Here is a 57,671-nt window from a genome sequence, read left to right on the forward strand (position 1 = left end):
AATGGAACCGACCGGATTAACTTCACTCGTTAATAGCATTTCCCCTTCTCTCATAGGTATTTTCTTGCTTTCCGCCGTACTGTCAACGGGGTTGGGACATATGATTTATAATTACTCTATCGGCCAAGTTGGAGCTGCTGAGGCATCCATTTTTCTTAATTTAAATACATTCTTCTCTGTCGTTGGAGCAGCTTTGTTTCTTAATGAAGCGATTGTTCTGGCTCATTACATCGGCTTAGTTTTCATCGTTTCAGGTGTGCTTATGGGGTCAGGAACGCTTGAGGCACTCGTTTTAGAAAAAAGAAAACGAAGAATCGAAATCGGGACAGGAGCCGGTCATTCGAGGTAACTTTTCATACAAAGTTACCTTTTTTGTTAACCTTTGATAAACTTATGATTTATGCTGATTGCAGCATCAGGTGATTAGTTGTGAGGATAAAAGGCATTCTGACATTTTGTAGGCTTTTGAACGATGGCAAGCTAAGGTGCATAGGATATGGTGCTTATGTATAAATATGAAGGAGGAACTCCCTTGTATTATTATCCTAGTCCTTATCCCGTGTATCCTTATTATCAACAGACGGTCCCTTATTACGATCAAAGACAATTTCCACCAGTGGATACGGAGCAATTAGAGAAATCGGTTCAGCGTTTTCAGGGACTGATTAAGCAAACAGATTTACTGATCAATCGTATGGCAAATGACAAGCAATTTGCGACTGAGCTCATGAGTGCGGCCCAAGAATCGAAAAAGGATCGTGTCAATCAGTTGATTCGTTCCACAGGAGTTACCATTAAAATTGAAACGACTTTTACCCCAACGGGCATTCGAATCGTTCTAGATAATTCAAAGTTTGCAGGTGATTGTTGCCAATTGCTGATTGCTCTTCGTTGGTAGTTGTGACAAGAGTCCATTTTGGGCTCTTTTTTCATTTTTTTAAGATTTGCCCAGGTAAATAATTGGACTTCTACGATTAAATACGTTGTTTATTTGAGAATTGCACCAGATTGAGACGGAATTGCACCAAAATGAAGCATAATTGCACCAAATCGGGAATGAATTGCACCAGATTCACTCTTAATTGCACCTATTCCCATTTACTAGGAAATCGGCCTATTAATTCTTCCTTTTTCAAGACAAAAAAAAAGGAAAGATCGGCTCTTTCCTTAGACATTTATTTTTCAAAACTTCTTGGGATTTTTGTAATGAAGAAGCTTGTCTTCACTCCCTTGAAAGTTTTGATTTTTTTTTCGATATATTCTTTTTCAAGTAAGTTCAATTGAATCGAGAGGTCAATATACTTGGAGCTATTGGGTCCGCTTTGGGCATGGATTTCGCCTAAGCGATCTCGTAAATGAATGATTTTCAACAACATGACATTTTCACTTTGACTCGGCTCGAACGTTTCCACTCTGATACACCTCTTCGGCAATCCTTGTAATCCGTACAGTTAGAGCGTACCACAGCCTTGGAAGCGTGAAAATACAAAAGTAAATAATAAAACTATTTACAAAACTCTCACTTCATATTACTATAATAGTTTTGATTGGTTTACCTAAGAATCAAATGAAAACGATTTATCTTAAAATAATAATTCGACATATTTTCGAAATAGTATGAAAAATAGGGTCAATCATCCTCTTTTCTTCCTTTTGTAAAAAGGGGCAAGCCATTGGTGGCATTTTCAAATATATCTCGGAAAATAACAGCAGTCCCTGTAACGAGGATTCCTTGGACGACCGATTGAATTTCAAAGGAAAAATATAAGAGACAGGCAAAGACGGCGAAGGTTAATTGAATCCATACATGGGTCCACACGGGAATATTAGGGGTTTGGCGCAAATACATGCCGAGGAAAATTAGTACAGGGACTAAAATGAACGAGTCAGGCCGTATATATACGGTAAAATCCAGTTCCACTTGCCGACCACTTCCTAAATCATTTTGGTAAGGAAAAGATTCCACAGTATAATTTATGCATGATCATTTTATTTGGGTGGGCGGATATCACGATGGATCCCATTCATTGTGCGTTTATTTATACAGGTGAAACTTTTTATGTAAAAATGGAACGTTATAGGGTCAGAGTCAGAAACTGTTTTCTTCTAAATGAAAACGAGCTTTTATTATTGGTTATCCGTATAGGGACCAACAATAAAAGCAGGGGTAAGATCATCATTTGGTTCCATTTACGTGATGTTTTTTTCATTTAAACTCCTCTTATTCTATTTAGTTGCCGTTTTTAAAGTAGGATAGACGGATTGTTGATAAATCGTGATATGTTTGTCCAATTCTTGACTGCAATAAAGGGCATCATAACTATTCAAACCAGTTGCTTCTACAACTTGGATTAATTCTAATTTTAATTGATTAATTTTTTCCTCTAATTTTTCAAAATCTACTTTCATGTTCCATACTCCTTTAATTCTTTTTTCATTGCATGATGGTAGTGTTGAAAAACTTTTTCATCAGGACGACTCTAGGTGGAACATTTCACACAATTATTTATTATATAAGATTTCCTTCATTTATAAAGCAATGTAAATCACTCGAATAAATAATAATACATTTTCCATTTAAAAAGTAATCCTTATGTTATACTATCTATTCTATCATCTATTTACCAATAAATGGTAATTAAATGGTGGAATATTAACTTAATTCTATTTTAATATAAAAGTCCATAACAAATTGTTGTTTCTTGTCGACGATAAAAATAATCTGCATGAAGGTTACTAAAGGTGAATATTGGGGTACTAATCTGTGGACAAAAACTTTTAGGAGAGGTTGATTAAGTGTCCGCTTTAAAAAATAAGGTGCGTTATGAATTATTGGCAGATCAGTTTAAGGTAAGAGGGAACATGCGCATTCCACAAGGGTTAGAGCCATCTTTTGAACGTCTATTTACTTATATTTACGAGGAAACCGACCTATATTATCTAGATTCTATCGATGAACACATTTTGATTGGTTATATTAAATATCATTCCAAAAACCATTTCCAAACCGTTAGTTTTTTCCAATGCGTGAAGGATATCAAGGTATTTCTTTACTTTTTAGAACATATTAAAGGAATAGAATCCCTCCCAACCATTGATTTATCCTTGAAAAATCTCACTTTATGGGGGAATTTCTAAAAGGTTGTCGAACGAAATTTTTCAATAAAAAAGAGAGCTTGAGTGGCTCTCTTTTTTATTGCGAATTATTTTAATTCATCAGCGGCTGTTTGACCAGCGATGCGACCGAATACGATGATATCAGCAACTGCATTTCCGCCAATACGGTTCCCACCGTGAACTCCACCTGTAATTTCTCCAGCTGCATAAAGTCCTTGGATTGCTTGTCCTTCTTTGTTTAATACATGTGTTTGTGTATCAATTTTTAAGCCACCCATTGTGTGATGAATCCCAGGTGTTACAGGGATTGCATAATATGGTCCTTCTTCAAGGCTTACTGTTAAGTGTGCTCTTTCAAACTCTTCATCTTTGTCATTTTTCACAAAGCCTGCATATTTTTCCAGTGTTTCTTGAAGTGTTGCAGCGTCAAGACCGATTTCTTTTGCTAATGCCGCAATGTCCTCCCCTTTTGTTGCGTAACCATTTTCGATATAGCCTTGTAATGATTTGTTTTCATCAGCCATTTCTTGGTTCACAATTAAATAAGCTATTTTATCTGTTTGTTTTAAAATATTTTGGGAAACAACATCACGAGTTAACAGTTCATTTGTAAAACGTTTGGCTTCTTTATTAACAAGGATCGCTCCATCCCCACGAAGTCCTTCTGTGAAAAGGTAACCTGTTTCAGGATCTGTTGTTGGGTGAATTTGGATTTGTTCAATTTGCATTAAATCCGCACCCACTTCTTGTGCCATTGTAATTCCATCACCTGTCGCACCATCGTGGTTTGTTGTTGAGAATCCTTTTAATTCTGGACAATATTGTTCGACCATTTTATAATTCACACCGAAACCACCTGTTGCTAAAATGACGGCTTTTGCGTTCACATTAAATGGATTTCCATTTTTATCGGTTGCTTCTACTCCAACAACGGCACCATCTTTTTCAATAAGTTTTGTTGCTGTTGTATTTAACATGATCGTAACATCTAATTCTTTCAATCTCTTAGAAAGTACATCGACAATAACTGGGCCGACTGGTGACCCATCAGCTGGATGGTGAATTCTTGGGTTCGTTTGACCACCTGATAAAGTTACTTTTGTTAATCCTGCACCCATGTCATTGATCCATGTTAAAGCATCTGGTGCATTATCTACTAGTGTTTGGAGTAAGGCTGGATCATTTATGTTTTTTCCGCCTTTCATTGTGTCTGCATACCAAACTTCTTTTGAATCCGTAATTCCTTGTGCTTTTTGATATTCTGTTCCAGCAACGTTCATCCCGCCTGTTGCACGGTTTGTATTTCCGCCAACGATTGGCATTTTTTCTAATACGACAACGGATTTTCCTGCTTCTTTCGCTTTAACGGCTGCTGACATTCCAGCACCGCCTGAACCGACGACAACTACATCAACATTTAGATCTTCTTGTTTCTCTGCTTCTACGGCTACTTTATTAGCTGGATCCTGTAATGCTGCAATATCCGCTCCTGCTTTTTCTAAAGCTAAAGTTACCGCTTCGATAATCCCAGCACTTGATTCGCTGGCACCTGATACGACGTCAACAGCTAAGCTTTGTGTAGCAATGATTTCCTCTGTCAACTGTTCGGTTGCACCGCCACCGATGCTGCCTGTTTCCCCGTCTGCTGTGATTTCAATTTTTTCAATTTTATCAGCCGAAACGGTTACAGATGCTTTGATTTCCCCGCCATGGCCTGTGGAAACGCCTTCATATGTTCCAGGTGTGAATTTTCCAGCCTCTTCCTTGCTCGCTGTGTCTTGATTTGAGCTACAACCAGCAACAACTAGCATGAAAATACCTAGTAAGATTAGACTCATCCAACCTTTTTTCTTCATGTTTTTCATCTCCTGTTGTTTGTGATTTGTTACACATGTCTTGTGCATTCCTATCATACTACTTTGATAGATGTTTAAAATATGAAATTACGGTTATTCGCCATTTTGTCATAACTTTATGCACTTTTATTGAACAATAACCGTGTAGGTAACTTGGGAACTTGCATGGAATTTTTTAGGTAAAAAGGTACTAGTGGATGGAACAGGGATGTTTCGAAAAGTTTGAAAAGGGGGATTATTACGATATTACAAGTGTTTGTCTTATGTTTATAAATCTATTGTATAATGAGGATCTACTTAATAGAGCGGTCGATCACTCGATAGTATGAATTGGGAATTGAAGGTTAAAATGGATACAAAACAGAACAAGTTTAAAGGGGATCGCTGTCATGCATTCAGTTACAAAGTCTGCACAAAACAGAGGTTATTTTAAAAATAAACTGTTTAAACGGAATCATTGGTCAGGTATCTTGTTTGGCATTGGAATGGTTGCGTTTATTGATGAGGCCATTTTTCACCAACTCTTACACTGGCATCATTTCTATGATCGTTCGACAACGGAAATTGGGTTAATATCGGATGGTTTTTTCCATGCGTTTAGCTGGTTTGCGACGGTGGGTGCATTGTTTATGGTTGCGGACCTTCGGCGGCATAAGGCCTGGTGGGTAAAGAGGTGGATTGGTGGGGTGTTGCTCGGGGCTGGGGCCTTTCAGTTATACGACGGGACAATTCAGCATAAACTGATGGGCTTGCACCAAATCCGCTATGGGGTTGATATTTTTCCCTATGATCTCACTTGGAACGTGATTGCTCTGTTATTGATTATGGGTGGTGCAGTGCTGCTCTATCAAACACGGCAACGTCCGAAAGCAAAGGAGAATGCGGTTGATGTTTAACCATAGCTACCATGGAGTACAGATTTTCTTTGGTGTGATCGCAATCCTTTTTACTGTTGGATATATAACGGCTGTCTTGCTCTCATATCGCCGCCAAAAAAACTGGAAGCTTCATCAAATGTTATTTTTTATCGTTGGGGTCATACTCTCTACTTTCGCATTAGTCGGCCCTGTCGCAAATCTCGCACATTCCAATTTTACCATTCATATGATTGCGCATTTGCTGCTTGGGATGCTTGGTCCCTTACTGGTCGCCTTTGGAAAACCAGTTACCCTGCTTTTAAGAACTTTGCCTGTTTCATATGCACGGAGGTTGATTGTTTTTTTGAGAAAGAGGCCTCTCACCTCTGTGACCCATCCCATTGTTGCCTCACTGCTTAATATCGGGGGACTTTGGGTGCTTTATACGACTCCATTGTTTGATTTGATGCATATGAATCCGCTTCTTTATTCTTTGATCCATATTCATGTTTTTCTAGCTGGCTATGTTTTTACGATTTCGATGATTGAAATTGAACCTTTGGCCCACCGTTTTAGCTTTGGTTATCGTGCAGTTGTGATGGTTCTTTCACTTGCAGGTCATGGAATTTTATCAAAATGGATTTATGCCCATCCACCAGTTGGCGTGGCTGCCCGAGATGCAGAAGTCGGTGCGATGATTATGTATTATGGCGGGGATGCGGTTGATTTGATCTTGGTGATTGTCTTATGTTATCAATGGTATCGGGCTGCTCGACCACGGGGATTATCGAGAGGTCAACCGGTCAAGCTTGATTCTAATGGGTGAGTGGTGGCAGAGAAAGGCTTGGTTTCTCTGTCTTTATGTTTGTTTATTAGAATGTGTGCTCATTGTATTTAAAAATAGATTGTTTTTTATAAAAATTAATGCAGAAGTCAACTTATATGATTAATTTTTATTAAAATAAAGGTTAATTGCACCAAAATGACTGGGATTTGCACCAGATTTAGATTAATTGCACCAGAACAGTTGGTACTTGCACCAAAACGGGCGTTCATTGCACCTACTCCCAAAAACTGAATTTTCCTGGCAACCCACGTTTTCTAGGTATGCACCTAGTTCGGGCCTCCTGCATATACTGTTACGTAGGATAAAGGAGGTATGAAAATGTATAGAGATCCATATCAGCCCCCGTATTATTTGTACGATCAGCCACAACAAGTACCTTTTTATCAACATACGCGTCAGACGATAACCGTTCAGGAAATGATGAGAATTCTTCGAATCCAACATAATAATTTATATGTTGAATTAGAACAGGCTGGCTTGAACCGGGCCATTGCGGATTATATTTTTTCAATCTTAGTGGGTTATACGCTTAATCAGGCGAACAACAATCAAACTGCTGCTCAACTATATGCTGGGTTTCAGCGTCAAGTTCCGTGGTTACAGTTGTTGTTGAGACAAATGAATGTATCTCAGGATGTGGCAAATCGAATTTTTACTAGGGTCATTCAGCTTACATTGAATCAGATTGGGCAAGGGAATCAGCAGCCTGGCGATGGTTGGAGTGACTGGGAGAACCTTGGTGGAACACTGACTTCGGCTCCAGCTGTGGCATCTTGGCAGACCAATCGACTGGATGTATTTGCGAGAGGAACGGATCAGGCACTTTATCATAAATATTGGAATGGCCGCCAGTGGAGTGATTGGCAAAACCTCGGCGGTGTCTTAACTTCAGCGCCTGCAGCCGTTTCTTGGGGACCTAACCGGATTGATGTGTTTGTGAGGGGAACAGACAATGCGCTCTATCATAAATATTGGGACGGAAACACTTGGAGCAATTGGGAGAGCCTTGGCGGTGATTTAACTTCGGCTCCAGCCGTCGCGTCATGGCAGCCGAATCGGTTGGATGTGTTTGTAAGAGGGACAGATAATGCGCTCTACCATAAATATTGGAATGGTGCACAATGGTCGGAATGGGAAAGTCTTGGAGGCACTCTTACATCAGGCCCTGCGGCGGTCTCTTGGGGTCCTAACCGGATTGATGTGTTTGCAAGGGGCCGGAATGAAGAGTTAATCCATAAATGGTGGGATGGTTCCCGCTGGTCCAATTGGCAAAACCTCGGTGGGACGATCACCTCTGAACCTGCTGTTGCATCGACACGGGCTAATCGCTTACACGTATTTGCGAGAGGACAGAATCAAAATCTGTATGAAATCACATGGAATGGTTCTCGTTGGTCGAATTGGCGAAATCTCGGTGGCACGATTACCTCCGCTCCAGCAGCTGTGTCTTGGGGCGGCAACCGGATTGACGTGTTTGCGAGAGGACAAAATCAAAATCTCATCCATATGTATCGCGGTCAATAGAAATTTTAGAGAGGGTTTGCCGAAAACTCTCTCTTTTTGCGTTAGGCTCTCCTTTCCTTTTTAAAAAAACAAAATAAATCCAACAAATTGAAGCATCCTATTAAAGTAAACGAGGAGGTGTGAAAGTTGAAAAAACAACAGCAAAATAAGGAAGTTAACAAAAATAAACAATTTTCAGGCTCTGCTTACCACGAAAAGCATGCAAGTCATGTAGCCGATTATGGTGGGAATTTGAAGGACCCTAACGCAAAAGGACAAATATAACAGGTACAGCCATTATTAGAAAAAGCGGTTCACCCTGTTGCTAACTGGAGAACCGCTTGTTTTCATGGATTTGTGATGGATCCCATAAATAAGATGGTGTCAGATTCATTTTCTGCTATAGCAAAGAAGAAGGGGCGGTTGACTTCCATATAGAAGGGTCCATCCATTTGAAATGATTCTGTTACGATTTCGACGGACGTGGCAGCTGCCGCTTCTGTTCCTCTTTCATTTACGTCAATATAGGTTTTCTGCTTCACCTTACTAATCCACAATGGATCGTCTTCTTGAATCATTTTGCTAAAATTAGCCCCTTTTGTAAAGGCTGTGGTCATGCCGAGCTTTTTCAGCGTTTCTTTTAAAGATGCTTCATATTCGAGTTGAAATTTAGGAAGCAAGACGGTCCCTTCTTTTACCTCAAATTGTGAATTCCATTCCTGCCAATTTTCGTCTGTAAGAATGGAATTGAATGGCTCCAGACCGTTTTTTGGCAAAAAGATTTTCATGCTCATTTCCTGATTTTCACCATATGGAAGGGATACCGCTTGAAAATCCTCATTTTCCATATAAGCCAATTTTTCATGGACGGACATAAGCGGTGTATTCTTAATTGTGCCGTCTGCTAAATAAAAAGGCCTGTCCTCTGTTTGACTTTCATCAAACTTATACTTCCAATCCCCTTTAAAATAAATCGCATTAATCAGGATTGTAACTAAATCAGGATCTAACGGAGAATCGACTAATTGCTCGATTTTCCCATTTGTCTGATCCTTCACCCAGTCATTGATCATCTTTGGAGATTGGGAGTCATAAATATCGATTTCCTCAATTTCAGCATGATAGTAATCCTGATTGTTCCGGGCAAATTCAGGTTGAAAGTGATAGTTTTCATTTAGCCAAATTGAGTTTGCCACATGGAGTTGAATTTGATTTGACCTGTTATGCAACAAATTCATGAACGATGCATTGGCAGAGTTCAATTCGTTCGGCTCCATTTCTTCCACCTGCAATACCTTTGCAATTTCGTCTTTCGTCGTTCCATCAGCGCCATTATAAACCATTGATAAAGCCATAAATAAACTAGTTGGCGATATAAATATGTTCCCATCAGGATTCGGTCCGGCTTCGGGAAACCATGTAAAACCAAGTTTATTATTTGCTTCGGTGATTTTTTCATAATCCTGTTGTCCATCCTTAACATCTTCAGAAATAGCCGTGTTTCCCTGATTCGTATCCCTTCCACAGCCTAGAACAAGCAAACTCACGGTTATTAGCAGCAGGATGATCTTTTTCATTTCTGCATCCCCTTTAATTAAATTTACGGAAAACAACTTTTAAACAAACGTTTGATTGAAAAAGAGATCAGTCTATTCAACTGTATCCCGCTGAATCTGGTACAATTTTGAAACTGCATAATAGGAATATTTCATCTAAAAATTTTTTCTACTTATACCATAGCATATGGGACTGTGTTATATAATAGCAACTTAATTATTATCAAGGTAAATAAGGCTGTGATTCAAAGCTGACCTTTAACCTGAATGGCGCTGTTATTTGGAAAAAAAATAAAAAGGGGTCTAGTTGAGGCTGATACATGATCTGAAATAGAAAAGGCAATGCTGCTAGGATATTGATGTTGACAACCGGGTTGATTTACAGGCCTACTATTAAAATTAGTTCCCCTTTTTTGTGCAACTCTTTATTTTTTCACCGAATGATTCATTTCTGTTTCGATTTTTTTAAAATAGAGGTAGGTTCCGTACCAAAATAGAACATACATGATGATAAAGATCCCAATGCCTATTAAGATAGTAACCCATTGAAACGGTAACCAGCCTAACCAGATTGCAAGTGGCAACCAAACGATTATTGAGATAAGAAAATGGGTCATTGTTTTTTTCAAAGGGCTCCATTCTTCATGGTCAAAAATGAGAGAGGCGCAGCCAAAATAAATCCCCATTACCATACTGCCGAGCATATTTTTCCATACAATCGAAACTGATACTTCAACTTCCTGAACCGTCATTACCGTTAAGATCACAAAGGTAAAAATGGCGGTAAATCCCAGGCCAAGCAAACTCCTTCTCATCATTTCAATGATCATCCTTATCCACCCCTAAAATTAATTTTCGTTTTAATTCATGAACATACTTCCGAGTGACATATTCCTTACTGCCAGAATGAAAATACACGCATAGGTTGCCATTAAAAGCCAGCTCAAAATGAGTGATTTTTTGGAGGTTTCCTAGTGCTGACTTGGATAATCGACTAAATCCATGGCTTTCTAAAAGCGCCTCCGCTTCATACAGTTTTATCGTCAGTTCGATGGATCGTTTGTTAACTGAGGCATAGACTTTTCGATTTGAAGCAAATATATACTCAATTTCATTCGGAGACAGAAGTATGGACTTTTCCCCCTCCACTCCGATGATTCGTTTCGGTGCTTGCTGTCCTAATTTCCTAACCAATTCTTCAAGCTCTTTCGTCCATTCCTTTGCATGGATCGTCACAGATGTTTCATCGTACTTCTCGTTAAGATCAATATTTACCTTCATGCTCCCCCTCCTCTCTTCCCCCTTACTATACTAAAAATAAGACTGAAAGTTTCGAGTATTTGCATAACATTCATGTTTTGGTGGTTATGAGGTGGTTTTATCAGAATGAAGAACAGTATGTGTGGATTAAAAGTTCGTTGATTCTTTTGAAACACAAAAAGGGACGTCCAGAAGTCGAAATACGACTTTCTTGACTGCCCCTTTTCTTTTACAACATTAGAACCTCTTATAAAGTGGGATCTCCAATGTAATGTTATAGGAATCTATTAAACTATAAAGATTGTGAATTTGTTTGACCTGCTTAGTTGCCCAACGAATGTCTGTTGCGTACTGGTGAGTAGCGACTCCCGTTGATGCTGCCGCTTCTGGATTCCACCTCATTTTGTAGATGGTATCTTGCCCTTTTCCGATGTAGCTTGATGAAATGAACCTTGCTCCTCCAATAATTGCTTCAACCGGTGAGAACCAGCCTTGTTCATAGGCAAACTTTGCTCCACTTTCAACAGCACTTCCATCATAGGCTCCGATTCCAAACATATTATAGACCTTTTTTCCATTGATCTCGACACCGTTTGCTAGTTGAGATGATCCATTCCCAGTTTCAAGGAGAGCATGGGAAATCAAGTACATGTCATTGACCCCATATCTTTCACTTGCTGCAATAAAGGATGCAGCATGACCTTCTAGAATGCCTTTGCCAGCGAGAATTCGTTCATTTACCTCGAATTGGTCGAGACTCGTGGATTCTGACAATTTTAGAAATTGGAAAGAGGTTACTGGGTTATCCGTAAAATTGTTTGGATCCAAATAATGGGCGACATCTTCAGGGCTTGCGTTCACCCATGATCGATTGTAGGTAATCTCATACCACTTATAGCCATCATTTCCCGTTGAGACTGATTTAATGTTTACTTTTTCACCGTTATTTATTTTCCCAACAATCCAAAACTCCGTTCCTGCTCCGCCTCGAACTCTCCAACCGGAACCCTCAACGACTCCACTCGTAGGGTTTGTTAGACTATTTACGTTTAGCGCATCTTCACGTATATAAACGGCATAGTTCTGGTCAGTTTGTGGGTTAGCTTTCATTTGAATATTCGTTGACTCTTCTAATGTCAGGTCGTATTCTGTATAAACCTTGTTCACGTTTTGACTTGGCAAATTTGCTGGTTTGCTTGTCAAATATTGGGTGCCTACATAGCCTGTTTTTCCATTTGCCGTGACCCTTGCCCAGCCATTTTCCACTGAAAGAACCGTTACTGCAGTGCCTGCTACGAGCTTTGTTAAAATATTCGTGCTTGTTGATGGGCCTTCTCGCAAGTTCAAATTCCAGCCTGAAGGAACATCTACATATTGAATGGATGTCGTGTCCGTCTCTTCTTGAGTCTCATCTCCTACTTCCACTTCAGAACCTGATTCCGATTCATTCGGAACCGTTAAATCTGGCTCGGAAGTTGGTTCCGAATGATTCGGAGCGATTGGATCTGCCTCAAACCCCTCTTGATTGGTAGAATTCTGATCAGTTGGCGAATTAGTAGTCGGTGCTTCAGTTTCTTTAGTTGAGCCTGGTTTAGCATTTGATAAATATTCACTGCTAACATAGCCTTCCTGCCCATAGGCGATTATCTTTGTCCAGCCATTTTCTTCAGAAAGAACCTTCACTTCGATTCCTCTTGCTAGTTTAACCATCACGGAAGCATTGGTAGTTGGTCTGTTACGCATATTCAAGTTTACACCTTGATCGACATCTACATATTTAACTATGTCTTGTGCAGGTTTGTTTGGAACTTCTTCTGGCTTTGGATTGGTTTTTGTTAAATATTCCGCACTCACATAGCCTTCTTTTCCACTTGCCTTCACTTTAGCCCAACCGTTTGAAACGGAGTAGACTTCTACTGCGGTGCCTGCTTTCAGTTTTGCTACCACAGATGTACTTGTGGACGCTCCGGAACGCATATTTAGATGGATGTTTTCATTTACGTCTACATATTGAATCGTCGATGATGGCTTGGGTGCTGTTGCGGGTGGTGTGCTTGTCCCCGTTTTACCTTTTGTTAAATATTCAGCACTTACATAGCCTTCTTTTCCACTTGCTTTCACTTTGGCCCAACCGTTTGAGACGGAGTAGACTTCTACTGCGGTGCCTGCTTTCAGTTTTGCTACCACAGATGTATTTGTGGACGCTCCGGAACGCATATTTAGATGGATGTTTTCATTTACGTCTACATACTGAGTCGTCGATGATGGCTTGGGTGCTGTTGGGGGTGGTGTGCTTGTCCCCGTTTTACCTTTTGTTAAATACTCCGCACTCACATAGCCTTCTTTTCCACTTGCCTTCACTTTGGCCCAACCGTTTGAGACGGAGTAGACTTCTACCGCAGTGCCTGCTTTCAGTTTTGCTACCACAGATGTACTTGTGGACGCTCCGGAACGCATATTTAGATGGATGTTTTCATTTACGTCTACATATTGAGTCGTCGATGATGGCTTGGGTGCTGTGGGGGGTGGTGTGCTTGTCCCCGTTTTACCTTTTGTTAAATATTCCGCACTTACATAGCCTTCTTTTCCACTTGCCTTCACTTTGGACCAACCGTTTGAGACGGAGTAAACTTCTACTGGGGTGCCTGCTTTTAGTTTTGCTACCACAGATGTACTTGTGGACGCTCCGGAACGCATATTTAGATGGATGTTTTCATTTACGTCTACATACTGAGTTGTGATGGTTTGCGCAGGCGTTGACGGTTTGCTTTGTTTAGTGGTTGTCGTCTTGGAATTACTAGATAGATAGAGGGAACTCACATACCCTTGTGTTCCAGCTGCTTCAATTTTCGCCCAGCCGTGTTGATCCGAGAGGACCTTTACTTCCGTTCCATGCTTAAGCTTCGTCAACACTTTTGATGTAGTCGATGGACTGTTCCGCACGTTCAAATTCGTACCAACACCGACATCGACATATTTTATAGAGACAGGGGGATTTGATTTTGGTGCTTGTGCCGTTTGTTTCTCTTCGGCCCCCTGAACCTTCGTATTTGCCAGATAATTTGTGCTAGCATACCCTTCTTTTCCATTTGCTGCTACCTTTGACCATCCGTAATGTTCAGAGTAGACGGTAACCTGTGTTCCACTTGGTAGTTTGGCTACAACCGATGATGAGGTAGTTGCGCTTGCACGTAAATTTAAATTCGTATCTCTAGAAACGTTGACATATTTGGTTGTTGCTTCCACCCTTTTTGGAGCTGGGGCAGTGGTTTTACTGGAATGACTTGGTTTTATTTCTGTTATATATGAAGTGCTGACATAGCCTGTTTTTCCATTTACCCTAATTTTCGCCCAACCATTGCTTATCGATTGAACATTTACTTCCGTTCCATTTGTAAGCTTTGCGAGAATAGTAGCATTAGTCGAAGCACTTGCTCTCATGTTTAAGCGCCCTGAATCTACATTTACATATTGAATCATATTTGAAACTGTAACGGATGAAACTTTCTCCTCAGCTTGTACTACTCTTTCAAAAGCCGGGGTGGATAACACCGCTAAGCATAAACCTGGCAAAATTAATTTCTTCATTCTGTCCTCCTGCTATTCTGATAGAAATTTTTACCAAAATATCCATATTTAGATAAATTCTACCATATTTTGCAGTTTAATAAGATTACAGATTTATTAATATTTCAAAATCCCACATAAATGTTACCTTTTCTTGAACATACATGGAGGAATAGGTCGTATTTTAGCTTTTAGAGGAAAAAAATTGAGTTAACTGGCATAGGTCTCTCCGTTTTAGAGGAATTGCACCAAAACGGGTGATAATTGCACCAGAATGGAGCGTAATTGCACCAGATTAATCAATAATGGCACCAAATTAGGCTGAAATTGCACCTATTTCCATTTTCTAGGGGAAATAAACCTATATTTGAGATTCCATAGAAGGTTTATGTTAACCTTCTGTAAATTTAAGTTGACATAGTTAATCATTTCAATTATCTTAAAAATAAAAACATTCTCAAGGGGGATAGAGATGAAAAGCAAGATTCGAACGCTAGAGTTAACTCTAGCTAGTATGTTTGTCGTATTGATTGCCATTGGAGCAAATATTACCACGCTGATTCCTTTTATGGTGGTTGGCGGTGTTCCGATTACGTTACAAACCTTTTTTGCTCTTTTGGCAGGATTGATCCTCGGAAGTCGGGTAGGAACGATTGCAACGAGCGCTTATGCATTTATTGGTTTTGTAGGGGTTCCTGTTTTTGCCCAGTTTGGCGGTGGACCAGGTATTTTAATCAAACCTACTTTTGGATTCATTTTATCTTTTATTCTAGCAGCCTATGTGATCGGCAAAATAGTTGAAGGAAAAAGTAACGTTTCTAGTTATATCATTGCAGCACTTGTGGGGACGGCGATTAATTATATCGTTGGCACGAATTGGATGTATTTCGCCTACAAGTTTTGGGCCGATGCACCTGAAGGATTTACATATGGAATGGCTTGGTTATGGATGTTAGCTCCGCTGCCAAAGGATCTTATTTTAGGCGTTTTTGCCGGGATGTTTGCCCACCGCTTAAAAGTTACCGTATTCTCCAAAGGTAGATTTAGAGATTTACAATTAGAAGCTTAAAAAAATAGGGAGGTTTGATCGAGATGGCAAATTGGAAACAGCTTGCTAACGAGGTTCTTACTGGGAAAGAACTATCAAATGAGGAAGCAATGGAAATTTTAAATACACCGGATGAGGAACTGCTTGAGTTACTGAATGGTGCATACATCATTCGACATCATTACTATGGCAATAAGGTAAAATTAAACAAAATTATTAATACAAAATCAGGTCTTTGCCCGGAGAATTGTGGGTATTGTTCGCAATCTAGCATTTCTACTGCTCCGATTGAAAAGTACCGAATGCTTGATAAAAGTTCTATTTTAGAAGGGGCTAAGCAGGCTTATGAAATGAAAGTTGGCACCTATTGCATTGTAGCTAGCGGCCGAGGACCAAGTAACAAGGAAATCGATCAAGTGGTCGAAGCTGTTCAAGAAATAAAGGAACACTATCAACTAACAGTCTGTGCTTGCCTAGGGATATTAAAGCCAGAACAAGCGACTCGATTAAAAGCAGCTGGAGTCGATCGATATAATCATAACCTCAATACTTCTGAGAATCACCACGAAGCCATCACTACCTCCCATACGTATCAAGATCGAGTAAATACGGTGAACATTGCAAAAGATGCAGGAATTTCTCCTTGTTCTGGAGTAATTGTTGGAATGAAGGAAAGTAAGCAAGATGTGATCGATATGGCCTATAGTTTAAGAGCTTTAGACGCAGATTCAATCCCGGTTAACTTTTTAAATGCGATTGATGGAACACCGCTTCAAGGAACAAAGGAGTTGAATCCTCGCTATTGCTTAAAAGTACTCGCTCTTATGCGTTTCGTCAATCCTACAAAAGAGATTCGTATCTCTGGCGGAAGAGAAGTTAACTTGCGCAGTTTACAGCCACTAGGCCTTTATCCTGCAAACTCGATTTTTATCGGTGATTACTTGACAACAGAAGGCCAAGAAAATTCATCAGATTATCAAATGTTAAAAGACCTTGGCTTTGAAATTGATTTTCGACCAGAGGCAGTTGAAGTAGGAAACTAAAAATAGGTGCCAGAATTCTTCTTTAATGGTACTGCACCCCCCACTAGTTAGAGTAAATAATCTAGCTTTTGGGGTTCAATACCTAATGGAAGGACCCTGGCACCTCTGTTTTTATCCTCTTTTTTTAAAACTCGTTTACCTTTTCCAATAAGCTGGAGTCTAGATAGTCATCTAGATTCACTTCATTTTTAATGACTGGTTCGTCCCCTTCACTAAACTGTTCGATAAGTTTTGCCCAGGCATCTTCATAAATATAGCCATATCCTTTTTCAGGCTCAATTGGTTTCGTTAATTCAATAAATGTATCAAGGAATAAACGTCCAATTTCTTCGTCTGTGTATTGTTCAGGAACCGCTTTTTTCATAACCGCATAGGCTGCATCTGGATCGTTAATCGCAAAGTCTGTTGCTTTTGCGACAGCACGAGAAACTTTCTCGACTACTTCTGGATTTTCCTTCATGATTTTCCCGTTCGCAATAATTCCTGTTGATGGAAGGGATAAATATTCTTCTGGAAGCAATGATTTCGATTTAAAACCTCTCCCATAAAGGGAAATCAAATCGTGAGCCCCTCCACTAAAGGCATCAATTTCACCTTTTTCAAAAGCGGTTATAATGGATGTTCCCTCTGCACCAATGGCACGAATGGTTACATCCTGGTCCGGATTTAAGCCCGCACTCGATAGAATCGAGCGAACCATTGGAACTTCACCACTACCTAAATCTGTTACCCCAATGACTTTGCCTTTTAGCTGCTTAATATCGGTTACCTTTGAATTTTCTGGTACCATAAAATCAAACAGATTCGTTACATTTACTTGATAAACCATTTTAATATCAATTCCTTTATCCCAAGCAGGTAATACGGAATTAACAGCAATAATGCCGAGGTCAATCGTTTCCGCTCCAACTTGCTGAACGACATAGGATCCCCCTTTTCCTGGCAGAAGTTCTACTTCAATTCCTTCTTCTTCAAAAAATCCCTTATCCCGTGCAACATACGCATAATACATCGCTGTTCCTTCGGCTGCTAGTAAAAGCTTAACCTTTTCTTTCCCGTCTGAAGTCTTACTTACCTCCGTTGATCCTGAATTTCCACAGGCTGTAAGAACAAGTAATGATAGTAAAATCAAAATCGATGCAATCCTTTTCAAATTGACTCCTCCTCTTTTTATTTAAAATTCTCATGGTTGACACTTTTTTTTAAAAACAAATTTGCTTGCAGATTAAAGTTAAATAATCTTATCGTGATCTCCCCAGAAAATAAGCTTTCGGTCAAGCCATTCAATAATGAGATAGAGTAATAGTCCAACGACAGATAAAATGACAATTAAGGCATACACTTTGGCCATTTCCAGTTGGAAATTAAAGGTGTCGAGCAATAAGCCCATTCCTTCATTTGCGCCAACAAATTCACCAACAATCGCTCCAATTAAGGCAAACGTTAAAGAGGATTTAAGACCGGCAAAAATATTAGGCAAGGCCGTTGGCAATGAAAGCTTGAAAAAGACATCCTTTTTCTTTGCTACCATCGATTGAAATAATAGTCGGCTTTCCTCATCCACGGATTTCAGTCCGACGACCGTATTAACAAAGGTTGGGAAAAAGCAAATCGCAATGGCCATCACTACTTTTGCTGTTGGTCCAAATCCAAACCATGTAACAAAAATCGGGGCAAGCGCAATTTTAGGAATCGCTTGGAAAACAACGATAAATGGATTTAATACTTTATAAAGCATGGCGTTGGATGAGACGACAATCCCTAGAATAATAGCTAAAAAGCCTCCAATTAAAAATCCTGCAATCGTTTCATACATCGTGACACCAAAATGTAAGTAGAAAAATGATGACGTTAACAATTCCCAGGTTGCCACTGCAACGAGTGATGGTGCAGGAAGAATGAGTTCATGGAACACTCCGATTCGACTAAGAAGCTCCCAAATTGACAAAAGGAAAACTAAAAGTCCAAGGGAAATCCATCCTTCTTTTTTCAAAAAGGGTTTAAATGCTTTTTTCTCTTTCGTTATGATTACTTGATCTCCGACTGTTGTTTTCATGATCTTCCCACCCCCAATAGATTACGAATGTGGAGAACATACTCCGAATACTGTGCTAAAGCCATGACCTGATCGGTCCGCGGCTTTGGTATTTCAATGGTTAAGTTCTCAAGAACATGACCTGGATTAATCCCCATGACAATGACGCGATCTGACATGAGCACCGCTTCGTTAATATTATGGGTAACCAAAATGACGGTTTTGCCACTTTTCTCGGCAATCTCCATAAGGGAGAAGTTCAAATTTTCGCGAGTGAACTCGTCCAAAGCACCAAATGGCTCGTCTAATAATAAAATATCGGGATCATTCATCAATGTACGCGCCAGTGAAATCCGCTGCTGCATCCCACCTGAAAGCTCTTTCGTATAATAATTCTCGTACCCTTTCAATCCAACTAAATCAAGGAGCTCGCCAATTCTCTTTTTTGCGGCTTCGATGTTGCCTCCCGCAACCTCTACAGGCAGCAGTAAATTTTGTTCAACGGTTCTCCATGGCAGCAACACAGCCTTCTGAAACATAAAGCCAATTTCTTTCCTCGGCCCAGTAATCACCTCATCTCCAACCATTAACTGCCCACTAGTCGTTTCCAACAAACCACCAATCATTTTTAATAATGTCGATTTGCCGCAGCCACTTGGTCCAAGTAAGGAAATAAACTCTCCCTTTTTAATCTCGAGATTAATGTCTCTAAGAACTAGATTTTCTCGATTCCCTTTTGGAAAGGACTTGTACACATCCTCAATTTTTACTTGAACTTCTGACGTCTGGATTGGTTCAACACTTGTGCTCATCATTAGCCTCCTTTTTAATGATTTTGAATATTGTAAATATTTAATAGAAAAAAATATAACATTAACGTTATTTGTTTCACTCTGTTAAATAACAATAATATTTTTTTTCTGTATTATATCAAGTTCTCTATCAATCTACAATGACCGTTTGGTTTATTTCAGAAATATTTTAATATTTTGATTTTAATATAGATCTATAAGAATTCTATGTATTGGAATAAATTCCTTCTTTTTCGAAAAAGTTTCTAGTATGATCTTCCCAGTTCCATTTAATGAGCAAGTAAAAAGCCCTGTTACGTTTTATTTGTAACAAGGCTTTACTCTATTAAGGAGAGCAGAATCGATATTAAGCGAACCAAATGAGGATTCACATCTTTTAAAAAATAACTCCACAAATCGATGGCATTTGTCGTTATCGCTCGTTTGCGGGGAGAGCTCCACTTTTAACGTGACGGCAAGTTGGGTGTGAACATATAACATGTCTCGAAACCGATCGACTGCCCCGCAGAAGTGTGCATAAAAGCGATCCCCTGTGCCGATTATGCCTGTTGTTACATGGGAAACGTCCTGATTTTCAAACGCTTGATAGAGGGAGGCCATTTCGGTTGGAATCTCTCCATCCCCCCATGTATACGTACCCACAATGATTCCATCATAATCAGGCAAGGTATCCAGCGGAAACTCATTGATCTTATATACCTCTACGTTAACACCATGCTTTCGAAAAAGTTTATACAGAATATGCACGAGTTCCTCTGTATTTCCTGTTTGTGAAGCATAAACGATCGCGATTTTCATTAAAGTTCATCAAATCCATTCGACTGGGTCACTTTTGTATAAGTACGGGATTTTTGCTCAAAAAAGTCTGTTTTCGTTTCATTGATCATTTCGTCGCTAAACACATGGATCCATGGCATCGGATTCTCTCGCTCGGGATAGAGATTTTTCAAGCCAAGCTGGCGAAATCTTTTGTTCGCAAGATATTCCACATAGTTTTCAAATTCTCGCAAATCGATGCCATCGATATCTTTTAGTATTAGTTGAGACCATTCTTTTTCCAGTTGGACCGCTTTATCAATGGTTTCATACATATAATCGATATTCTCTTTCGTATTTATTTCCGGATTTTCCGTCAACAAGATCCGAATAAATTGCGATATAAAGTAGGCATGCTGCATTTCATCGCGCTGAATATAACTAATCATCGTACTCGTTTTTAACATCTTTTGTCTTCGTGCTAAATTGTAAAAGAAGGCAAAGCCCGCGTAAAAATAAATTCCTTCGAGATTGATTGAATTCACAGCTAGTTTAAATAGATTAACCGGTGTTGGCTGATCTCGAAATCCGTCATAGGCATCTAATATAAGCGCATTTCGTCTTTGAACCATTGGATCGTTTTTTGCTTGATTAAAACGATCGTTTTGTTCTTGTAATGGCACAAGTGAACTTAAAATATAGGAGTATGATTCATTATGAACGGCCTCCTGCTGCGAAATCACAGCAAAGATTGCTTTAAAGCTGGAATCCGTTACATAATCCATCACCCCGCTCATCGTCGGTGTTTGCAAACTATCAAGTGAAGCGAGCTGGGTGTTAATCCGCAGGAAAACATCTTGCTCTGTGGGGGTAAGTGAATCCCATTGTTTAATATCATCCTGCATATTGATTTCCTGGGCCTTCCAAAAGTTGGATAGCAACGTTTGATATAGATCGTACATTTGTGGATAGGCAATATCATTCCAGTTTAAAATCCCGGAAGATTGTCCATTGATAATGCCAGTAGATTTATTAGGATGCTCTGGGTTTAGTAATTTAATTTTTGACAGGGTTTCATTCATAATAAGGTCCTCCTCTTCTTTAAGCTAAAATGTTGTCCGAATGATGCATTGATTCGGACTGGTCAGGCATGTAACTGATGCTTAGTGTCCGAATGACGACCTAGTTCGGACTGCTCAGGATGATAATTGATGCTCGGGGTCCGAATGTTACCGGGATTCGGACTGCTCTAGCAGATAATTGATACTCTGTGTCCGAATAACACCTCGATTCGGACTACTCAAGATGATAATCCATGCTCGGGGTCCGTATGTTGCCCTGTTTCGGACATATCAAGATGATAGCTGATGCTAGGGGTCCGTATGACGCCTTAATTCGGACTACTCTAGCGGATAACTGATGCTAGGGGTCCGTATGTTGCCCTGTTTCGAACATATCAAGCAGATAACAGATCTCGAGTGTCCGAATGACACCTTAATTCGGACTCGTTAAGACGATAATCCATGCTTAGGGTCCGTATGTTGCCCTGTTTCGGACATATCAAGCAGATAACTGATGTCGAGTGTCCGAATGACACCTTAATTCGGACTCGTTAAGACGATAATCCATGCTTAGGGTCCGTATGTTGCCCTGTTTCGGACATATCAAGATGATAACTGATGTCAAGTGTCCGAATGACACCTTAATTCGGACTCGTTAAGACGATAATCCATGCTTAGGGTCCGTATGTTGCCCTGATTCGGACTAATCAAGCGGATAATCGATGCTAGGTATCCGTATGACACCATAACTCGGACTACTCAAGCGGATAACTGATGCCGAGTGTCCGTATGATGCCTTGATTCTGACAAATCAAGTTAATAAATGATGTCGGGTGTCCGAAATGATACCTTGGTTCGAACACCTTCTTTAGTTAAGCCCTCCGCTTTTCAAAATCAACTATGACAGGCTTCACATTCCTCGATTTCCGTTTGAGATGTACTGCGGACATAATACGTCGTCTTTAACCCGCTTTTCCATGCTTCAAGATGAAGGTTGAGTAAATCCTTCGCTTTAATATCATGCTTAACGTATAAATTAAAGCTGATGGCCTGGTCAATATGTTTTTGCCTTGCTGCATTTTGTTTAATACTCCACACTTGATCCAACTCATGTCTGGCGCGGCGATAATAGTCGTACGTAATATGGTTTAAATCTGGGGCGGTTACTTTGAATTTAAAGTTTTTCTTTTCTTCGGCGTATTCCACTGAATAAATCGGGTCAATTCCATCAGTTGAACCGCCCAATTTTGCTGTTGAAGAATTGGGCGCGACAGCCATCAACCAGCCATTACGAAGTCCGTTCTCAGCAACCTCTTGTTTTAACTGGTTCCAGCGATCGGACACATAGCCCTTTCGATCAAAATAACGGCCGGTTTCCCACTCAGATCCTGAAAATTGACTGTACGATCCTTTTTCAGCTGCCAATTCCTTTGAAGTTCGAATCGTATAATAAGCAATGTCTTCATATAATTGGTCCGCAAAATGAACCGCTTCCTCAGTCTCCCAGTAAATCCCTTTTATAGCTAAAAGATGGTGCCAGCCAAATGTTCCTAAACCGATCGCGCGATATTTTTTATTCGTTTTCTCCGCTTGTCCTACCTTGATTGTGTTGATATCAATCACATTATCTAACAATCGTACCTGGATCTGGATGACCCGTTCGAGTACCCCATCTGGAAAAGCTCTCGCTAGATTAATAGATGAAAGATTACAAACAACAAAATCGCCTGGCTTTCGTACGATAATGATGTTCCCATGCTTTTCATATTCGTTCACAACCGTCGTTGCAGACATGTTTTGGGCAATTTCGGTACATAAATTGCTGCAATAAATCGATGTGCGCCCTTTCCCGTTTACATGTTTGTTTGGATTTTGACGATTGACTTCATCGCGGTAAAACATATATGGAGTTCCTGTTTCTAGCTGCGAAATCATGATGCGAGCCATAATATCCATCGCACGATACGTCTTTCGTGGCAGTAAAGGATGATTGACGGCCTCCTGATATTTTTCTGAAAAATACTTGTGGTCCTTTTCATCATAAAAATCTTCAAGTCCAAGCGGATTTCCGTTTTCATCCTTCCAGCCCATGATTTGTTTAACCTCATGCGGACAAAACGTATGCCACCTGCCAATGCTTTTTCCGTTCTCATCTCTTTCCTGTAATTTTTCCATAAATAAATCAGGAATGGACACTCCAGTAAAAATATCATGGGCTTTACGGCGCTCATCCCCATTATTTGTTTTCAAATCAAGAAAGCCATTCATAATATCTTTATGAAAAATATCGAGATAGACCGCGATTGCACCCTGGCGCTGGCCCAATTGATCAACACTGACAGCGGTATCATTAATGAGTCGGATCCACGGTACAACGCCTGAGGAATTTCCTTTAAATTTCTTGATGTCCGATCCAAGCGCACGTACCTTGCCATAATAAATCCCAACACCCCCGCCATCTTTACTTAATCGAGCTGTGTCCCAGTTATTTAAGTAAATCCCATCAAGTGAATCGTCTACCATATCAATGAAACAGGAGGAAAGCTGACCAAAACTTTTCCCGGCATTGGCCAATGTCGGTGTAGCAACAGTCATATATAAGTTGCTTAGTGCCCAATAAGCCTCCTTTACAAATTGTAATCGTTGGGTTTTTTCCTCATCTTTCATTAAATGCATGCTGATCACCATGAATCGTTCCTGTGGCAGCTCGTAAAGATTGCGATCATGGTCTCTCGCCAAATAGCGGTCAGCTAGTAAAAATAGTCCGATGTAATTGAACAGATGATCCCGCTCCGGATCGATTTCGGAGGCTAGCTCTGTGATTTCTTTTTTCGAATAAGAGAGTAATAGTTCGTTTGAATAGATTCCTTTATCGGTTAAAAGCTTTAATAACTCATAAAAATCGCCATACTTTTCAGAAGGATTGTACCGTCGATTTGAAGCAGCTAGTTCGTATAATTCATTTAAATGGGCATGTGCCGCAACAAACGTCCAGTTCGGCTGATCCATCGAAATTTTATTTAAGGCATAATAGAGAGCTTGCTCGTTTACCTCTCTTTGTTCCCCTTGAAAAGACTGAATTTCCTCGGTATCTAATCCATATTTTTCAGCCGTGTTTACTAGATTTTGTAATAAAAGAGTCTCCTTCGTTTGTGTGATCCCATTCATGACCATTTCCCCTTTTCGTTTTTTTCCATAAAAAAATCCGCTCAGGGATGTGAGCGGAAGAAGAAATGACAACATCAAAAAGGGGATTCGATAGAGTTACGAAATCAGATCCTTTTTGAGCCACCATTTCATCTCCTCCATCCCCGAAGAAGTTGAAACTGAAGAAAAGCGTGTTGTGGTTGTCTATATTCGTACACCCAACCCTTTGCTTTTCATCTCAATAAGACAGGTCTCCTGACTCATGCTTCATTCTACTCTAAAGCCTTCCCATATAAGCACCTAACATAGTTAAGCTCTCTTATACAGTGGTTTCTTTATTTCGTCAGCATTCACAGTTGCGGGGGCAGTTTCGGTCTTTCACCGAATTCCCTATTAAGCGAATCTCGCATCTTATCGCAAGGCTAAACACTATATGTAGTTGTATTAAACTGAGTGATTATCAATATATTGAATTGACTATCTCTTATAGTAAAGGATATTAGTAAAATTTACAAGAGAAAATAAGGTGCCAAGTAGCCCATAGAAGAATGGTGCCTGACACCTCATGATATACCCCACAAAAATGCAGCCAAATAAAATAGTTGTTAAGGATCTATTTAGTTATTTATATACATCCCCACGATTATCAATCGTAAGGATATAAACTATTTTCTCGTTATGATCTACTTCAAATATCGTACTAAAGGTTCCAATCCTTAACCTTAACAATCCCTTTTGACCTTTTAAAGGTTTGATATCACCTAAAGGTGGTTGAATTGTCAACCCTTTTAGAGCATTAGTAATTCTCAGTTGAACTGATTTTTCTTGTTTTTTAGAAATTTGATTGATTCACGACTTAGTGTCAGCTGGTAAGTTAAGCTCATTTAAAGCTTCCTCCCAAGACACGAATTCTGAGTTGCACTTAAGTTGACGTTCTTCTTCCTTACTCAAAGGGGTTTCATCTGATTCTAATTCAATAATTCCATGCCAGTCCGGACGAGTATGACTTATTGTTAAAAATCTTAAATAATCGTATGCCGACTTCTTAGCAGATTGTGGTAGTTGATTGATCAACTCAACTAATTCTTTATTGCTAATTGCCATCATCTAACCTCCTTTGAATCAATCTTAATTCCTTTATACTATTTTATCATATACCTTTACAATGAGATCATATTACAATGCTTTTTCCCACCATTATTGACGCGGTCCCAATAATATAACGCCTACCCCAACTAAACAGATTCCAGCCCCAACCCAATCGTACAAGTCTGGGGTTTTTTTATCGATTCCCCAGCCCCATAATACGGAAAGGATGACAAATACTCCTCCATAGGCCGCATATACTCGGCCGAACGACGGAAATGATTGAAAAGTAGCGATTACTCCATATAAGGCCAATGTAACCGCTCCAAAAATCCCCCAAAGAAGCGGCTTTCCTTCCCTTAACCATTGCCAAATTAAATAGCCGCCGCCGATTTCTGCAACTCCGGCGAGTAAAAATAAGACGATTGCTTGTATCATATTAAACGAACTCCTTCTTTCGTAATGCATAAAGGTATTATAACAACAAAATGAGATTCTAAAAGAAATTCACCTTTTTCAATAAAATCATTACATACCTCTTCCATCCTTCACATAAAATGTACAAGTTGTTCTATAAGCCTCGGGCGGGAGTGATCATACTTGAGTTTGACCGTTTTATTTAGTTATATATTATTAGGATTTACTTTAGCGGCACCAATCGGTCCTGTTAATTCGGCCCGGTTAGATAAAGGAATTAAAAACGGGTTTTGGCATGCGTGGATTGTCGGGGTCGGCTCGATGATTGCTGATGGATTTTTCATGCTGTTCGTTTATTTAGGAATGGTCCAATTTTTGGAAGTTCCCATCGTGCAAATTTTCCTTTGGTTATTCGGTGCATTCGTGTTGATTTATTCCGGTGTAGAAGGGTTGGTCAAACTCCATTCCATTACTCTTGCAGATAACAGAGGGAAGGATTCATTAGTAAGTTGCTTTCTAATTGGATTTATGATGTCGATCTCAAGCCCCTTATCCATTCTTTTCTGGCTCGGAATTTATGGTTCTGTTTTAGCTAAAACGGCACAAACGTACGGAACAGAGCAATTACTCATTTATAGTGCAATGATTTTTCTTGGACTGGCTTTATGGGATATTCTTGTAGCCGCGCTAACGAACGGCCTGCGGAGATTTTTAACCGTAACAAGCCTCAAATTTATTTCAATTACTTCTTGCCTTTCATTAATTGGCTTTGGTCTATTTTTTGGTTATCAAGGGATTTATGCCCTATTTGGATAAGAAGATGGGGTAACCGTTAAAAGCCTTCCAGAAAATAATGATCTACTTTTAAACGATTCATAAAAGATATGTGAAATGAATATATATTTTTTTAGGAAAATAAATTTTAAGAAAAAGGAGCTTTGAACAATCTAAAATAGGGTAAAAACAAAGGAATAACTTTTGGATTTTTGGAGTCGATTTCAAATTAAAAGAGGTCTACTAAAATTAATAGGGGGGGATTGAGGCCTTCCAATTCAAAGTCAAACGAGATACATAATTACTTTAAAAAAGGTGAATAAACATATGGCAAGATCTTTTTATAGCAGTAAAATTCTTATTCGTATGATGCTGTCTTTTGTTTTATCTTATTTATTATTTCCTTATTTGTATAAAATGATTTTTAATGAACAGCCTTATTTCTTTGCCCCTGTTCTGATTTTCCCCATTCTTTATGGGCTTTTCGGTGTGATCTTTTATAAAGCTAGATTAAAAGATTTCGTTAGTGATCTAAAAGTAGGCTTAATCGTGTTGCTACCTGGTTTGGTTTTATCCTTTTATACTCCCGGACATATTATTTATTTATGTTTATTTTATTGGATGGCTTTAAAGGCCAAGAAAGCTCATCCCAAACATTCCAACAACTGATTGTATTTTATGTAAAGTTTATACTGAGTAAAAAGTCCAAGGAAAAATTCTTTGGACTTTTTTTCGTCATCCAACTCCTCCTCTTCATGGATAATATCCCAAAGATAGGAAAAAATACTTTCCATAAAGTGAAACTTCCATCAGTGGGGGTTTTCTTTCATCCCTCACTGATGGTTAGTTGAACCAATCGGAGCTTTACGGACAGTTGATCCCCCACCTATCTTCTTTTTTTACTCAGAATCTTGAGGTGGGGGTCTTACTGCCCGTAAAGCCTGATAATTCCCTTAAGAAATTCATTTTACTAGGAGTGGGTAATCGTGGATTGGTTTAGCAAGGATAATCGGGCTTTCGACTTTAATATGTTTTCTCTAAGCCACTTTGCTGTATTAGCTATTTTTATTTTGACCACAATCGTTATTTTCCTAAATCGAAAAAAATGGAGTGGTGTGAAATGGAGAAGCTGGGAAGTAGGCATAGCCATTTCTTTAATTTTATTTGAAATCACGAATCAATTTTGGATGTATACTAATGGTATTTGGAAACTAGGCCGATCCATGCCGTTAGAATTATGTAATATTGGTCTCATATTAAGTATTATTTTACTATTTACGAGAAAAAAGTTAGTATTTGAACTTTTATTCTTTATTGCCATTTTAGGTGCACCTCAGGCGATCTTTACTCCGGCTCTAACATACGATTTTCCACACTTTCGATTTTTTCACTTTTTCTATGCCCATATGATGGTTGTCTGGGTTACACTCTACTTTACTTGGGTAAGAAAATATTACCCTACATTTCAGACATCATTAAAAGTGATTATTTTTATTAATCTACTTTTACCTCTTATTTTATTTGTGAACAAGACTGCTGATGGCAATTATTGGTTCCTGCGCCACAAACCGAATAGTCCAAGCTTACTCGATATGCTCGGTCCGTACCCTTGGTATATTTTTACTTTGGAAAGTTTACTAATCGTCTTAAGTTTAATCACGTGGCTTATTTTTCGAAAACAGGCGAAAAAATTCCGAAGAACATTCATATAAACCATTGATAAAAACGACTGGCACCTTCCAGACGATGGATAGGTGCCAGTCGATCATTATTGGTTTAAATCATGTAAGCCTGGGCTGTGTTCGTTTGGCATTTCAGGCATCATCGGAATTGGATAGCCTGCTGGTGGGTCCACTACTTTTAGTTCCCCATCGTCTCGGCTTGGCGATTCTCCTTGGAAGATCTCTCCAATTCTTGTATCATCTAATCTGAAGTTAAATTGTGCATTGTGGAAGCCCATTTCCACATATTTTCTACACTCTGGATATTTATTAATATCATAATTTGGAACCGGCAAAATTTTTCCCCAGTTTACCCCTAGCGTTTCCAATGCTTTAGCAAAGGCATTTTGATGGGCATTATCACGGACAATTAAGAAAGCAAGTGTTTCTCTGAAGGTTTTATTTGAACTCATTTCATAGATTCTTGTCTTCTGTAAAACCCCGGTTGATTCAAGTACAAGGTTATCAAGCAAATCGCTAATTAAATTCCCATGGCTGTATACATAATTCCCAGTCCAAGGATTTCCGCCGGCATCAACAGGCAAGGAGCTTTGCGCACCCATTATGTAGTGATGTGGATTTGCATGCAACACCGCTTCATCTAACGGAGAACCATCTGGACCTGCAGCACCTACCCCTGGATCCCCTGAACCGTTGAGCAATTGATTGATCGTTGTTTGGACAAGTTCCACATGGCTGATTTCTTCAAGAAAAATCCCTCGTATTAAATCTCGGTATTGTTTTGCATTCCCGCGAAAGTTGGAGCTTTGAAAAAAGAATTGCATCATCGTTCGCATTTCACCGAAACGACCACCCAATGTTTCTTGTAATACTTTAGCTGCGGCAGGATCAGGTTGATCCGGAACAATCATATTGATTAAATCCTCTTTATAAAAATACATAATAAAACCACCTTAATTTATTTTTAATTACAAAGGTATTATTTGTTTCATTGATGGTTTTATTAATCTTTTTTAAAGTTTCTCTAAATTTCCAAGTTATGACGAATGCAGATAAACAAGTATCTTCTAAGGAAAGTTTCATATTAAAATCCCCCTATCTGCTGCCTTTACACCTTTTTTGTACAGAGATTTCATTAAATGCTGAACTTGTTTGAAGTCATTCCTTCACTTAAAATGATTTGTAGATTAACTTTTTCGTTGGTCTAAAATGATAACCATGTTTCACCTTATATCTTTCAAGCTCTTTTATACGTTATAATAATGATAATGAAATATTTTTATTTGTCAGAGGTGGAAAATGAAAAGGTGGTTTCTATTCGCTAGCATTATCTTAGCTTTACTATTTGCCTCATCATGTGCGAATAACAAAAATACAGATAAACAAGAAACAGAAGGTAAAAATAACGTGGAATTAACGGTTTCGGCCGCTGCTAGTTTGGCGGATGCCATGAATGTCATCCAAAAAGCCTATCAAGCGGAGCATCCTGAAGTAACGTTAAGATTCAACTTTGGAGCCTCTGGTTCTTTGCAGCAACAAGTCTCTCAAGGAGCACCAGTAGATTTATTTTTCTCAGCAGCGGAAGATAAGTTTGACTTATTAGTTGAGGAAGGTGTTATTGCAGAAGAGGATGGGATGGACCTTCTAGGTAATGAACTCGTCTTAATTGTCCCAAAAGAGGGTTCAATGATTAAGAACTTTGAAGATCTGGCAAAAGCAGGTATAGATAAAATCTCAATTGGAACACCTGAAACCGTGCCAGCGGGTAAATATGCAAGAGAGTCTCTTGAAAATATAGGGTTATGGAAAGATGCTGAGTCAAAAATCGTTTATGCAAAGGATGTCCGTCAAGTATTATCCTATGTAGGAACCGGTAATGTTGAAGCTGGAATGGTGTACAAAACAGATGCATTAGGTTCTGATCAAGTTGAAATCATTGCGACTGCTGAAACGGATACACATACACCGATTGTTTATCCAGTTGGTGTGATTAAGGATTCAGAGCATTATGAGGCTGCAAAAGATTTTTACGAGTATTTACAAAATGACGAAGCATTAAAGGTATTTGAGAAATATGGATTTACTATTAAGTAACGATTTTTGGAGTCCCATATGGTTATCCTTGAAAATAGCTACAATTGCGGGCATGGTTGTGATTGTCATTGGAACTTTGGCTGGGCGACTTTTAGCGAGAAGAGATTTTAAAGGTAAGGCTGTTTTGGAAACCATTCTTATGCTCCCAATGGTTCTCCCCCCTACTGTTGTCGGATTTTTCCTCATAGTCATTTTTGGAAAAAATAGTATTGTTGGACAAGCAATAGAGTGGCTTTTTGATGGGCCGATTATTTTCACATGGTGGGCGGCTGTCATTGCATCGATCGTTGTCGCCTTCCCACTTATGTATCAATCTGCAAAATCTGGATTTCAAGAGGTCAGCCTTGATATTGAAGACGCTGCAAGGGTAGATGGTGCGAATGAATGGAGAGTTTTCTTATTGATTTCGATTCCTCTCGCTTCAAAGGCGCTTATTTCGGGAAGCATCTTAAGCTTTGCCCGAGCATTAGGTGAGTTTGGTGCTACCTTAATGTTCGCTGGTAATATTCCAGGGGAAACCCAAACGATTCCTACAGCAATTTATATTGCGATTGACTCTGGCAATATGACATTGGCATGGATGTGGGTGATTTCAATTGTTATTATTTCCTTCATCATGCTGCTGACTGTCCGGGTCAGAGACAAATAAAGGTACTAGGCGTATTCCAAAAAGTTGGAGTTACTTAGTACCTTTTTCTTTATTTTTATCAGGCTTAACAGGTTTCACTTTATTGTAATTTCCCATCGATTTCCGCAGTGTTTACCTCTTCGCCAAACCAATTCTTGAGCTTTTCTTTTGCTTGGTTTTTCACATCATCATCAATATACATCGAAACTTGCCATAAAGCTGCAAGAAGTGCTCCTAGATCATCGGTATAGCCGATTACTGCTGCTACATCGGGGATCAGGTCTAAAGGCAAAATAAAATAACCTAATGCACCAATAATAATCGCTTTATTTTTCTTAGGTACTTCTTTCTTTTGCAACACATAATAAAGAAGTAGAACGACATATACGGCTGATGAACCCGCTTTTTTAGCGTATTTCTTTATCTTTTTCCAAAGCCCGTCCTCCGAATAATGCTTACTAAGCTTTTGAAGGGTCTCTTCATCCATCGTTGCTGCCTCACGCTTTAACTCCACTATTTCTTCATCGCTTAGTTGAATCTCTTTCTCTTCAATTGCTTCAAGTTGCTCTTGCCCTTGGCTTTTCTTTCTAAATTTCTCAAACATTGATCTCCCTCCGATGTACTGCTTATAAACATAAGATACCACATATGTATAATACCCGCTTCCATTGAATTGAAATCAATCTATTACTATACGTGACAACGAATAGAGAAACAGAAAATTAAACTATACTTGGTTTCTAAATATAGACCAAAGTGACGTGCCTAAATATTCTCAATTGCCTTTTCTTGTTTGACTCAGTTATATGACCAAGCATGTCCACCATTCTTGAATACATTATATAGATAACTAAATTCAAGGAGTGGATTTTAAGTGGAAAGAAGAGATTTTTGGGATGGTATTCTTTTTGGATCTGATCGTAATCGTCATGATCGGGAAAACATTCGCGAGGAATTCGATGTAGAGTCAGAATTCGATGACAGGAGACATCACAATATGAGGTCTCATAGAGATGATCACAGGAGACATCACGATATGGAGTCTCATAGAGATGATCACAGGAGACATCACGATATGGAGTCTCACAGAGATGATGACAGGAAACATCACGATATGGGGTCTCACAAAGATGATCACAGGAGACATAGGTCAACTTGTGAAAAACTTGCAGATATCATGGGGGGAGATGTGATTACATCGTCACCTGCTTGTGTTGTACAGCGACTTCGGAACATTGATGCCACGATCCTAGGTCGTCGAACTCAATCCCCGCTTGCCCTTCCATTTGCACTTTCCTTTGAAAATAATCAAGGTGGCGAAACTTTAAACCTTGGAGAAACAGTTATTCTTCAAAAGGAAATCAATCGATTCCTAACCGAACTGCGTAAAAGAGGGATTATTGTTACAGCCCTTCATAACCATTGGCTGTTTGATGAGCCGCGATTAATGTATATGCACTGGGAAAACGTTGGTGATCCATTTACATTTGCCAAAAACAGCATTGAAGCAGCCAGGGATGCAGGGCTTTTTAAGAAATAGTTAATACACTACAACCAATTACACAAAAAGAGAGTCTCATCGTCGGTTATGATGACTCTCTTTTCGGGTAATTGTTATTTGTTAATTGAAAAAACAAATAGGAAATATAACTGTTTAAATGGAAACGCTCGTCAATGACAAAGTCTAAAATCGTTAATTTATTATTTTCCTTCGACATCTATTTCACCTCCCCTTAACTATTATTCTTCCATACATATTAAACTTTTAAAATTCTCTTTTTAAATTTATCTCTAAAAATTCGTTATTCTTGATGATCTTTAAGCGCCATTAGGATCGTTCCGAATAACCTTTTATCATGTATTGGCCCCACCTACGCCATATACTATGATGGCCACGCATGCCATCCCTCCTAATTAAATTATAGTTGAAACCGTTTACAATCATCAAGAATTTCCGTACCAAATATTTCGACAGTTTTCCCTATGGGTGAGGGTTTTAACGTTCAAGAACGCTTAGGATCTCCTTATACATAATGCCATACTAGCTATTCTGCGCCCATTCTAATTAGGATAAGTACCTAATTTTCTCTAATCACATAAACTAAGTGCAGTAATGAAAAAGGAGAGATCGATGTTGGACCATAAAAACCCAAAAACCCTTGCATGGCATGAAACCCTCGAAATGCATGAGTTAGTCGCATTTCAATCTATCGGACTCATGAAACTAAAAACAGGATTAGGGAATATACAGGACTCTAACTTGAAAAGGATTTATCAACAAACAATTGAAGAACTACAAATGAATTTAAAAGAACTGCTTCAATTTTATCCTGCGGCTCCCCACCCTGGTGAATCAAATGAATACCGGGTTACAGACAGCTTCTTGGCAGGGGATTTATTAGCCTTCTCAAAAACGGCCGTAAGGAACTATGGGGTAGCCATTACAGAAACAGCTACACCGGCTTTAAGAGCGGTTCTAAAGAAACAACTAAATCTGGCCATCAATGGTCATGAAAGAATCTTCAATTATATGTATAGAAATGGGCTGTACCAATCTTATGATTTAAATAAGCTTCTTCAAAATGATATGAAGCTTGCTAGAAGAGCAATCTCCATGTGATGATCACAAGGCGCCAGGTACCCACGCACTTTTTGGAAGTTGCCTGGCGCCCTAATCCCTCTTCTAATTAGGACTTATAAAGTGGAAACTTCCATCAGTAGGGATTTTCTTTCATCCCCCTACCTATCTTCTTTTATTATACTTAGAATCTTGAGGTGGGGGTCCTACTGCCCGTTAAGCTTGATAAATCTTATTACACTAATGTTTGGACAAGTATCCGTATATAGCAATAAGGTGAAACTTCCATCAGGGGGGGGTTCAATCATCCCCCATTGATGGAAACCTTTAGGCACGGCTCATACAGATGTTGCCACAGGCGTATTTAGTCTGTGTTCTTTCTTTTCTGAGCTTTACGGGTAGTTTAACCCGTCTATTTTCTTTTATTATACTTAGAATCTTGAGGTGGGAGTCTTACTGCCCATTAAGCCTGATAAATATTTATTTCTTAACTACGTTTTTTTCAACTTGTATTCTAAATAACAGGGTTAGTATTCTCTTGTGTAATAACTCAAACTGTGACATTTGACTTTGATAGAATCCACTTTTACCCCTTTCTAGCATTTCTGTCCCCTTTTATTTACATGATTTTTCCTAAATTGACAACATATCCATGCTTGTCCATTTCAAATTATAAAAAATTACATATATTATCTTAAGTCTAGTGAAGGAGGAGGTGGAAGTTTATGTCATATGGCGGCGGGTGCAGCAGTGGTTCTGGTTTTGCATTAATTGTTGTACTCTTCATCCTATTGATTATTGTTGGTACTCAATTCATGAGCGGCTATTAAGTTTTTGTTATCTTCCGGAAAAAGTTGAGTTGGATTCTAAGAAATTTAGAGTCCTCTCTTTTGATTTACAGAAAAGGACCCGATCTATTCTTCAACCCGTCTATCAAATGAAACTTCCATCAGTAGGGGCCTTACTGCCTGTTAAGCCTGATAAAAAACTTTAAATTTTATCATTAGGAAAGGGGGGAACAAAATGCATAGACTTATGAGACACAGAGGTCATGAAGTTGTTATTCATGGAAGAGACGGTAGAATGTTTAGAGGAGTTATGGACGGAGTAGATCCACCAAGGGGTGTTTTTATCCGAGATGGATTTGGTAGAAGAAGGTTTTTTTCATTTGTATTTGTAGCTGCTATTTTCTCTTTTAGGGGAAGACGACGTATCTTTTAGGAATCTTCTTTAAGTATGTTCACAGAGAATGACACAGACCTTTCTTTACGTCCTATATCATTATTGCTACTTTGTTTTCCGAACGCTACTATTTTTAAATGGGAAAACACCTGTCAATTAGTAGAGATTAGAGGATGAGCATAAACATTAAATTCGACAATCAGCCTTCCCCTTCCATTTTCATAATATATGGAGTGTAGTAACTGTAACCATCGCTCATCCTCATTTACATAATGATCAAGACAAGACGAGTTAGTAATTAATAGTATGACAAACATTTTGCTACAACCTTTTTTTCATAAACCAAGAAAACTCATGACTCCAAACCTAGAGGAATTTGCTTTTGGTTAAGCTCTAAATCCTTAGTCATATTTTTTCTTTATCAACATATGTTCTTTCGACGACATAAATAGGAAGGTGAGCCTAATGGAGATACCTGTTACTGGTTTTATCATTGAGTCATCTGATTTAAATAAACACGGTGAACATTCGCATGCTTTATACCTTACTTCTTGGGATGGAAGACCCGTTCATAGGCATCATTTCTCAGGGGTTACCTCTGTTAATGATGGACATGATCATAGGTATGCTGGCACAACTGAACCAGCACCTACTGGAGTACCACATACACATAAATATATGACGGTTACTGCTATCAACGATGGACATAGACATGAGATTCGGGGTGTTACAGGGCCAGCCATTCCTTTGCCTGAGGGAGGTCATTATCATAACTTTCGCGGAGTTACAACGGTAAATGGTATTCATCCCCATTCACATAAATACAGTGGCAATACTAGTCCCGGTTAAATACTGACAATGGTCTTGCTCCATTACTTTTGTGAATAGAAGCGTTTTTTATTATTTTGACATTATAGTTAGTGTAACTAGGTCCTTATCCTACAAATTTAGGAAAAATTTTCTTTTAAAGGTGAGGATTAAATTAATGACAACTCCCAATATGGATATGAATTCCGACCATAGAATCTTTTATCTTCATGCTATCCATTCTGCATTAGAGAAAGGAATGGCTGCTAAAGAAGTCGTATGCTCCATTACTACGGGTTTTCGCTCTATTCCTTCCTTACGAACTGCCCCTGGACTTAATCCATATCATGCTTCTGTAGCAGATATCGGATATGGATTTGATGCAGCTCAAGGAACCATTCAACGACTACTTAGTGGAGAGCGGATTCCTCTCGCAAAAGAGGTGCTGGTGTTTGACCTAGATACTTTACGGATTAGTGAAAAACAATTAAGCCCTAATTTTGAACTAGCTGTTAAAGAGGCATCTACAGACATGTTATATCTGGTCGGGCACAGTCGATATTTAAATAATCAAATTTCCATTAGAATTAAAGAAGCCATAAGACTTGGTCAAATGCTTCTAGGTTCTGAATGGGAAATGGTTCGTTCAAGGATAAAAAACGTTCAAGCAATCCCGCGACTTTAAGAAGATTAACAAGAGGAGGAAATCATGCCATACACACAAACGCTGAGTATGAGTGAAGAAGATCAATATCGTTTATTAGAGTGGTGGAACGCAACAGAGTCAGCTAAGGTGGTTGTTCGACATTTAGCCTCACTAGTTAGTGAGCTGCGCTTACACCCGGAATCAAGTCATACAGATGGAATGGTTCTTTTTTATCGAGCAGTCTCTGAAATATCATACGGACATGCTGGAATTCGGGGATGTATTCGCCGAGCTTTTTCAGGAGAATATTCTGATGGCCTTCGGAAGAATATGATCATGTGTCATAACTTTGCCCACAAATATTCGGTTGATGCAAAAGTGCTGCTTGAACGTGTAGCTAAGCAAATTACTGGAGGAGATGCCCTCCTATTGATAAGACTGATTCGTAAGACGTTATTGAAAAATAATGAAATGTTAATTGAAATATCCCAAAAGTCTGAGGCCTTCTTTGGAAAAGAAGCCTTACATTCCTTACAAAATGAAGTAAAGCAATCAACTACTTTACCCATAAAGTGAAGCTTCTATTCAGCGGGAGTTTTCTTTCATCCCCAACTGATGGAAAGCCCGAGGCCTGCAGCTTGCTGGTCACACAGACTTTGCCGTAGGTGTATTTAGTCTGTGTTCAGCTTCCGGAGCTCTACGGGCAGTTGATCCCCCACCTATCAGAATCTTGAGGTGGGAGTCTTACTGCCGGTTAAGCCTGATAAACATTTATTCAGTTCGCAAAATATTACATTTGGGAGTTTAGAATACCGCTTAATGTAATATTTTATGTGCAACATTTTCCTTGTTTTTAATCTTCGAATCCTGTCCCAAAGATCTTCCTTTTGATAGTAAGACTATGTGTTCCCTGCCACTATGGTCAAGAGGCGTAAGTATCAACCTAAAACCAGTGACTTTAAGACATTGGTGGGTTATAGTACTGTTTATACCATTGAATAAACCTTTTAATCCCCTTTTCAATCGAAATATTTGGTTGGAAGTGAATATCCTCTATTAATTCATCAATATCAGCATAGGTTTTATGAACGTCTCCAGGCTGAATGGGCAACAATCTCTTTTCCGCTTTTATGCCTAATTCTTTTTCTAGTAAATGAATTAAGTGGTTAAGTTGGACGGGCTTATTATTACCAATATTATAAACTTTGTATAAAGGATCCTTTGGAGGACCTTTTTTTATTAATAGAAAAATAGATTGAATGACATCATCAATATAAGTGAAGTCCCGTTGCATATCCCCGTAATTGTAAACATCAATAGGCTTTTGTTCGATCATCGCCTTCGTAAAAGAATAGATCGCCATATCTGGTCTGCCCCAAGGTCCGTAAACGGTAAAAAAGCGCAATCCCGTTGTCGGCAAGCGATATAAATGGCTATACGTATGGGCTAGCAGTTCATTGGCCTTTTTCGTTGCTGCATATAAACTTACAGGCTCATCGGTGCGATCTGAGACTGAAAATGGAATCTTCTTGTTTCCACCATAAACGGAACTGGATGAGGCATAAATAAAATGGGAAATTTGATGTTTTTTACAGCATTCTAACAAATTTGTAAATCCCACAAGATTTGATTGGATATACGCGTGCGGATTTGTAAGGCTGTATCTAACCCCTGCCTGTGCCGCAAGATGGACAACCACCTCTAAATCATATTGATCGAAAAGGCTTTCAAGTAATTCAAGATTTTCTAGAGAGCCTTTTATAAAAGTAAAGTTGGGCTGCTTTTTTAATACGTCCAATCGGTCATGCTTTAATTGGGGATCGTAGTAGTCATTAAGATTATCCAATCCGAGAACATGATAGCCTTCGTTAAGTAAGCGCTCCGATAGATGGAATCCGATAAATCCTGCACTGCCAGTCACTAAGACGGGCTTATCCTTTTGCTGCATAATACTCCTCCTTTTTTCTACTTTTGTATCCTATGCTTTTGAAAATCCATTTGTATAAGCATTCGTCTATCATGATCGAATTCGTCCCACCCAATTTATACCTTGATTTTATCTTGCTTCAGTAAGGCTTATCCCAATATCTGTCCTGACTAGGAAATTGTGTCTATCGTCGAACTCGCTTGATCAAAAACGTTAAAAACTCACAAATCTTACCAGAGGCCCAGGCTATTCAACGGGGGCTGGCCCCCCAATGAAACATATGACCCTTTGGCATTAACCCGCACTTATAGATGTGGAAGACTTCCGTTGAATCGAGTTAAGAACAAGATTTTTGACTACTACCTAATGAACCTGTCCAAGCAATCCTAAGGTGACAACATAAAATGCAAAAGAGCCAGGTCATTAACTTTTCCTAAATGTACCAATCTAAGGCTCTTAATTAATTATGTGTTGAAGGTGGGATTGTGTTGGATGAATTATTAATTGGCCCATGGGCAATGGAAATGGATGCAACCATCCATGGCGACCTATTTGTACCGGACTATATTACAGAAATCGGAAAAGAGGTCCTTACACACTACGACTTTTCCTGGCAAAGTATGGAGGTCATGGCGACCAAACCGTTTAAAGGAGGAGTCATTTGGAGAGTAGAAACAAGCGCAGGACCAAAGAGTTTAAAGTTACTACACCGAAGACCCGCAAGAAGTTTGTTTAGTTTAGGTGCACAAGAATATTTAGTGGATGTCCAGAAGGCGAAAGTTCCACCGATTGTTAAAACAAAGGATGGACAGAATTATGTGGAAGCTGGTGGAAAACTATGGTTTGTTGCAGAATGGATCCAATCATTGACACCCGTATCAGATGATTTAGAGGGCACAAAGGAGCTCGTTTCTGCTCTTGGTGAATTCCACCGTTTGACTAAAGGTTATATTCCTCCAAAAGGTGCAGAAGTAGCAACAAGGTTGACGAAATGGCCAAAGAAATATGAAAAAATGATCCGAAAAATGGATTGGTTTAGAAATATTGCCTTGGCATATCCTGAATTGCCAGCCAGTTCCCTATTATTACAGGTTCTGGATACATTTGAAGAACAAGCTAGAAACAGTTTAGAGAGGTTAAACCAATCGCCTTATTTTGACTTGGTGCAAAAAGGAAATGAATATTGGGGTCTCGTTCACCAAGATTATGGCTGGTCAAATGGTCAAAAGGCTGACGATGGCATGTGGGTCATTGATTTGGATGGAGTTGCCTATGATCTTCCCATCCGTGATTTACGGAAACTAATTCAAGGAAAAATGTCAGGTCTCAATCGATGGGATGCCTCCTGGATTCGAGAAATGATTAACGCCTATCACGAAACGAATCCGATTACACCCGAATTGTATGACATTTTGATGATTGAGCTATCCCTCCCAGACGAATTTTATAAAAATATCAAGGAAATGGTTTATGAGCCGGAAGTATTCCTTAACGAGGGAACCGCTTCCATGCTTCAATCGATTGTGGAACTCGAAGAATCTAAATGGCCTGTATTAGATGAAATTAAAAATGACTGGAAGGGAGTCAAAGCCTAATGAAAATCTTAATGATTTGTACAGAAAAACTGCCCGTTCCTCCCGTATATGGCGGAGCGATTCAAACCTATATTGCCGGCATCTTGCCTATTTTAAGTAAAGCACATGATATTACTGTTTTGGGGGTTAACCATCCTGCCCTTCCTGATACGGAAACGATTGAGGGCGTCAAATATGTACGGATCCCAGGGAGTACTTTTGATGTGTATCAAGAAGAAGTCGTTCGCTACCTTCAATCCAACCAGTATGATTATATTCATATGTTCAATCGGCCTCGCCTCGTTCTTCCGGTTCGAAAAGTAGCACCTTATTCCAAACTGATTCTTAGTATGCATAACGATATGTTTACTCCTGAGAAAATTAATCCTGAAGAGGCCAGCGCCGCTATAGCAGAGTTATCCAAAATCATTACGATCAGCAAATATGTTGGCAATGTCATTAAAAACTTATATCCACAAGCGGCTCCAAAACTTCAGCATATTTATTCTGGTGTAGACGCCAATCGATTTTTACCTGGAGATCATCCAAACATGCGAAGTATTCGGAGTCAAATCAGGAAAGAACATGGGTTAGAAAACAAAACAGTTATTTTATTTGCGGGCAGATTATCTTTTAACAAAGGGGTAGATCGACTCGTTCGAGCATTACCGGCACTTTCTAAGAAATTTGATAATCTGGCATTAGTGATCGTAGGAAGCAAATGGTTCAGCCAAGATGAAATCACCGATTATATCGCATACGTAAAAGCCTTGGCGAAAAAGGTGCCTGTGCCTGTTGTTGCAACAGGGTTTGTCTCCCCTAGCGAAATCCAAAATTGGTATGCGGCTGCGGATTTATTTGTTTGTACGTCGGTGTGGCAAGAGCCAGTGGCTAGGGTTCATTACGAAGCAATGGCAGCAGGTTTGCCAATTGTCACGACTGCAAGAGGCGGAAATCCCGAGGTCGTTTCTCCAGGTGAAAATGGCTTAATCGTAGAAACTCCTGAAAACCCAGCAGAATTTGAGGAAAAAATCACTACGCTTTTATCAAATAAGGCGTTAATGAAGAAAATGGGCGAAAAAGGCAGAGAACTTGCCCTTTCATTATATAAATGGGAAAGAGTCGCATCCGAAGTGCTTCAAGTTTGGGCTCAAGTGGGACAAGAGTCTATCGAGACTAGTTATAGTGAAAATTATGCGGGACAACAGTCTAGCGAAACTGGGTATGATGAGAATTATGCAGAACAACAGTCTAGCGAAAATGGCTATGAAGAGCATTATGCGGAACAACAGTCTGGCGAAAATGATTATGATGAGAATTATGTAGGACAACAGTCTGGCGAAAATGGTTATGATGAGGATGATGTAGGACAACAGTCTGGCGAAAATGGTTATGATGAGGATTATGCGGGACAACAGTCTGGCGAAAATGAATATGATGAAAATTATGTAGGACAACAGTCTGGCGAAAAAGGTTATGATGAGGATGATGTGTGGACCCCCGAGTATACTCGATATAAACGTCCTTCTAGACGTAATGTAGATATCGAAGAGATTGTAGAAATCGTAGATATATTCGAGGAACACCTGGATAGTAGTAACGAGCCTGGGGTTAGAGATGAAAGTAAATCAAGAGAACAACACAGTGTGGACTCCATTATGGAAAGAATCAATTCCATCTATAGAAAACAGGAACAGACAAAGCAGGAATACGACAAGAAAACGGAGTACACTTGGGATTCTAACAAACACATGGAAAATGAGGAATCTCCTAACAGTCCTTCTAGAAAATATGCCTTAAGAGGCAGCAGGCGGTCGTCACAAGGAAAATCCGGTAGATTTTCTAAGAAATACGTATTCAAAAGATAATCGTGAAAAGTGGCAATATAGCTGATGTTTTCATTTATAACAGATATATTATTGGATATTCTTTTGCAATCACAAAAAAAAGCTAATCTTTACGTTAAGTAGAGACTAGCTTACATATGAAGGCAGCAACTGGATTTGAACCAGTGAATAAAGGTTTTGCAGACCTTTGCCTTACCACTTGGCTATGCCGCCAAAAAATAGAAAATACTTTAGCTCGCTCAATCTAACTAGGTTGCCCCTACTAAATAGTTAAATTTTAGGCATGGACCCCACACTTATTAAGAAGGAGACTGCCTCTAAATGACGTTTAATGGGGCGACTGATGGGAATCGAACCCACGAATGTCGGAACCACAATCCGATGCGTTAACCACTTCGCCACAATCGCCATGTCATTATTAAACAAATAGTAGGAATCGAAGTGCATACCTACAGATGATTTTCTAAAACTTAGTATGGCGGTCCGGACGGGACTCGAACCCGCGACCTCCTGCGTGACAGGCAGGCATTCTAACCAACTGAACTACCGGACCAAATTGCGGGGACAGGATTTGAACCTGCGACCTCCGGGTTATGAGCCCGACGAGCTACCGGACTGCTCCACCCCGCGATAATATTATTTAAGTTGATATGGTCGGGAAGACAGGATTCGAACCTGCGACCCCTTGGTCCCAAACCAAGTGCTCTACCAAGCTGAGCTACTTCCCGTTAATAAACAAGCGCGCCAGACAGGAGTTGAACCCATAACCTTCTGATCCGTAGTCAGACGCTCTATCCAATTGAGCTACTGGCGCATAACAATCAATTTTTTTAATTGAACTAATTCCAAACACCGGTAACAATTATTACTATACCAATTTTAATCACAGAAGTCAACTTCCTTTATTGTTATTCTCTTTTTAAAAATTTGACTGGGATTTTTTTGGGATTAATAACTAGTGACGAGGTTATATATTAGCATCGTCTAGATGGGAAACCAATTAAAGTCATTTGATTTTAGCAATAGTGAATGTTCGTTAACTATTTCAATATTACATGCCGTAAAGAATAAAGGAAGAATCTGTTTCCATCCAGCGACCTATATCTATTTGAATCACATTCGGTCACCTAAACATCGCTTAGGTTGAAAACTGCACTCGCTTGATACAATACCGTAATGAATTTCATGCTCGCAGGGAGGCTTAACTTATTTATTAGGGCATAAACTTTTACCATTTGCACAAAATAAAGATGGGAATCATTTCAATTAATAGAGATGGAGGCTTTTTTATGACGAGGCACAACGATCACTTAGAACAATTACAAAAGGCACAGCAAGATGTTCAATCAGCCCATCAACGTTTACAGGAAGAAGAACAAGAATTGCTTGAAGCTCAGCAAAAGGTTCAGTCTCTTACACAACAATTAATTCATGCCCAAGGTGAAGTTAAAAAAGAACAGGAAGATATCCTGCAAGCACAAGATGAACTACAAGAGGCTCAAACCATTTCCAATAATTATTCAAACATGGAATAAGCGAAGAAAACGGGATCTCTCTTTGGATTTACCGAGTTCTCTATGAAAGTACAAACAAGATAAGAAGCTTGGGGATTCGTTTAATCATTCTCCACGCTTCTACTTGTGTGTCTATTTCAACAAAACTGACGAAGATTTTACTTGATTTATACCTAGAGGAGAGCGTGCTCAGATAGTCTTCATAAGTATTCCACTAATCTTGTCCGTAAACTGGATCCATTCGGACTCTATCCACATTCGTTCCACTAGTCTTGTCCGTAAAATGGCTCTTTTCGGACCTTATCCACATTCTTTCCACTAATCTTGTCCGTAAACTGGATCCATTCGGACTCTATCCACATTCGGTCCACTAGTCTTGTCCGTAAAATGGCATCATTCGGACTGTATCCACGTCTTTTCCTCTGGTCTTGTCCGTAAAATGGCATCATTCGGACTCTATCTACGTTTTTTCCACTAATCTTGTCCGTAAACTAGCATCATTCGGACCTTATCCACATTCGGTCCACTAGTCTTGTCCGTAAAATGGCATCATTCGGACTGTATCCACGTCTTTTCCTCTGGTCTTGTCCGTAAACTGGCATCATTCGGACTCTATCTACGTTTTTTCCACTAATCTTGTCCGTAAACTGGCTCTTTTCGGACTCTATCCACATTCGGTCCACTGATCTTGTCCGTAAAATGGCATCATTCGGACTTTATCCACGTCTTTTCCACTGATCTTGTCCGTAAACTAGCATCATTCGGACCTTATCCACATTCGGTCCACTAGTCTTGTCCGTAAAATGGCCTCATTCGGACTTTATCCACGTCTTTTCCTCTGGTCTTGTCCGTAAACTGGCCTCATTCGGACTCTATCCACATTTTTTCCACTAATCTTGTCCGTAAACTGGCTCTTTTCGGACTCTATCCACATTCGGTCCACTGATCTTGTCCGTAAACTGGCCTCATTCGGACTTTATCCACGTCTTTTCCTCTGATCTTGTCCGTAAATAGGACCCATTCAGAACTTATCCACAATCATTCCTCAGTTGCGGTCTGAAGGTCTAAACGGAAAGGATTATTTAATCAAACGTTTGATTGATAATGGGTGCTACTGGGCTGGGGCTTTCCCCACTTTCAGAATTTGGAAAACCTTTTTCTCTCATAATCTGTTCAAATTCTACAAAGTTCGACAAAAAACTTTTGTGTTCTGGTATATACTCTAATAAAGTTACAAATTTAGACACAACCTTTGACACAGTAGGTTGTAAATTGCCAGTATATTAAAGGTAATCAAACTTTTCATTACCGGAAACGGAGTCGAAACCATGAGGAAAGCAATGTCCATTCGCTTTTTAATCAGTGCATCTTTTGTAATTCTGATGGTCGCCACCTTGATTGCGGCCAGTTCCGTTATTTTCACTAGTTGGAGCAAATCCTCTAATATTATTATTGAAAAAATGGAGAATGATGCGAGTAAAGATATCGTTAATGAAATCGACACGCTCTTACACATTCCCATTAATATTAATAAACTTAACGATCATATCATTGCAAATAATTTAATCGATTTTAATAATGACAAAGAACGGGATGTTTATTTTGCTAGCACAATCCAATCGAGTGACGCAGAAATTTATAGCTTTAGCTATGGTTTAGAAAATGGGGAGTATTACGGAGCCCGTCGAAACTCTAACGATCAAATTGAAATTTATCAGAGTACTCCTGGAACAGCCGGACATTCATTCTATTATTCTACAAATGAAGACTTGACCAAAGGCCGACTTGTGGAGGACTTTGGCGAGTATGACCCTCGGACGAGAGAGTGGTATCAATTGGCAAAGGAGACGGGGGTTCCGATCTTTTCCAAGCCGTACAAACATTTTGTGAATAATGACCTTGCTATTACATCTGCTTACCCCATTTTTAATAACGATGGGAGTCTACAAGGTGTATTAGGGGCAACGATGACGTTAACAAAGTTAAACCGATTTTTAGAAGAAACTCTTGAGGATAAAACGCGAACGGCTCTTGTTATTGATCGAAATACAGGAGAACTAGTAGGAAATTCGCTGGGTAGCCCTAACTTCACCCCTCTTTCCGATGGAACTTATGAGAGGTTGACCGTCCATTCAATCAAGAACAATGCGATTGTAGCTGCTTATGAAGCCTATAAAGAGAATGCATCGAATAAGGATTTCATCCAGGAAGTGAACAATGGAGAGGTACATGTTAAATTAACTGAATACAAACATCCAGGGATTGACTGGTTAATTATTACCGCCATTCCTGACACGATATTCACAGCGGAAATCAACCAAAACATTCAGACCGCTATTCTTTTATCTGCTATTGCTCTGCTCCTTTCATTTGTTATTTATGGAAAAAGCACGGATGTAATTTTAAAACCGATTAATGAACTGATCGGAACAGCCGAGAAGTTTTCAAAGGGGGATCTCCGCCAAAGAGCGAAGGTGTATAAGAATGATGAAATTGGCAATCTTACCAGCGCCTTTAACAAAATGGCAGATGAACTGGATAAACATATTCACCATCTTGAAGATAAAGTTAAAGAAAGAACAGCAGAAATTGAAAAAACCAATCTTGAATTAAAATGTGCGAAACTGGAAGCAGATAAGGCCAATCAAGCGAAAAGTGAATTTCTCGCTAATATGAGCCATGAAATCCGCACGCCTTTAAACGCGGTCATTGGATTCAGCGAACTCTTATCCAATACCATTCAGGACGATAAACAAAAGAATTATATTCAAACGATTAACGTGGCAGGAAATAATCTGCTCACCATTATCAATGATATTCTTGACCTTTCCAAAATCGAAGCTGGCAAAGTTGAATTGCACTTTAAACCGATTAACTTAAGAACGATATTGAAAGAAATACAAGCGATGTTCACACACAATGTTCAAGATACAGGGATTGAGTTTATCCTCGACGTTCAGGATGACTTGCCAGAATTGATTCTATTTGATGATGTACGAATCCGACAAATTTTATTAAATTTAGCTAATAATGCGGTTAAATTTACGGAAAAAGGGCATGTAAAGATTACTTTACAAGTTTCCCCCTCTCGTTCCCATGATCTTAGTTCGATCGATCTCAAGATTTTCGTTGAAGATACCGGGATTGGGATCCCTGAAAACGAAAAAGACAGAATCTTTGAGGCGTTCACCCAAATATCCGGCCAAAGCATTAAAAAATACGGGGGCACTGGATTGGGACTTTCTATTACGAAGAGATTAATAGAAATGTTGAATGGATCCATCATAGTTGAAAGTGAAGTTGGAAAAGGCTCCACGTTTTTCATTCAATTTAATAATATCCAAGTGGCTGCAACGGGTGACATACATGAACAAACTGATTTGTATTACCATTGGAAAGATAAGTTTTCTAATGAAACGATTCTTGTTATTGATGACATTGAGACGAATCGATATTTATTAAAAGAATGGCTCACTTCATTTGGCTTTCAGGTCATATTGGCAGAAAATGGATATGAGGCTTTAAAAATCTGTGAATCTCAAAAACCAAATCTAGTAATTACAGACTTAGTTATGCCTGTTATGGACGGATTCGAAACAGCTAGGAACTTGAAGGAAAAGCTAGAAACGAACAATATTCCGATCATTGCCTTAAGTGCCTCTACTCTTATAGATAAGCCCGAGGGTTATTTTGATGATTATTTGATTAAGCCTGTCAATATTGGGCAATTGTTAAAGAAAATCGCCAAACATCTTCATTTGGAAAATGAAACAGACAGTCCGCTGTCAAAAGAGGAAAAGTCGTTTCAATCGGACATGCTTACACATGAAATAAGAGAAGAACTGAAGCCATTAACGGTTAAATTAAACTCTTCCTTGATCATAAGTCATGTCAAACACTTTGCTGGAACGCTGATTTCATTGGGTGAAAAGCATCAATTGGAGTGGATGATTGCCGAGGGAGAAGAATTGCTGAGCTATGCCAATTGTTATGATATCGTGAAAATTAAATTCCATTTAAAGAAATGGAAAAAAATAATAATAGAGGGTAAACCAAATGGAAAATAATTTAGTGTTAATGGTTGACGATAATCCGAATAATATTCAAGTGTTAGCCACGATTATGGCTGAATGCGGGTATGAGCTCGGGATTGCTCAAAATGCTCATGAGGTTTATCAATTTCTGCAAATGTACTCTCCCGAACTGATTTTACTTGATGTCGAGATGCCTGATATCGATGGCTATGAAGTTTGTGCAACAATTAAAGCAGACCCAAGGTTTCATGAAATTCCAATCATTTTTTTAACAGTAAAAAGTGAGATGGACGATATTGTCAAAGGATTTGAGCTTGGTGCGGTTGATTATATTACAAAGCCCTTTAATCGAAAAGAACTGATTTCGAGGGTGCGGACGCATATTTCTCTCAAACGTTCACGCGACGAATTGGAAATAAAGAATGCCGAGCTCGAACATTCTCGGGATGCACTAGCCACAAAGAATGCTCAATTAGAAGAGGCTTTGTCTATACAGAAAGAGTTGGAGAAGGAAAAAGATCGATTAACAGAGGAATTATTACAGCATCGTGACTTATTGGAAAAAAAGGTTGTCGAACGAACAGTAGAATTGGCAACCGCCAATGAAAAAATTACGAATATCATTGAGAGTATTTCTGATGGATTTTTAGCAGTGGACGAGGATTGGACAGTGATTTACTTGAACAATCATCCCTATTTTCCCGGCGGTATGACTGCTGACGATGCATTAGGAAAAAAGGTTTGGGACGTCTTTCCGAATGTAGTGGACTCGATTTGGTACAAAGAACTTCAACTGGCCATGTCTGAGAGGATGACAAGAACGTTCGAGACACCTTCTTTGTATAAAGAAGGATGGTTTTCTGTTCATGTATACCCATTTAGTGAGGGAATTTGTTGTTTTTTCCGTGATATTACCGAGACGAAAAATTATGAGCGGGAAATGAAGCGCTTATCTGGCTTGGATTTAATTGGGCAGATGGCAGCAGGGATCAGCCATGAAATTCGTAATCCGATGACAACTGTTCGCGGATTTTTGCAGCTTTTAAGTACGAAAGATGATTGTAACCAGTATCACGAGTTTTTTACCTTGATGATTGATGAGTTGGATCGTGCGAACTCCATCATTACTGAATTTCTATCGATGGGCAACACAAGGTCTTCCGATTTAGAAAAGCTAAGTCTTAATTCGATCCTAACGGACATCACTCCATTATTGCAAGCAGATGCTTATAACCAAAACAAGCAAGTTCAATTGGAGTTATCAGAGATTCCTGATCTGTTGCTGAATCGGAATGAAATTAGACAATTAGTATTAAATTTGTATCGAAATGGTTTAGAGGCGATGAAGCCTGGCAAAACGTTAACGATCCGAACCTATACCGATAAAGATGAGGCCGTGCTAGCCATACAAGACCAAGGGGCTGGCATTCAACCCGAAGTTCTTGAAAAGCTTGGAACCCCTTTCTTTTCAACGAAAGACAATGGCACTGGCCTCGGCCTCGGCGTTTGTTATGCCATTGCTGCCCGCCACCAAGCTAGAATTGACATCGATACCGGAACAAATGGCTCTACCTTTTATGTGAAATTCTCCAAATGGGATGAACAAAAAGCTGGTCTCGGTTCCTGGGGGGTAAAGCAAGGGGATTCTTCGAGGGTTTCATCATTGGATCATTAGTTAAACAAAAGGAATACAAGTTTATAAAAAACTGAGGTTCGATTGATTCTTATTTAAAATAAGAATCAATCGGATTTTACTACTTCTTCAAACCAACGGATTTTATTTCCCTGGTTGTTTATTTACTTGGCGCCCGCTTTTTTTCTGGCTTTGATGGCCTGCCGGATTGCCGAAATCAAACTCACTGCCTAATTCAACACTATTCTTTTGATCTTGTTTCTCGATTTGTGATCTTGTTTGCTCTTTGTTTTGCATTCCTTGGTTTGACACAAGCGTCATCTCCTTTTAATTGATCCCTTTTAATATGTACAATTTTGACTGAATTAACCGATAAGATGACGTCAATAAATTGAATAACACACCAAAAACAGCTCTCATATTTGCTATATGAGAGCTGTTCCTTGTTTGAAATTTTTTAGTAGATCAATCCAATAAATTCGTCTTTCTCGATGTTTCCAAAGTAGTGTGGGATGTCAATGTCCTGTAATGCTTCTTCAAGGGCAGTTCTTTCGTAGCGTACCCCTTTTAGCTTTTCTTCAATATCAGCTACTTCGCCCCAACCGAAGAAGTCGCCATAGATTTTGATATCCTTGATAACCCCTTTTGCGACATCAAGACGCACATCGATGGTTCCTACCGGGAAACGATGGGAGTGTTGCATATCAAATTTAGGGGACTTTCCATAATTCCATTCCCATGTTTGATATTTATTTTTCGAAAGCTCATGGATTTTCTCCCAATCCTTGTCTGTGAGCACGTATTCCTTGATCTCGCCGCCTTCTTGTTCAAACACGCTTTTCAATATGAATTGGCGAAACTCCTCAATTGTCATCGGCTCATTGATAAAATCGGAAATATTTCCAACCCGAGCCCGAACGGATTTAACGCCTTTGGATTCAATCTTTTCCTTTTTCGGCCTTAATGCTTTCCCTACATTGTCCAGATCCGATTGGAGCATAAGTGTTCCATGTGTATACATCCGGCCGCCTGTAGCAAATTGAGCCGTTCCAGATACCTTCTTTCCATCAATCTCAATATCATTACGACCCATTAATTGAGCATTTGCGCCCAACCTCTGAAGTGCATCAATTACCGGCTTGGTGAACTTTTTAAAATTATCTTGCAGACTATTGCCTTCATCTTTTGTAATAAAACTATAATTTAAGTTGCCTAAGTCATGATACACGGCCCCACCACCAGACATCCGGCGTACAACAATTACATTGCTCTTTTCAACATACTCTGTATTAATCTCTTCAATCGTATTTTGATTACGACCAATGATAATGGAAGGAGCATTAATATAAAAAAGCAAATAAGATTCATTAATATCCAAGTGCGTTAAGATGTACTCTTCAATGGCTAAATTAATTTGCGGATCGTTAATTCCTTTATTATCGACAAATAACATATTACACTCACCTACTTTTTATTTATCAGGCTTAACGGGCAGTAAGACCCCACTGATGGAAGTTTCACTTTATCCGAAAATGTTCTAACCCCCATCAGGATGCCCATTTTATCCACTTTTATGTATAGTTGCTCAGGCCTCGGTTTCCGGGGTAACATTTTGATTCATTACATACTTATCCTTTTGTTTGAGTTCTCAAACTTGAATCATTATTCGATAGCATACACTAACAAAAATAAAGGTGCCCGCAGCCCTCCAAAGGAAGGTACCGGCACCTCTTTATTTGATTAGATTAATTTGTTTTCTTGCATGGCTGTTGTTAAAGCTGCCATTGCATCTTCTGAATCGTCACCTTCTGCAATGATCTTTACTTCCGATCCTTTAGAAACACCTAAAGACATCACACCCATGATCGACTTAAGGTTTACCTTTTTGCCGTTGAATTCCATACTAATATCGGAACTGAATTTTGTTGCGGTATTAACTAAAAGTGTTGCTGGACGTGCATGGATTCCTGCTTCATCAACAATTGTAAATGTTTTTTCTGCCATTTCAAATCCCTCTTTCGCTGTGGTAATTTTTTTCAAAATTATTCATGTTTCCTTTGATGTTTGTCGGGAAAACTAATTTACACTAAACTAGTTTTATTGTTTTACTACCCTTTTAAACGTTGCTACTACATTTTCCACAGTAAAACCGTATTCTTGTAATAGCGTGCTCGCTGGTGCAGATGCTCCAAATTGATCAATGGTTATTGTTTCACCTTTTAGACCAATATATTCTCTCCAACCAAATGAAGCGCCTAATTCAATTCCAACCCTGGCTTCTACATTTGATGGAAGGACACTTTCTTTATATTCGACAGATTGCTCTTGGAAACGCGGCCAGCTAGGCATGCTGACTACTGATACAGAGATTCCTTCTTTTTCTAATTCGTTTTGCGCTTGAAGTGCTAAGGAGACTTCTGAACCCGTTGCGATTAAGAGACCTGCTGTTTCCCCTTTTGCTGGTGAAACAACGTAAGCACCTTTTTTCACACCTTCATAAACTTGTTCTTGATCGTTTGCCAGTGTTGGTAAATCTTGGCGTGTTAAAATTAAAGCAGTTGGGCGGTTGACACTTTCTAGTGCCAATCTCCATGCAGCTTGTGTTTCTTTCGCGTCAGCCGGACGAATTACATCCACATTCGGCATTGCCCGTAATGCGGCAAGATGTTCAACTGGTTGGTGTGTTGGTCCATCTTCTCCAACGGCAATACTATCATGTGTAAACACATACGTTACCGGTAAGTTCATTAGAGCGGCTAAGCGAATCGCAGGACGTAGATAATCAGAGAATACAAAGAAAGTCGCACCGAATACTTTGACACCGCCATGTAAGGCCATTCCGTTGATCGCTGCTCCCATCGCAAATTCACGAACACCGAACCAAATATTTCGGGCAGCATAGCCATCAAGCGCATAATTTTTTTCTGATGAGATCAACGTTTTATTAGAGCCAGCCAGGTCTGCAGAACCACCAATTAATTGTGGAACAACGTCAGCCGCTGCATTTAAGACTTTTCCAGATGAAGCTCTTGTTGCCATTTTTGAATCATCTTCAAAGGTTGGAAGAGCCGCTTCCCAGTTCTCAGGAAGTTCACCTTTAACCGCGCTTTCCAATTGAGCCGCAAGTTCTGGATAGGCTTCCTTATAGTTAGCAAAAAGATCATTCCATGCTTGCTCTTTTGTTTTCCCTGCTTCAACGAAAGTGTTGTAATGTTCCCTTACTTCTTCAGGTACATAAAATGGTTCTTCAAAATTCCAACCATAGAAAGACTTCGTTAATTTCACTTCATCTGTTCCAAGTGGCGCACCATGACTAACTGATGAACCTGATTTATTTGGCGAACCATATCCAATGGTTGTCTTCACTTCAATTAAAGTCGGACGGTTTGTATCTGCTTTTGCCTCTTGAATCGCTTTTTGGATCTCGTCCAAATCATTTCCATCTTCTACACGAAGGACTTGCCAGCCGTATGCCTCATAACGTTTGGCAACACTTTCAGAGAAGGATAGATTTAAATCCCCATCTAAAGAGATGTCGTTTGAATCATATAGAACAACTAGACGGCCTAGTTTGAGGTGAGCTGCTAGAGAAGCCGCTTCTGCAGAAACCCCTTCCATTAAATCCCCATCGCCACAAAGGCTGTATGTATAGTGGTCAATTACTTGATAATTTTCTTTATTGTATGTTTCGGCTAGGTGTCGTTCAGCCATTGCCATTCCCACTGCCATCGCAATTCCCTGACCTAGTGGACCTGTTGTGGCATCCACTCCTGCTGTGTGGCCGAACTCCGGATGTCCTGGTGTTTTACTTCCCCATTGACGGAAATTTTTCAAGTCGTCAAGGGATACATCATAGCCAAATAAGTGAAGCATGCTGTATAATAACGCCGATCCATGACCAGCCGATAATACAAAACGATCACGGTTCAACCAATCAGGATTACTTGGATTGAAGTTCATCTCTTTTGCCCATAATGTGTATGCCATTGGAGCAGCACCCATCGCAATTCCCGGATGACCTGAATTGGCTTTTTCAATGGAATCAATAGATAATGTACGGATTGTGTTGATGGCTAATTGCTCAATATTTTGTTTCGTTTGTAATGACGTCAACGCTCTGATACCACCTTACGATTCATTTTCATGATGAAAAAATAGATTAGCATAAAGTGAAACTTCCGTGAGTCGGGTTTCCTCTCATCCCCCACTGATGGAAAGCTTAAGCCACAGCTTGCTAGTCACGCAGACGTTGCCGGAGGCGTATTTAGTCTGTGTTCAACTTCCGCAGCTTTACGAGCAGTTGATCCCCCCACCTATCCTCTATTATTATTGAGGTGGAGGTCTTACCGTTCGTTAAGCCTGAAAAACCTATCTTACACCATGCTTTTTAGGATATCTGCACAAATGTGACAATGTGCAGTATCTATTAATTATTGTAGAATTTATTAGTAGAACTGTCCATATGAAACTAGTAAGTTTCTGACCTATAAAAGGATTCGTTCAAATTCTGGTGACTTTTTCTAGTTTTCCGATTCCAAAAAGGAAATATTCCTCAAGTTAAAGGATCAGCAGATATTAAAAACTCATCCTATTATTTCACCTTCCCTTTATAAAGGTATTTCATTCGCGTAAAATAAATCTGCGATCCCTTCGTTGTTCTTTTCCATTTGTTTGATTTGTTCGCTCACAATTCGATGCTTTTGAGTTAACCTTTTTAAAGTCGCTTCCTGTTTTTGTTTTCCCGCTTCTTCTCTATTTTTAGCCGCTCTTAATTCAACCATATTTCTCTCCATTAAACGAACTTTTTCACGTTCATTTCGCGCAAATGGGCTCGTCGATTTTAAAACAGCCTCGACCATTCTATCTAAAATCAAATCTAATTTGTTTTCTTCATCCTTAATATCTAATGGTGTCGTCAAACTCTTGATTTGACTGCTAATTTTCCTAAATAAGTTCTTTTCAATGGATGGGTTTTGTCGTGGAGATTCTAATTCTCTTATCTTGTTTATTACTATCCGATATTCATCTTTATGCTGTGAAAAAGAGGAAGATATGTTTAATGTATCAAAGTTGATTAATTTTAAGGCAGATTTAATCCGTTGCTTCTCAGCCTCTATCTTTTCTAGTTCCTCAGAGATGAGAAACTTGTATTTCTTTATTTCCCCCTCATGTTGATCGAATTGCAGGCTCGCTTCGATTTGATCGTTTTCAATTTTCCCCAACCTTCCTTGAAGGCGTTGATACCTCTTATAGCGTCTTTCCCATTCCTGAATAAATGACTCATATTCAACGTCGGTCCCAGCTTTATTCATATAAGGGAGGACCATTTGCATAATAACAATCGGTAATAATTTACTTTGATGGCTAACAAGCAATGCTTGATTGCCTAATAAAAGCGAAATATTTGCGGCTAGATTCGCTGTTGTGATGTTAAAGGCAAAACCACTCACTTCAGCAATTACAGAAAACACCACACTTGTTCCTTGGGTATACATCGCTTTCCAAACGCTTTCAACTGTACATGGATCCATTCCTAGTTTTTCCTTGATTAGTTCTTGATCGTGCTCTGCCAAACTACAAATATATGTATGGACCTGGGTTGCAAACTTAGTCTGATCTTCAATTGAAAACTCTAGAAAACTATTGTCTAACTCTCGATATACTTTTCCCATTTGAAACTGAACGATTTGCTGTAATTTAGTTAACTGTGATTGACTCTCTGTAAATTCACGAAACGACTTGTCTTGCTTGTGGTACAGCTCATATACCGCCTGAATCAATTCACTACATTGGTTCTCTATTTCTGTTTGTGATGTGTACTTGCTTACACGCAATTTTAGTAGTTTTACCATTTCTAAAAGTAAATCTACTTGGATCTCAGGGTCGTTTTTATCGAGTTTATTCATCTCTTCTTCTAAATGCTTTGAGAGATGATCGATGCTTTCTTTTGAAAACAGGTCTTTTGTTTTCGACGTTAAAAGATGTCCACTGTTCGTCCTACATAATAACGCATAGATCCTTTTAAGATCTTTTCCCTTTAAAGACACTAAACCATTGGCTAGTATTTGACCGTCCATGTTTACACCCACCCCTAGCGTTTGTTCGTTAGTTCAATTATATCGTTCATCAGTCACAGTGGCGACTTAGATGATTGAATTTTATGAAAATAGATGTGGAATGGTGGTTTTCTTACCGATTTTACTTAAATAATCGAGTTTTGTGACGTTCTATTCCGTTCTGCTGATAACAGCAATTTTCACTTATATCATCCATTTTTGCGTTTATCTCCTAGTCGATAAACGCATTTTTATAGCTTCCTTCTCGATTTTGCGGCCATCAAGCTGCCGATAACGGCAAATTTTACTTATGCTATCAAGTTTTGCGGCTATCCCCCTGTTGTTAACTGCAAAATCTCCTTTTATGTGTGAAATTTCCCTTCATTAATATTGTAATAAAGAGGATAGAATAATAGTATATACATATTGGTTTTGTTCGGCTGAATGTTCAGTTTTGCAGTTCTAGAGCATATCTATGAATAGGTGGACTATTTATTAATTGTGAGGTGAATGATTTGAAAGGAAACCATTTCAGATTTATATTTTTTGCTCTTTTTATTTTTGTGCTTGCGGGCTGTACGGAGTCGAAGCCCGCTCCCGAAAATACAAAAGACAACGAACGAAAAAATGACGAGCTAGTGCTTGCCTTTGGGTCGGAGCCTGAAAGTGGTTTTGATCCGACGACAGGCTGGGGGCGCTATGGCTCTCCGCTTTTTCAAAGTACATTGCTAAAAAGAGATGACAAACTTAATATTGTTCATGATTTGGCAACAGGCTATGAGGTGAATGAAGCGGGCAATGTTTGGACCGTCCACATCCGAGATGATGTAAAATTCTCAGATGGACAACCTTTAACGGCTGACGATGTTGTATTTACGTTTGAAACAGCTGCGAAAAATGGGTCTGTCGTGGATTTACATCTTTTAGAAAAAGTCGAGGCAACAGATAAGCATACTGTCCAATTTACTTTAAAAGAGCCGCAATCAACCTTTGTGAACACGTTGATAGCTACGGGAATTGTGCCAGAACATGCATATGGGTCAGACTATGCTGAAAATCCGATCGGATCTGGGCCGTTTCAGCTCGTCCAATGGGATAAAGGACAGCAAGTCATTGTTGAAGCAAATCCTGAATACTATGAAAAGCAGCCTTATTTTAAAAAGATAACCTTTCTATTTTTAAACGAGGATGCTGCATTTGCTGCTGCTCAAGCGGGTAAAGTTGATTTGGCCGCCATCCCTGCAGCCTTTAGCAAACAAGAAGTACCAGGGATGAAGTTGGAATCGTTCGAAACCGTTGACAATCGCGGAATTGCGTTTCCATATGTTAAGTCAGGAAAGCTTACAGAAGACGGGCATCCCATTGGGAATGATGTAACGGCCGATCCAGCGATTCGCCAAGCGATTAATCTGGCCGTTGACAGACAAGCCCTTGTTGATGGGATCTTAGAAGGACATGGTACCCCTGCTTATACGTCTGTTGACGGTCTTCCATGGTGGAATCCGGAAACCGTTATTGAAGAAGCTGATTTAGAAGGGTTAAGAAAGCTTTTAACGGAAGCAGGCTGGAAAGATGGGAACGGAGATGGAACGTTAGAGAAAGGGGCTTTAAAAGCTGAATTCACTCTGTATTATCCAGCGAATGATACGATACGACAATCCCTTGCGATTGCCGTTGCGGATAGGATGAAGCCACTTGGGATTGGCATCCACTTAGAAGGAGCCAGCTGGGACGTCATTGAAAAAGAAATGCATGCCAATCCTGTTCTAATGGGCTGGGGAAGTCATGACCCTTATGAAATGGTATCGATTTATGGAAGTGAAAATGCCGGGGTAGATTACTTTAACACAGGTTATTATCAAAATAAAACAGTAGACGACTATTTTGAAAAGGCGCTTCATGCTTCCACTGAAGAAGAAGCCATTCAATATTGGAAAAAAGCTCAATGGGATGGAACGACCGGTTTGAGTGCAAAAGGGGACGCTCCATGGGCATGGCTCGTGAATATTAATCACTTATACCTCGTGAAAGAAGGATTGGATATGGGTGAACAAAGAATCCATGTGCACGGACATGGCTGGCCAGCTACCGATAATATTGCCGATTGGAAGTGGACTGATTAACTGTGGCTTATCAAATAATTAAGTTTCTCTTATTAAAAGGAATCCGGATGGGAACGTTGCTTGTTGCCATCTGTTTCATTTCCTTTCTACTCGTCAAAAATTCTCCGATTGACCCGGTTCAAGCCTATATCGGGGCAGATATGTTGAAAGTAAGTCCCGAGCAGCGTGCGGCAATTGAAAATTATTGGGGACTTAATGAACCAGTGATGGTTCAGTTTATCAACTGGGGATCTGCCTTGTTCAGCGGAGATTTAGGAACTTCAATGATCTTTCGCCGTCCTGTTGTTGACATTATTGGTGAACGTTTCTTCAACTCCTTAGCTCTCATGGTAACGGCTTGGGTGTTATCCGGCATTATCGGCTTTACTATGGGTGTCATTGCTGCGATGAAGAAAGGAACGTGGATCGATCGCATCATTAAATGGTATTGTTTCACCCTCGCCTCGACTCCAACATTTTGGATGGGGTTGCTGATTTTGATTGTTTTTGCTGTATGGCTAAAATGGTTTCCGATTGGGATGGGTGTTCCAGCAGGGGTCCTTGCCGAAGATGTGACATTGGCAGATAAAATTAACCATCTAATTCTCCCTGCTCTAACGCTTAG

54 protein-coding genes, 6 tRNA genes, 2 pseudogenes and 1 riboswitch (2 of these 63 running past the window's edge) are annotated in these 57,671 nt (G+C 39.4%); of the genes and pseudogenes, 28 read left to right on the forward strand and 34 right to left on the reverse strand.

What is annotated here, in order from left to right; genetic code table 11:
• A protein-coding gene (locus R4Z10_RS18315) for a DMT family transporter (protein WP_338470717.1) crosses the window boundary here: on the forward strand, window positions 1–349 show its 3' portion. 596 nt of this gene lie to the left of the window's left edge; only the last 349 of its 945 coding nucleotides appear in the window; its start codon lies beyond the left edge, outside the window; the stop codon is at window positions 347–349.
• 183 nt (window positions 350–532) lie between these two features.
• A complete protein-coding gene (locus R4Z10_RS18320) occupies window positions 533–898 on the forward strand; it encodes a hypothetical protein (protein WP_338470718.1) in 366 nt (121 codons plus the stop codon).
• Between the two features lie 277 nt (window positions 899–1,175).
• Here the strand turns inward: R4Z10_RS18320 and R4Z10_RS18325 are convergent, their stop codons facing one another.
• From R4Z10_RS18325 to R4Z10_RS18335, 3 genes are all read right to left on the reverse strand, one after another.
• Window positions 1,176–1,412 carry a hypothetical protein gene (locus tag R4Z10_RS18325; protein WP_338470719.1) on the reverse strand — a complete coding sequence of 79 codons (237 nt, stop codon included), beginning with the start codon at window positions 1,410–1,412 and terminating at the stop codon, window positions 1,176–1,178.
• A 218-nt stretch (window positions 1,413–1,630) separates the two neighbouring features.
• Window positions 1,631–1,921: a phage holin family protein gene (locus R4Z10_RS18330; protein ID WP_338470720.1), complete on the reverse strand. Its 291-nt coding sequence runs from the start codon at window positions 1,919–1,921 to the stop codon at window positions 1,631–1,633.
• 305 nt (window positions 1,922–2,226) lie between these two features.
• Window positions 2,227–2,409 (reverse strand): aspartyl-phosphate phosphatase Spo0E family protein, encoded by a 183-nt coding sequence (locus R4Z10_RS18335; RefSeq protein ID WP_338470721.1) that lies wholly within the window; start codon window positions 2,407–2,409, stop codon window positions 2,227–2,229.
• A gap of 387 nt (window positions 2,410–2,796) precedes the next feature.
• Here R4Z10_RS18335 and R4Z10_RS18340 point away from each other — a divergent pair, with 387 nt between their 5' ends.
• On the forward strand, window positions 2,797–3,138 hold the full coding sequence (locus tag R4Z10_RS18340) for a hypothetical protein (protein ID WP_338470722.1): 342 nt from the start codon (window positions 2,797–2,799) through the stop codon (window positions 3,136–3,138).
• Window positions 3,139–3,203: 65 nt separating this feature from the next.
• Here the strand turns inward: R4Z10_RS18340 and R4Z10_RS18345 are convergent, their stop codons facing one another.
• The gene (locus tag R4Z10_RS18345) at window positions 3,204–4,973 is read right to left on the reverse strand and encodes a flavocytochrome c (protein WP_338470723.1); all 1,770 of its coding nucleotides are present in this window, start codon (window positions 4,971–4,973) and stop codon (window positions 3,204–3,206) included.
• A 389-nt stretch (window positions 4,974–5,362) separates the two neighbouring features.
• Here R4Z10_RS18345 and R4Z10_RS18350 point away from each other — a divergent pair, with 389 nt between their 5' ends.
• The 4 genes from R4Z10_RS18350 to R4Z10_RS18365 all read left to right on the forward strand — a co-directional run bounded on the left by R4Z10_RS18350 (window position 5,363) and on the right by R4Z10_RS18365 (window position 8,465).
• Window positions 5,363–5,869, forward strand: coding sequence for a DUF2243 domain-containing protein (locus R4Z10_RS18350; RefSeq protein WP_338470724.1), 507 nt, complete (start codon window positions 5,363–5,365; stop codon window positions 5,867–5,869).
• Window positions 5,862–6,656, forward strand: coding sequence for a cytochrome c oxidase assembly protein (locus tag R4Z10_RS18355; protein ID WP_338470725.1), 795 nt, complete (start codon window positions 5,862–5,864; stop codon window positions 6,654–6,656). The genes R4Z10_RS18350 and R4Z10_RS18355 overlap by 8 nt, the downstream gene beginning before the upstream one ends.
• Window positions 6,657–6,995: 339 nt before the next feature.
• The gene (locus R4Z10_RS18360) at window positions 6,996–8,201 is read left to right on the forward strand and encodes a sialidase (protein ID WP_338470726.1); all 1,206 of its coding nucleotides are present in this window, start codon (window positions 6,996–6,998) and stop codon (window positions 8,199–8,201) included.
• Window positions 8,202–8,327: 126 nt separating this feature from the next.
• Window positions 8,328–8,465 (forward strand): hypothetical protein, encoded by a 138-nt coding sequence (locus R4Z10_RS18365; RefSeq protein ID WP_338470727.1) that lies wholly within the window; start codon window positions 8,328–8,330, stop codon window positions 8,463–8,465.
• Between the two features lie 62 nt (window positions 8,466–8,527).
• On the opposite strand, the gene R4Z10_RS18370 is transcribed toward R4Z10_RS18365, so the two are convergent.
• The 4 genes from R4Z10_RS18370 to R4Z10_RS18385 form a co-directional block, all read right to left on the reverse strand.
• On the reverse strand, window positions 8,528–9,757 hold the full coding sequence (locus tag R4Z10_RS18370) for a serpin family protein (RefSeq protein WP_338470728.1): 1,230 nt from the start codon (window positions 9,755–9,757) through the stop codon (window positions 8,528–8,530).
• A 404-nt stretch (window positions 9,758–10,161) separates the two neighbouring features.
• Window positions 10,162–10,566 (reverse strand): DUF3021 domain-containing protein, encoded by a 405-nt coding sequence (locus R4Z10_RS18375; protein WP_338470729.1) that lies wholly within the window; start codon window positions 10,564–10,566, stop codon window positions 10,162–10,164.
• Window positions 10,556–11,017, reverse strand: coding sequence for a LytTR family DNA-binding domain-containing protein (locus R4Z10_RS18380; RefSeq protein ID WP_338470730.1), 462 nt, complete (start codon window positions 11,015–11,017; stop codon window positions 10,556–10,558). Before R4Z10_RS18380 ends, R4Z10_RS18375 begins: the two co-directional genes overlap by 11 nt.
• A 216-nt stretch (window positions 11,018–11,233) precedes the next feature.
• On the reverse strand, window positions 11,234–14,584 hold the full coding sequence (locus R4Z10_RS18385; RefSeq protein WP_338470731.1) for an SH3 domain-containing protein: 3,351 nt from the start codon (window positions 14,582–14,584) through the stop codon (window positions 11,234–11,236).
• 451 nt (window positions 14,585–15,035) lie between these two features.
• Here R4Z10_RS18385 and R4Z10_RS18390 point away from each other — a divergent pair, with 451 nt between their 5' ends.
• Together R4Z10_RS18390 and bioB are read left to right on the forward strand one after the other, a co-directional pair.
• Window positions 15,036–15,632 carry a biotin transporter BioY gene (locus tag R4Z10_RS18390; RefSeq protein WP_338470732.1) on the forward strand — a complete coding sequence of 199 codons (597 nt, stop codon included), beginning with the start codon at window positions 15,036–15,038 and terminating at the stop codon, window positions 15,630–15,632.
• Window positions 15,633–15,655: 23 nt separating this feature from the next.
• Window positions 15,656–16,654 carry a biotin synthase BioB gene (gene bioB, locus R4Z10_RS18395; RefSeq protein ID WP_338470733.1) on the forward strand — a complete coding sequence of 333 codons (999 nt, stop codon included), beginning with the start codon at window positions 15,656–15,658 and terminating at the stop codon, window positions 16,652–16,654.
• A 124-nt stretch (window positions 16,655–16,778) separates the two neighbouring features.
• Here the strand turns inward: bioB and R4Z10_RS18400 are convergent, their stop codons facing one another.
• From R4Z10_RS18400 to R4Z10_RS18445, 10 genes are all read right to left on the reverse strand, one after another.
• Window positions 16,779–17,807 carry an ABC transporter substrate-binding protein gene (locus tag R4Z10_RS18400; protein WP_338470734.1) on the reverse strand — a complete coding sequence of 343 codons (1,029 nt, stop codon included), beginning with the start codon at window positions 17,805–17,807 and terminating at the stop codon, window positions 16,779–16,781.
• Window positions 17,808–17,885: 78 nt separating this feature from the next.
• Entirely contained in the window at window positions 17,886–18,710 is an 825-nt protein-coding gene (locus R4Z10_RS18405) for an ABC transporter permease (RefSeq protein WP_338470735.1), read from the reverse strand.
• On the reverse strand, window positions 18,707–19,501 hold the full coding sequence (locus tag R4Z10_RS18410; protein WP_338470736.1) for an ABC transporter ATP-binding protein: 795 nt from the start codon (window positions 19,499–19,501) through the stop codon (window positions 18,707–18,709). The genes R4Z10_RS18405 and R4Z10_RS18410 overlap by 4 nt, the downstream gene beginning before the upstream one ends.
• Before the next feature lie 300 nt (window positions 19,502–19,801).
• Window positions 19,802–20,299: a flavodoxin domain-containing protein gene (locus R4Z10_RS18415; RefSeq protein ID WP_338470737.1), complete on the reverse strand. Its 498-nt coding sequence runs from the start codon at window positions 20,297–20,299 to the stop codon at window positions 19,802–19,804.
• The gene (locus R4Z10_RS18420; RefSeq protein ID WP_338470738.1) at window positions 20,299–21,339 is read right to left on the reverse strand and encodes a ribonucleotide-diphosphate reductase subunit beta; all 1,041 of its coding nucleotides are present in this window, start codon (window positions 21,337–21,339) and stop codon (window positions 20,299–20,301) included. The genes R4Z10_RS18415 and R4Z10_RS18420 overlap by 1 nt, the downstream gene beginning before the upstream one ends.
• Before the next feature lie 873 nt (window positions 21,340–22,212).
• Entirely contained in the window at window positions 22,213–24,486 is a 2,274-nt protein-coding gene (locus tag R4Z10_RS18425) for a ribonucleoside-diphosphate reductase subunit alpha (RefSeq protein WP_338470739.1), read from the reverse strand.
• Complete coding sequence (locus tag R4Z10_RS18430) at window positions 24,425–24,613, reverse strand: hypothetical protein (RefSeq protein ID WP_338470740.1); 189 nt, start codon at window positions 24,611–24,613, stop codon at window positions 24,425–24,427. Before R4Z10_RS18430 ends, R4Z10_RS18425 begins: the two co-directional genes overlap by 62 nt.
• A gap of 79 nt (window positions 24,614–24,692) precedes the next feature.
• A riboswitch (cobalamin riboswitch) is annotated at window positions 24,693–24,894 on the reverse strand.
• A gap of 192 nt (window positions 24,895–25,086) precedes the next feature.
• On the reverse strand, window positions 25,087–25,248 hold the full coding sequence (locus R4Z10_RS18435; RefSeq protein ID WP_338470741.1) for a hypothetical protein: 162 nt from the start codon (window positions 25,246–25,248) through the stop codon (window positions 25,087–25,089).
• A gap of 66 nt (window positions 25,249–25,314) precedes the next feature.
• Complete coding sequence (locus R4Z10_RS18440) at window positions 25,315–25,569, reverse strand: hypothetical protein (RefSeq protein ID WP_338470742.1); 255 nt, start codon at window positions 25,567–25,569, stop codon at window positions 25,315–25,317.
• 93 nt (window positions 25,570–25,662) lie between these two features.
• Window positions 25,663–25,989: a YnfA family protein gene (locus tag R4Z10_RS18445; protein WP_338470743.1), complete on the reverse strand. Its 327-nt coding sequence runs from the start codon at window positions 25,987–25,989 to the stop codon at window positions 25,663–25,665.
• 162 nt (window positions 25,990–26,151) lie between these two features.
• Between R4Z10_RS18445 and R4Z10_RS18450 the strand changes: the two genes are divergently transcribed.
• The 3 genes from R4Z10_RS18450 to R4Z10_RS18460 all read left to right on the forward strand — a co-directional run bounded on the left by R4Z10_RS18450 (window position 26,152) and on the right by R4Z10_RS18460 (window position 28,454).
• Complete coding sequence (locus R4Z10_RS18450) at window positions 26,152–26,784, forward strand: LysE family transporter (protein ID WP_338470744.1); 633 nt, start codon at window positions 26,152–26,154, stop codon at window positions 26,782–26,784.
• A 285-nt stretch (window positions 26,785–27,069) separates the two neighbouring features.
• Window positions 27,070–27,411, forward strand: coding sequence for a hypothetical protein (locus R4Z10_RS18455; RefSeq protein WP_338470745.1), 342 nt, complete (start codon window positions 27,070–27,072; stop codon window positions 27,409–27,411).
• A gap of 317 nt (window positions 27,412–27,728) precedes the next feature.
• The gene (locus R4Z10_RS18460) at window positions 27,729–28,454 is read left to right on the forward strand and encodes a TIGR02206 family membrane protein (RefSeq protein WP_338470746.1); all 726 of its coding nucleotides are present in this window, start codon (window positions 27,729–27,731) and stop codon (window positions 28,452–28,454) included.
• 56 nt (window positions 28,455–28,510) lie between these two features.
• On the opposite strand, the gene R4Z10_RS18465 is transcribed toward R4Z10_RS18460, so the two are convergent.
• Window positions 28,511–29,365, reverse strand: coding sequence for a manganese catalase family protein (locus R4Z10_RS18465; protein WP_338470747.1), 855 nt, complete (start codon window positions 29,363–29,365; stop codon window positions 28,511–28,513).
• Between the two features lie 358 nt (window positions 29,366–29,723).
• Between R4Z10_RS18465 and modA the strand changes: the two genes are divergently transcribed.
• A complete protein-coding gene (modA, locus tag R4Z10_RS18470) occupies window positions 29,724–30,518 on the forward strand; it encodes a molybdate ABC transporter substrate-binding protein (RefSeq protein WP_338470748.1) in 795 nt (264 codons plus the stop codon).
• Complete coding sequence (gene modB, locus R4Z10_RS18475; protein ID WP_338470749.1) at window positions 30,499–31,167, forward strand: molybdate ABC transporter permease subunit; 669 nt, start codon at window positions 30,499–30,501, stop codon at window positions 31,165–31,167. Before modA ends, modB begins: the two co-directional genes overlap by 20 nt.
• A gap of 79 nt (window positions 31,168–31,246) precedes the next feature.
• On the opposite strand, the gene R4Z10_RS18480 is transcribed toward modB, so the two are convergent.
• Window positions 31,247–31,633: a DUF1232 domain-containing protein gene (locus R4Z10_RS18480; RefSeq protein WP_338473274.1), complete on the reverse strand. Its 387-nt coding sequence runs from the start codon at window positions 31,631–31,633 to the stop codon at window positions 31,247–31,249.
• Between the two features lie 387 nt (window positions 31,634–32,020).
• Between R4Z10_RS18480 and R4Z10_RS18485 the strand changes: the two genes are divergently transcribed.
• Window positions 32,021–32,686 (forward strand): DUF1259 domain-containing protein, encoded by a 666-nt coding sequence (locus R4Z10_RS18485; protein ID WP_338470750.1) that lies wholly within the window; start codon window positions 32,021–32,023, stop codon window positions 32,684–32,686.
• Between the two features lie 46 nt (window positions 32,687–32,732).
• On the opposite strand, the gene R4Z10_RS18490 is transcribed toward R4Z10_RS18485, so the two are convergent.
• Window positions 32,733–32,864 carry a hypothetical protein gene (locus tag R4Z10_RS18490; RefSeq protein WP_338470751.1) on the reverse strand — a complete coding sequence of 44 codons (132 nt, stop codon included), beginning with the start codon at window positions 32,862–32,864 and terminating at the stop codon, window positions 32,733–32,735.
• A gap of 416 nt (window positions 32,865–33,280) precedes the next feature.
• Between R4Z10_RS18490 and R4Z10_RS18495 the strand changes: the two genes are divergently transcribed.
• From R4Z10_RS18495 to R4Z10_RS18520, 6 genes are all read left to right on the forward strand, one after another.
• Entirely contained in the window at window positions 33,281–33,766 is a 486-nt protein-coding gene (locus tag R4Z10_RS18495; protein ID WP_338470752.1) for a spore coat protein, read from the forward strand.
• A gap of 683 nt (window positions 33,767–34,449) precedes the next feature.
• Entirely contained in the window at window positions 34,450–34,554 is a 105-nt protein-coding gene (locus tag R4Z10_RS18500) for a YjcZ family sporulation protein (protein WP_338470753.1), read from the forward strand.
• A gap of 193 nt (window positions 34,555–34,747) precedes the next feature.
• Window positions 34,748–34,945: a hypothetical protein gene (locus R4Z10_RS18505; RefSeq protein ID WP_338470754.1), complete on the forward strand. Its 198-nt coding sequence runs from the start codon at window positions 34,748–34,750 to the stop codon at window positions 34,943–34,945.
• Between the two features lie 426 nt (window positions 34,946–35,371).
• Entirely contained in the window at window positions 35,372–35,755 is a 384-nt protein-coding gene (locus R4Z10_RS18510) for a YmaF family protein (protein WP_338470755.1), read from the forward strand.
• A 136-nt stretch (window positions 35,756–35,891) separates the two neighbouring features.
• Entirely contained in the window at window positions 35,892–36,398 is a 507-nt protein-coding gene (locus R4Z10_RS18515; RefSeq protein WP_338470756.1) for a hypothetical protein, read from the forward strand.
• Between the two features lie 24 nt (window positions 36,399–36,422).
• On the forward strand, window positions 36,423–36,935 hold the full coding sequence (locus R4Z10_RS18520) for a hypothetical protein (RefSeq protein ID WP_338470757.1): 513 nt from the start codon (window positions 36,423–36,425) through the stop codon (window positions 36,933–36,935).
• A 382-nt stretch (window positions 36,936–37,317) separates the two neighbouring features.
• Here R4Z10_RS18520 and R4Z10_RS18525 read toward each other — a convergent pair whose 3' ends face one another.
• Window positions 37,318–38,307: an NAD-dependent epimerase/dehydratase family protein gene (locus tag R4Z10_RS18525; protein ID WP_338470758.1), complete on the reverse strand. Its 990-nt coding sequence runs from the start codon at window positions 38,305–38,307 to the stop codon at window positions 37,318–37,320.
• Window positions 38,308–38,774: 467 nt separating this feature from the next.
• Between R4Z10_RS18525 and R4Z10_RS18530 the strand changes: the two genes are divergently transcribed.
• Window positions 38,775–39,881 carry a CotS family spore coat protein gene (locus R4Z10_RS18530; protein WP_338470759.1) on the forward strand — a complete coding sequence of 369 codons (1,107 nt, stop codon included), beginning with the start codon at window positions 38,775–38,777 and terminating at the stop codon, window positions 39,879–39,881.
• Window positions 39,881–41,014: pseudogene (locus tag R4Z10_RS18535) on the forward strand (glycosyltransferase family 4 protein); the annotation flags it as partial. The gene R4Z10_RS18530 and the pseudogene R4Z10_RS18535, both read left to right, overlap by 1 nt.
• 834 nt (window positions 41,015–41,848) lie before the next feature.
• On the opposite strand, the gene R4Z10_RS18540 reads toward R4Z10_RS18535, so the two are convergent.
• From R4Z10_RS18540 to R4Z10_RS18565, 6 genes are all read right to left on the reverse strand, one after another.
• Window positions 41,849–41,920, reverse strand: a tRNA-Cys gene (locus tag R4Z10_RS18540).
• Window positions 41,921–42,039: 119 nt separating this feature from the next.
• Window positions 42,040–42,115: transfer RNA gene (locus tag R4Z10_RS18545), tRNA-His, on the reverse strand.
• 68 nt (window positions 42,116–42,183) lie between these two features.
• Window positions 42,184–42,260: transfer RNA gene (locus R4Z10_RS18550), tRNA-Asp, on the reverse strand.
• 3 nt (window positions 42,261–42,263) lie between these two features.
• A tRNA-Met gene (locus R4Z10_RS18555) sits at window positions 42,264–42,337 on the reverse strand.
• Between the two features lie 21 nt (window positions 42,338–42,358).
• A tRNA-Pro gene (locus tag R4Z10_RS18560) sits at window positions 42,359–42,435 on the reverse strand.
• A 12-nt stretch (window positions 42,436–42,447) separates the two neighbouring features.
• A tRNA-Arg gene (locus R4Z10_RS18565) sits at window positions 42,448–42,521 on the reverse strand.
• A gap of 475 nt (window positions 42,522–42,996) precedes the next feature.
• Here R4Z10_RS18565 and R4Z10_RS18570 point away from each other — a divergent pair.
• Window positions 42,997–43,242: a hypothetical protein gene (locus R4Z10_RS18570; protein WP_338470760.1), complete on the forward strand. Its 246-nt coding sequence runs from the start codon at window positions 42,997–42,999 to the stop codon at window positions 43,240–43,242.
• Window positions 43,243–43,487: 245 nt separating this feature from the next.
• Here the strand turns inward: R4Z10_RS18570 and R4Z10_RS18575 are convergent, their stop codons facing one another.
• Window positions 43,488–43,670, reverse strand: a complete 183-nt coding sequence (locus tag R4Z10_RS18575) for a hypothetical protein (RefSeq protein ID WP_338470761.1) — start codon at window positions 43,668–43,670, stop codon at window positions 43,488–43,490.
• Between the two features lie 879 nt (window positions 43,671–44,549).
• Between R4Z10_RS18575 and R4Z10_RS18580 the strand changes: the two genes are divergently transcribed.
• Window positions 44,550–47,288 (forward strand): ATP-binding protein, encoded by a 2,739-nt coding sequence (locus tag R4Z10_RS18580; protein WP_338470762.1) that lies wholly within the window; start codon window positions 44,550–44,552, stop codon window positions 47,286–47,288.
• A 16-nt stretch (window positions 47,289–47,304) separates the two neighbouring features.
• Window positions 47,305–48,864 (forward strand): annotated as a pseudogene (locus tag R4Z10_RS18585) (response regulator); the annotation flags it as partial.
• Between the two features lie 168 nt (window positions 48,865–49,032).
• Here the strand turns inward: R4Z10_RS18585 and R4Z10_RS18590 are convergent.
• The 5 genes from R4Z10_RS18590 to R4Z10_RS18610 form a co-directional block, all read right to left on the reverse strand.
• Entirely contained in the window at window positions 49,033–49,200 is a 168-nt protein-coding gene (locus R4Z10_RS18590; protein WP_338470763.1) for a hypothetical protein, read from the reverse strand.
• A 145-nt stretch (window positions 49,201–49,345) separates the two neighbouring features.
• The gene (locus R4Z10_RS18595; protein ID WP_338470764.1) at window positions 49,346–50,341 is read right to left on the reverse strand and encodes a lipoate--protein ligase; all 996 of its coding nucleotides are present in this window, start codon (window positions 50,339–50,341) and stop codon (window positions 49,346–49,348) included.
• 287 nt (window positions 50,342–50,628) lie between these two features.
• Complete coding sequence (locus R4Z10_RS18600; protein ID WP_338470765.1) at window positions 50,629–50,892, reverse strand: phosphocarrier protein HPr; 264 nt, start codon at window positions 50,890–50,892, stop codon at window positions 50,629–50,631.
• A 93-nt stretch (window positions 50,893–50,985) separates the two neighbouring features.
• Complete coding sequence (gene tkt, locus R4Z10_RS18605) at window positions 50,986–53,001, reverse strand: transketolase (protein WP_338470766.1); 2,016 nt, start codon at window positions 52,999–53,001, stop codon at window positions 50,986–50,988.
• 494 nt (window positions 53,002–53,495) lie between these two features.
• Entirely contained in the window at window positions 53,496–54,965 is a 1,470-nt protein-coding gene (locus tag R4Z10_RS18610; RefSeq protein ID WP_338470767.1) for a hypothetical protein, read from the reverse strand.
• A 542-nt stretch (window positions 54,966–55,507) separates the two neighbouring features.
• On the opposite strand from R4Z10_RS18610, the gene R4Z10_RS18615 reads away from it, so the two are divergent.
• Entirely contained in the window at window positions 55,508–57,067 is a 1,560-nt protein-coding gene (locus R4Z10_RS18615; protein WP_338470768.1) for an ABC transporter substrate-binding protein, read from the forward strand.
• Between the two features lie 2 nt (window positions 57,068–57,069).
• Window positions 57,070–57,671 carry the 5' portion of an ABC transporter permease gene (locus R4Z10_RS18620; protein WP_338470769.1) on the forward strand. Its footprint extends 394 nt past the window's final position, so the window shows 602 of its 996 coding nt (coding positions 1–602); the start codon lies at window positions 57,070–57,072; the stop codon falls past the right edge of the window.

Origin of the sequence: Niallia sp. XMNu-256, from assembly GCF_036670015.1 — a bacterium.
In the GTDB taxonomy this organism is placed as follows: Bacteria; Bacillota; Bacilli; order Bacillales; family Cytobacillaceae; genus Bacillus_BD.

Excerpts from the sequence above, each read along its gene's own strand:
- R4Z10_RS18465 (WP_338470747.1), bottom strand. The coding sequence starts at position 29,365 with ATGTATTTTTATAAAGAGGATTTAATCAATATGATTGTTCCGGATCAA.
- R4Z10_RS18410 (WP_338470736.1), bottom strand. The coding sequence starts at position 19,501 with ATGAGCACAAGTGTTGAACCAATCCAGACGTCAGAAGTTCAAGTAAAA.
- R4Z10_RS18350 (WP_338470724.1), top strand. The coding sequence starts at position 5,363 with ATGCATTCAGTTACAAAGTCTGCACAAAACAGAGGTTATTTTAAAAAT.
- R4Z10_RS18490 (WP_338470751.1), bottom strand. The coding sequence starts at position 32,864 with ATGTCGAAGGAAAATAATAAATTAACGATTTTAGACTTTGTCATTGAC.
- R4Z10_RS18595 (WP_338470764.1), bottom strand. The coding sequence starts at position 50,341 with ATGTTATTTGTCGATAATAAAGGAATTAACGATCCGCAAATTAATTTA.
- R4Z10_RS18355 (WP_338470725.1), top strand. The coding sequence starts at position 5,862 with ATGTTTAACCATAGCTACCATGGAGTACAGATTTTCTTTGGTGTGATC.
- R4Z10_RS18360 (WP_338470726.1), top strand. The coding sequence starts at position 6,996 with ATGTATAGAGATCCATATCAGCCCCCGTATTATTTGTACGATCAGCCA.
- R4Z10_RS18430 (WP_338470740.1), bottom strand. The coding sequence starts at position 24,613 with ATGGTGGCTCAAAAAGGATCTGATTTCGTAACTCTATCGAATCCCCTT.
- R4Z10_RS18525 (WP_338470758.1), bottom strand. The coding sequence starts at position 38,307 with ATGCAGCAAAAGGATAAGCCCGTCTTAGTGACTGGCAGTGCAGGATTT.
- R4Z10_RS18345 (WP_338470723.1), bottom strand. The coding sequence starts at position 4,973 with ATGAAGAAAAAAGGTTGGATGAGTCTAATCTTACTAGGTATTTTCATG.
- R4Z10_RS18580 (WP_338470762.1), top strand. The coding sequence starts at position 44,550 with ATGAGGAAAGCAATGTCCATTCGCTTTTTAATCAGTGCATCTTTTGTA.
- R4Z10_RS18385 (WP_338470731.1), bottom strand. The coding sequence starts at position 14,584 with ATGAAGAAATTAATTTTGCCAGGTTTATGCTTAGCGGTGTTATCCACC.
- R4Z10_RS18510 (WP_338470755.1), top strand. The coding sequence starts at position 35,372 with ATGGAGATACCTGTTACTGGTTTTATCATTGAGTCATCTGATTTAAAT.
- R4Z10_RS18375 (WP_338470729.1), bottom strand. The coding sequence starts at position 10,566 with ATGATCATTGAAATGATGAGAAGGAGTTTGCTTGGCCTGGGATTTACC.
- R4Z10_RS18610 (WP_338470767.1), bottom strand. The coding sequence starts at position 54,965 with ATGGACGGTCAAATACTAGCCAATGGTTTAGTGTCTTTAAAGGGAAAA.
- R4Z10_RS18425 (WP_338470739.1), bottom strand. The coding sequence starts at position 24,486 with ATGAATGGGATCACACAAACGAAGGAGACTCTTTTATTACAAAATCTA.
- R4Z10_RS18415 (WP_338470737.1), bottom strand. The coding sequence starts at position 20,299 with ATGAAAATCGCGATCGTTTATGCTTCACAAACAGGAAATACAGAGGAA.
- R4Z10_RS18405 (WP_338470735.1), bottom strand. The coding sequence starts at position 18,710 with ATGAAAACAACAGTCGGAGATCAAGTAATCATAACGAAAGAGAAAAAA.
- bioB (WP_338470733.1), top strand. The coding sequence starts at position 15,656 with ATGGCAAATTGGAAACAGCTTGCTAACGAGGTTCTTACTGGGAAAGAA.
- R4Z10_RS18520 (WP_338470757.1), top strand. The coding sequence starts at position 36,423 with ATGCCATACACACAAACGCTGAGTATGAGTGAAGAAGATCAATATCGT.
- R4Z10_RS18370 (WP_338470728.1), bottom strand. The coding sequence starts at position 9,757 with ATGAAAAAGATCATCCTGCTGCTAATAACCGTGAGTTTGCTTGTTCTA.
- R4Z10_RS18570 (WP_338470760.1), top strand. The coding sequence starts at position 42,997 with ATGACGAGGCACAACGATCACTTAGAACAATTACAAAAGGCACAGCAA.
- R4Z10_RS18335 (WP_338470721.1), bottom strand. The coding sequence starts at position 2,409 with ATGAAAGTAGATTTTGAAAAATTAGAGGAAAAAATTAATCAATTAAAA.
- modA (WP_338470748.1), top strand. The coding sequence starts at position 29,724 with ATGAAAAGGTGGTTTCTATTCGCTAGCATTATCTTAGCTTTACTATTT.
- R4Z10_RS18500 (WP_338470753.1), top strand. The coding sequence starts at position 34,450 with ATGTCATATGGCGGCGGGTGCAGCAGTGGTTCTGGTTTTGCATTAATT.
- R4Z10_RS18505 (WP_338470754.1), top strand. The coding sequence starts at position 34,748 with ATGCATAGACTTATGAGACACAGAGGTCATGAAGTTGTTATTCATGGA.
- R4Z10_RS18390 (WP_338470732.1), top strand. The coding sequence starts at position 15,036 with ATGAAAAGCAAGATTCGAACGCTAGAGTTAACTCTAGCTAGTATGTTT.
- R4Z10_RS18420 (WP_338470738.1), bottom strand. The coding sequence starts at position 21,339 with ATGAATGAAACCCTGTCAAAAATTAAATTACTAAACCCAGAGCATCCT.
- R4Z10_RS18515 (WP_338470756.1), top strand. The coding sequence starts at position 35,892 with ATGACAACTCCCAATATGGATATGAATTCCGACCATAGAATCTTTTAT.
- R4Z10_RS18380 (WP_338470730.1), bottom strand. The coding sequence starts at position 11,017 with ATGAAGGTAAATATTGATCTTAACGAGAAGTACGATGAAACATCTGTG.
- R4Z10_RS18445 (WP_338470743.1), bottom strand. The coding sequence starts at position 25,989 with ATGATACAAGCAATCGTCTTATTTTTACTCGCCGGAGTTGCAGAAATC.
- modB (WP_338470749.1), top strand. The coding sequence starts at position 30,499 with ATGGATTTACTATTAAGTAACGATTTTTGGAGTCCCATATGGTTATCC.
- R4Z10_RS18600 (WP_338470765.1), bottom strand. The coding sequence starts at position 50,892 with ATGGCAGAAAAAACATTTACAATTGTTGATGAAGCAGGAATCCATGCA.
- R4Z10_RS18575 (WP_338470761.1), bottom strand. The coding sequence starts at position 43,670 with ATGATGCCATTTTACGGACAAGACCAGAGGAAAAGACGTGGATACAGT.
- R4Z10_RS18455 (WP_338470745.1), top strand. The coding sequence starts at position 27,070 with ATGGCAAGATCTTTTTATAGCAGTAAAATTCTTATTCGTATGATGCTG.
- R4Z10_RS18480 (WP_338473274.1), bottom strand. The coding sequence starts at position 31,633 with ATGGATGAAGAGACCCTTCAAAAGCTTAGTAAGCATTATTCGGAGGAC.
- R4Z10_RS18440 (WP_338470742.1), bottom strand. The coding sequence starts at position 25,569 with ATGGCAATTAGCAATAAAGAATTAGTTGAGTTGATCAATCAACTACCA.